This is a genomic window from Enterobacter sp. Y17, from assembly GCF_019730495.1.
In the GTDB taxonomy this organism is placed as follows: Bacteria; Pseudomonadota; Gammaproteobacteria; order Enterobacterales; family Enterobacteriaceae; genus Enterobacter; species Enterobacter asburiae_B.
The window spans coordinates 2,595,023-2,652,693 of the sequence record NZ_JAASKP010000001.1 but is presented as its reverse complement, the minus strand read 5'-3'; the positions used below and the strand labels follow the sequence as shown (position 1 = coordinate 2,652,693).

The 57,671-nt window shown below is 55.4% G+C and carries 50 protein-coding genes and 1 other annotated feature (2 of these 51 running past the window's edge); of the genes, 34 read left to right on the top strand and 16 right to left on the bottom strand.

What is annotated here, in order from left to right; translation table 11 throughout:
* The 5 genes from mrcB to fhuB form a co-directional block, all read left to right on the top strand.
* Positions 1-1,911: the 3' portion of a bifunctional glycosyl transferase/transpeptidase gene (gene mrcB / locus HCH49_RS12510; RefSeq protein WP_033144661.1), read on the top strand. 615 nt of this gene lie to the left of the window's left edge; the window shows 1,911 of its 2,526 coding nt (coding positions 616-2,526); the start codon falls outside the window, past its left edge; it ends in the stop codon at positions 1,909-1,911.
* 235 nt (positions 1,912-2,146) lie between these two features.
* Positions 2,147-4,396 carry a ferrichrome porin FhuA gene (gene fhuA / locus HCH49_RS12505; RefSeq protein ID WP_033144662.1) on the top strand — a complete coding sequence of 750 codons (2,250 nt, stop codon included), beginning with the start codon at positions 2,147-2,149 and terminating at the stop codon, positions 4,394-4,396.
* A gap of 50 nt (positions 4,397-4,446) precedes the next feature.
* A complete protein-coding gene (gene fhuC / locus HCH49_RS12500; RefSeq protein ID WP_033144663.1) occupies positions 4,447-5,244 on the top strand; it encodes a Fe3+-hydroxamate ABC transporter ATP-binding protein FhuC in 798 nt (265 codons plus the stop codon).
* Complete coding sequence (fhuD, locus tag HCH49_RS12495) at positions 5,244-6,134, top strand: Fe(3+)-hydroxamate ABC transporter substrate-binding protein FhuD (RefSeq protein ID WP_033144664.1); 891 nt, start codon at positions 5,244-5,246, stop codon at positions 6,132-6,134. Before fhuC ends, fhuD begins: the two co-directional genes overlap by 1 nt.
* On the top strand, positions 6,131-8,113 hold the full coding sequence (fhuB, locus tag HCH49_RS12490) for a Fe(3+)-hydroxamate ABC transporter permease FhuB (RefSeq protein ID WP_167819002.1): 1,983 nt from the start codon (positions 6,131-6,133) through the stop codon (positions 8,111-8,113). The genes fhuD and fhuB overlap by 4 nt, the downstream gene beginning before the upstream one ends.
* A gap of 96 nt (positions 8,114-8,209) precedes the next feature.
* On the opposite strand, the gene hemL is transcribed toward fhuB, so the two are convergent.
* Entirely contained in the window at positions 8,210-9,490 is a 1,281-nt protein-coding gene (hemL, locus tag HCH49_RS12485; protein ID WP_221702754.1) for a glutamate-1-semialdehyde 2,1-aminomutase, read from the bottom strand.
* Between the two features lie 177 nt (positions 9,491-9,667).
* Between hemL and clcA the strand changes: the two genes are divergently transcribed.
* Complete coding sequence (gene clcA / locus HCH49_RS12480) at positions 9,668-11,068, top strand: H(+)/Cl(-) exchange transporter ClcA (RefSeq protein WP_033144667.1); 1,401 nt, start codon at positions 9,668-9,670, stop codon at positions 11,066-11,068.
* A 79-nt stretch (positions 11,069-11,147) separates the two neighbouring features.
* Positions 11,148-11,495 (top strand): iron-sulfur cluster insertion protein ErpA, encoded by a 348-nt coding sequence (erpA, locus tag HCH49_RS12475; protein WP_023310446.1) that lies wholly within the window; start codon positions 11,148-11,150, stop codon positions 11,493-11,495.
* A 93-nt stretch (positions 11,496-11,588) separates the two neighbouring features.
* On the opposite strand, the gene HCH49_RS12470 is transcribed toward erpA, so the two are convergent.
* Genes HCH49_RS12470 through mtnN form a run of 3 tightly spaced genes read right to left on the bottom strand, consistent with a single transcriptional unit; the run spans position 11,589 to position 13,731 of the window.
* Entirely contained in the window at positions 11,589-12,212 is a 624-nt protein-coding gene (locus HCH49_RS12470; protein WP_023310447.1) for a TRIC cation channel family protein, read from the bottom strand.
* 27 nt (positions 12,213-12,239) lie between these two features.
* Entirely contained in the window at positions 12,240-13,040 is an 801-nt protein-coding gene (btuF, locus tag HCH49_RS12465) for a vitamin B12 ABC transporter substrate-binding protein BtuF (protein ID WP_182383057.1), read from the bottom strand.
* Positions 13,033-13,731, bottom strand: a complete 699-nt coding sequence (gene mtnN, locus HCH49_RS12460; protein ID WP_014882620.1) for a 5'-methylthioadenosine/S-adenosylhomocysteine nucleosidase — start codon at positions 13,729-13,731, stop codon at positions 13,033-13,035. The genes btuF and mtnN overlap by 8 nt, the downstream gene beginning before the upstream one ends.
* 82 nt (positions 13,732-13,813) lie before the next feature.
* On the opposite strand from mtnN, the gene dgt reads away from it, so the two are divergent.
* The 3 genes from dgt (at position 13,814) to cdaR (ending at position 18,200) form a co-directional block, all read left to right on the top strand.
* Positions 13,814-15,328, top strand: coding sequence for a dGTPase (gene dgt, locus HCH49_RS12455; protein ID WP_033144669.1), 1,515 nt, complete (start codon positions 13,814-13,816; stop codon positions 15,326-15,328).
* A gap of 131 nt (positions 15,329-15,459) precedes the next feature.
* Positions 15,460-16,896 (top strand): serine endoprotease DegP, encoded by a 1,437-nt coding sequence (gene degP / locus HCH49_RS12450; RefSeq protein ID WP_024907518.1) that lies wholly within the window; start codon positions 15,460-15,462, stop codon positions 16,894-16,896.
* 146 nt (positions 16,897-17,042) lie between these two features.
* A complete protein-coding gene (cdaR, locus tag HCH49_RS12445; protein WP_023310452.1) occupies positions 17,043-18,200 on the top strand; it encodes a DNA-binding transcriptional regulator CdaR in 1,158 nt (385 codons plus the stop codon).
* Between the two features lie 94 nt (positions 18,201-18,294).
* On the opposite strand, the gene HCH49_RS12440 is transcribed toward cdaR, so the two are convergent.
* The 4 genes from HCH49_RS12440 to map form a co-directional block, all read right to left on the bottom strand.
* Complete coding sequence (locus HCH49_RS12440) at positions 18,295-18,681, bottom strand: DUF3461 family protein (RefSeq protein WP_014168696.1); 387 nt, start codon at positions 18,679-18,681, stop codon at positions 18,295-18,297.
* A gap of 111 nt (positions 18,682-18,792) precedes the next feature.
* Positions 18,793-19,617: a 2,3,4,5-tetrahydropyridine-2,6-dicarboxylate N-succinyltransferase gene (gene dapD / locus HCH49_RS12435; RefSeq protein ID WP_008501915.1), complete on the bottom strand. Its 825-nt coding sequence runs from the start codon at positions 19,615-19,617 to the stop codon at positions 18,793-18,795.
* Between the two features lie 32 nt (positions 19,618-19,649).
* On the bottom strand, positions 19,650-22,325 hold the full coding sequence (gene glnD, locus HCH49_RS12430) for a bifunctional uridylyltransferase/uridylyl-removing protein GlnD (protein WP_039260604.1): 2,676 nt from the start codon (positions 22,323-22,325) through the stop codon (positions 19,650-19,652).
* A gap of 63 nt (positions 22,326-22,388) precedes the next feature.
* On the bottom strand, positions 22,389-23,183 hold the full coding sequence (gene map / locus HCH49_RS12425; protein WP_033144670.1) for a type I methionyl aminopeptidase: 795 nt from the start codon (positions 23,181-23,183) through the stop codon (positions 22,389-22,391).
* 321 nt (positions 23,184-23,504) lie between these two features.
* Here map and rpsB point away from each other — a divergent pair, with 321 nt between their 5' ends.
* The 20 genes from rpsB to tilS all read left to right on the top strand — a co-directional run bounded on the left by rpsB (position 23,505) and on the right by tilS (position 46,988).
* Positions 23,505-24,230 carry a 30S ribosomal protein S2 gene (gene rpsB, locus HCH49_RS12420; protein ID WP_003856207.1) on the top strand — a complete coding sequence of 242 codons (726 nt, stop codon included), beginning with the start codon at positions 23,505-23,507 and terminating at the stop codon, positions 24,228-24,230.
* Positions 24,231-24,347: 117 nt separating this feature from the next.
* Positions 24,348-25,199 (top strand): translation elongation factor Ts, encoded by an 852-nt coding sequence (gene tsf / locus HCH49_RS12415; protein WP_014882627.1) that lies wholly within the window; start codon positions 24,348-24,350, stop codon positions 25,197-25,199.
* Positions 25,200-25,349: 150 nt separating this feature from the next.
* Entirely contained in the window at positions 25,350-26,075 is a 726-nt protein-coding gene (gene pyrH, locus HCH49_RS12410) for a UMP kinase (protein ID WP_008501910.1), read from the top strand.
* Positions 26,076-26,243: 168 nt separating this feature from the next.
* Positions 26,244-26,801, top strand: coding sequence for a ribosome recycling factor (gene frr, locus HCH49_RS12405; RefSeq protein WP_003856180.1), 558 nt, complete (start codon positions 26,244-26,246; stop codon positions 26,799-26,801).
* A 95-nt stretch (positions 26,802-26,896) separates the two neighbouring features.
* Positions 26,897-28,096, top strand: a complete 1,200-nt coding sequence (gene ispC / locus HCH49_RS12400) for a 1-deoxy-D-xylulose-5-phosphate reductoisomerase (RefSeq protein ID WP_221702753.1) — start codon at positions 26,897-26,899, stop codon at positions 28,094-28,096.
* A 186-nt stretch (positions 28,097-28,282) separates the two neighbouring features.
* The gene (gene ispU, locus HCH49_RS12395) at positions 28,283-29,041 is read left to right on the top strand and encodes a (2E,6E)-farnesyl-diphosphate-specific ditrans,polycis-undecaprenyl-diphosphate synthase (RefSeq protein WP_024907522.1); all 759 of its coding nucleotides are present in this window, start codon (positions 28,283-28,285) and stop codon (positions 29,039-29,041) included.
* Between the two features lie 12 nt (positions 29,042-29,053).
* Complete coding sequence (gene cdsA, locus HCH49_RS12390) at positions 29,054-29,911, top strand: phosphatidate cytidylyltransferase (protein ID WP_023310457.1); 858 nt, start codon at positions 29,054-29,056, stop codon at positions 29,909-29,911.
* An 11-nt stretch (positions 29,912-29,922) separates the two neighbouring features.
* The gene (gene rseP, locus HCH49_RS12385; protein ID WP_023310458.1) at positions 29,923-31,275 is read left to right on the top strand and encodes a sigma E protease regulator RseP; all 1,353 of its coding nucleotides are present in this window, start codon (positions 29,923-29,925) and stop codon (positions 31,273-31,275) included.
* Positions 31,276-31,304: 29 nt separating this feature from the next.
* Positions 31,305-33,722 carry an outer membrane protein assembly factor BamA gene (gene bamA, locus HCH49_RS12380; RefSeq protein WP_033144673.1) on the top strand — a complete coding sequence of 806 codons (2,418 nt, stop codon included), beginning with the start codon at positions 31,305-31,307 and terminating at the stop codon, positions 33,720-33,722.
* A gap of 122 nt (positions 33,723-33,844) precedes the next feature.
* A complete protein-coding gene (skp, locus tag HCH49_RS12375) occupies positions 33,845-34,339 on the top strand; it encodes a molecular chaperone Skp (protein WP_032644135.1) in 495 nt (164 codons plus the stop codon).
* Between the two features lie 3 nt (positions 34,340-34,342).
* Positions 34,343-35,368, top strand: a complete 1,026-nt coding sequence (gene lpxD, locus HCH49_RS12370; RefSeq protein ID WP_032644136.1) for a UDP-3-O-(3-hydroxymyristoyl)glucosamine N-acyltransferase — start codon at positions 34,343-34,345, stop codon at positions 35,366-35,368.
* Between the two features lie 102 nt (positions 35,369-35,470).
* Positions 35,471-35,926: a 3-hydroxyacyl-ACP dehydratase FabZ gene (fabZ, locus tag HCH49_RS12365; RefSeq protein WP_010426706.1), complete on the top strand. Its 456-nt coding sequence runs from the start codon at positions 35,471-35,473 to the stop codon at positions 35,924-35,926.
* 3 nt (positions 35,927-35,929) lie between these two features.
* Complete coding sequence (gene lpxA, locus HCH49_RS12360) at positions 35,930-36,718, top strand: acyl-ACP--UDP-N-acetylglucosamine O-acyltransferase (RefSeq protein WP_023310462.1); 789 nt, start codon at positions 35,930-35,932, stop codon at positions 36,716-36,718.
* On the top strand, positions 36,718-37,866 hold the full coding sequence (lpxB, locus tag HCH49_RS12355; protein WP_023334578.1) for a lipid-A-disaccharide synthase: 1,149 nt from the start codon (positions 36,718-36,720) through the stop codon (positions 37,864-37,866). Before lpxA ends, lpxB begins: the two co-directional genes overlap by 1 nt.
* Positions 37,863-38,459, top strand: coding sequence for a ribonuclease HII (rnhB, locus tag HCH49_RS12350; protein ID WP_024907528.1), 597 nt, complete (start codon positions 37,863-37,865; stop codon positions 38,457-38,459). The genes lpxB and rnhB overlap by 4 nt, the downstream gene beginning before the upstream one ends.
* Before the next feature lie 38 nt (positions 38,460-38,497).
* Complete coding sequence (gene dnaE / locus HCH49_RS12345) at positions 38,498-41,980, top strand: DNA polymerase III subunit alpha (RefSeq protein ID WP_033144674.1); 3,483 nt, start codon at positions 38,498-38,500, stop codon at positions 41,978-41,980.
* A 12-nt stretch (positions 41,981-41,992) separates the two neighbouring features.
* The gene (gene accA, locus HCH49_RS12340; RefSeq protein ID WP_023310466.1) at positions 41,993-42,952 is read left to right on the top strand and encodes an acetyl-CoA carboxylase carboxyl transferase subunit alpha; all 960 of its coding nucleotides are present in this window, start codon (positions 41,993-41,995) and stop codon (positions 42,950-42,952) included.
* A gap of 100 nt (positions 42,953-43,052) precedes the next feature.
* Entirely contained in the window at positions 43,053-45,185 is a 2,133-nt protein-coding gene (locus tag HCH49_RS12335) for a lysine decarboxylase LdcC (RefSeq protein ID WP_221702752.1), read from the top strand.
* A 65-nt stretch (positions 45,186-45,250) separates the two neighbouring features.
* A complete protein-coding gene (locus tag HCH49_RS12330; protein WP_023334583.1) occupies positions 45,251-45,640 on the top strand; it encodes a VOC family protein in 390 nt (129 codons plus the stop codon).
* Between the two features lie 58 nt (positions 45,641-45,698).
* A complete protein-coding gene (gene tilS / locus HCH49_RS12325) occupies positions 45,699-46,988 on the top strand; it encodes a tRNA lysidine(34) synthetase TilS (protein WP_221702751.1) in 1,290 nt (429 codons plus the stop codon).
* Between the two features lie 28 nt (positions 46,989-47,016).
* Here the strand turns inward: tilS and rof are convergent, their stop codons facing one another.
* Entirely contained in the window at positions 47,017-47,277 is a 261-nt protein-coding gene (rof, locus tag HCH49_RS12320) for a Rho-binding antiterminator (protein WP_008501890.1), read from the bottom strand.
* A complete protein-coding gene (locus tag HCH49_RS12315; RefSeq protein WP_006173580.1) occupies positions 47,264-47,464 on the bottom strand; it encodes a YaeP family protein in 201 nt (66 codons plus the stop codon). Before HCH49_RS12315 ends, rof begins: the two co-directional genes overlap by 14 nt.
* Before the next feature lie 196 nt (positions 47,465-47,660).
* Between HCH49_RS12315 and HCH49_RS12310 the strand changes: the two genes are divergently transcribed.
* Genes HCH49_RS12310 through nlpE form a run of 3 tightly spaced genes read left to right on the top strand, consistent with a single transcriptional unit; the run spans position 47,661 to position 49,358 of the window.
* Positions 47,661-48,206, top strand: coding sequence for a YaeQ family protein (locus HCH49_RS12310; RefSeq protein WP_033144678.1), 546 nt, complete (start codon positions 47,661-47,663; stop codon positions 48,204-48,206).
* Positions 48,203-48,625: an alternative ribosome rescue aminoacyl-tRNA hydrolase ArfB gene (arfB, locus tag HCH49_RS12305; RefSeq protein ID WP_221702901.1), complete on the top strand. Its 423-nt coding sequence runs from the start codon at positions 48,203-48,205 to the stop codon at positions 48,623-48,625. The genes HCH49_RS12310 and arfB overlap by 4 nt, the downstream gene beginning before the upstream one ends.
* Positions 48,626-48,659: 34 nt before the next feature.
* Entirely contained in the window at positions 48,660-49,358 is a 699-nt protein-coding gene (gene nlpE, locus HCH49_RS12300) for an envelope stress response activation lipoprotein NlpE (protein WP_221702750.1), read from the top strand.
* Positions 49,359-49,405: 47 nt separating this feature from the next.
* On the opposite strand, the gene proS is transcribed toward nlpE, so the two are convergent.
* The 6 genes from proS to metN form a co-directional block, all read right to left on the bottom strand.
* Positions 49,406-51,124, bottom strand: a complete 1,719-nt coding sequence (proS, locus tag HCH49_RS12295) for a proline--tRNA ligase (protein WP_033144681.1) — start codon at positions 51,122-51,124, stop codon at positions 49,406-49,408.
* A 111-nt stretch (positions 51,125-51,235) separates the two neighbouring features.
* Complete coding sequence (gene tsaA, locus HCH49_RS12290) at positions 51,236-51,943, bottom strand: tRNA (N6-threonylcarbamoyladenosine(37)-N6)-methyltransferase TrmO (protein ID WP_143347504.1); 708 nt, start codon at positions 51,941-51,943, stop codon at positions 51,236-51,238.
* Positions 51,940-52,344 carry an Rcs stress response system protein RcsF gene (gene rcsF, locus HCH49_RS12285; RefSeq protein WP_221702749.1) on the bottom strand — a complete coding sequence of 135 codons (405 nt, stop codon included), beginning with the start codon at positions 52,342-52,344 and terminating at the stop codon, positions 51,940-51,942. The genes tsaA and rcsF overlap by 4 nt, the downstream gene beginning before the upstream one ends.
* Positions 52,345-52,450: 106 nt before the next feature.
* Positions 52,451-53,266 (bottom strand): methionine ABC transporter substrate-binding lipoprotein MetQ, encoded by an 816-nt coding sequence (gene metQ, locus HCH49_RS12280; protein WP_014168729.1) that lies wholly within the window; start codon positions 53,264-53,266, stop codon positions 52,451-52,453.
* A gap of 40 nt (positions 53,267-53,306) precedes the next feature.
* Positions 53,307-53,960 carry a methionine ABC transporter permease MetI gene (locus tag HCH49_RS12275; protein ID WP_014168730.1) on the bottom strand — a complete coding sequence of 218 codons (654 nt, stop codon included), beginning with the start codon at positions 53,958-53,960 and terminating at the stop codon, positions 53,307-53,309.
* On the bottom strand, positions 53,953-54,984 hold the full coding sequence (gene metN, locus HCH49_RS12270) for a methionine ABC transporter ATP-binding protein MetN (RefSeq protein ID WP_023310475.1): 1,032 nt from the start codon (positions 54,982-54,984) through the stop codon (positions 53,953-53,955). The genes HCH49_RS12275 and metN overlap by 8 nt, the downstream gene beginning before the upstream one ends.
* A 188-nt stretch (positions 54,985-55,172) precedes the next feature.
* Here metN and gmhB point away from each other — a divergent pair, with 188 nt between their 5' ends.
* Entirely contained in the window at positions 55,173-55,739 is a 567-nt protein-coding gene (gene gmhB / locus HCH49_RS12265; RefSeq protein ID WP_029741186.1) for a D-glycero-beta-D-manno-heptose 1,7-bisphosphate 7-phosphatase, read from the top strand.
* A gap of 368 nt (positions 55,740-56,107) precedes the next feature.
* Positions 56,108-57,671 (top strand) — a sequence feature (most likely nonfunctional fraction of RNA operon) (it continues 2,827 nt past the right edge of the window).

Sequence of the window (57,671 nt, the reverse complement as noted above, 5' to 3'; positions counted from 1 at the left end):
TCAGCAAACGGCGAGCAGCGCCTGTTCGTGGCGCGTAACGGCTTCCCGGATCTGCTGGTAGATACCCTGCTGGCAACCGAAGATCGTCACTTCTACGAGCACGATGGCATCAGCCTCTACTCGATTGGCCGTGCGGTACTGGCTAACCTGACTGCCGGTCGCACCGTGCAGGGAGCGAGTACGCTGACCCAGCAGCTGGTGAAAAACCTGTTCCTCTCCAGCGAACGCTCTTACTGGCGTAAAGCGAACGAAGCCTACATGGCCGTGCTGATGGATGCGCGCTACAGCAAGGATCGTATCCTTGAGCTGTACATGAACGAGGTGTACCTCGGTCAGAGCGGCGATAACGAAATCCGCGGCTTCCCGCTGGCGAGTCTGTACTACTTTGGCCGCCCGGTGGAAGAGCTGAGCCTGGACCAGCAGGCGCTGCTGGTGGGCATGGTGAAAGGGGCGTCCATTTATAACCCGTGGCGTAACCCGAAACTGGCGCTGGAGCGTCGTAACCTCGTTCTGCGTCTGCTGCAACAGCAGCAGGTGATTGACCAGGAGCTGTACGACATGCTGAGCGCGCGTCCGCTCGGCGTTCAGCCGCGCGGCGGCGTGATTTCGCCTCAGCCTGCGTTTATGCAGCTGGTGCGTCAGGAGCTGCAAAGCAAGCTCGGTGATAAGGTCAAAGATCTCTCCGGCGTGAAGATCTTCACTACCTTTGACTCCGTGGCGCAGGATGCGGCCGAAAAAGCGGCTGTGGAAGGCATTCCGGCACTGAAGAAACAGCGTAAGCTCTCCGATCTGGAAACCGCGATGGTGGTGGTTGACCGTAACACTGGCGAAGTGCGCGCGATGGTGGGCGGTGCCGAGCCGCAGTTTGCGGGCTACAACCGCGCCATGCAGGCGCGTCGCTCAATCGGCTCTCTGGCAAAACCGGCAACCTACCTCACAGCCCTGAGCCAGCCAAATCAGTATCGCCTGAATACCTGGATTGCGGATGCGCCGATCTCCCTGCGCCAGCCTAACGGCCAGGTCTGGTCACCGCAGAACGATGATAAACAGTTCAGCGGCCAGGTCATGCTGGTGGATGCGTTGACCCGTTCCATGAACGTGCCAACGGTGAACCTGGGCATGTCGCTGGGACTGCCGGCGATTGTCGATACCTGGCAAAAACTGGGCGTGGCGAAAGATCAGCTGCATCCGGTGCCGGCGATGATCCTCGGTGCGCTTAACCTGACGCCGATCGAAGTGGCGCAGGCGTTCCAGACCATTGCCAGCGGGGGCAACCGCGCGCCGCTGTCTGCCCTGCGCTCAGTGATTGCCGAAGATGGTTCCGTGCTTTATCAGAGCTTCCCGCAGGCGGAGCGTGCCGTTCCTGCTCAGGCCGCCTATATGACGCTGTGGACGATGCAGCAGGTCGTGCAGCGCGGTACCGGCCGTCAGCTGGGCGCGAAGTATCCGGGTCTGCATCTGGCGGGTAAAACCGGGACCACCAACAACAACGTCGATACCTGGTTCGCCGGTATTGATGGCCGTGAAGTGGTGATCACCTGGGTAGGCCGCGACAACAACCAGCCGACCAAGCTGTACGGCGCGAGCGGGGCGATGTCGATTTACCAGCGCTATCTGGCGAATCAGTCTCCTGTGCCGCTGAATCTGGTTGCGCCGGAAGATATCGTCGATATGGGCGTTGACAGCTCCGGTAACTTCGTCTGCGGCGGCGGGATGCGTACGCTGCCTGTCTGGACCGCAAACCCGGACTCGCTGTGCCAGCAAAGCCAGCCAGAACAGCCAACGGGTAACCCGTTCGACCAGTCTTCTCAGCCACAGCAGCCGCAGCAGCAACAGCCGCAGCAGCAGAATGAGAAGAAAGACAGCGACGGTGTCGCGGGCTGGATTAAAGACATGTTCGGCGGTAACTAAGCTTTTAAAGCCCTCTTCCCTGGAAGGGGGCTTTTTTTACCCGTAAACCTCATTTCGTTAACCCTCGCTTTAACTCTGATTAACCCTTCGTTTTCTCTTGATGATTTCTTAAACCCTTAATTCTCATAGGGCCGCTTACTGCTTGCTATGCAACCAGCGTTTCGCATATTATTCTGGCGCTCATAATAATAATTCTCGTTTACGTTATCATTCACTTTCACATCAGAGATTCAACATGGCGCTTTCCAATACTGCTCAGCCAATGAACACGTCGCTGCGTAAGCTCGCGGTCGTCGTCGCCACAGCGGTTGCCGGCATGTCTGCTTATGCTCACGCGGCCGAAACCCCGAAAAAAGAAGAAACCATTACGGTTACCGCAGCACCTGCGGCACAGGAAAGTGCCTGGGGGCCTGCTGCGACCATCGCCGCACGGCAATCCGCGACCGGAACCAAAACGGATACCCCTATTCAAAAGGTTCCACAGTCTATTTCTGTGGTCACGGCCGAAGAGATGGCGCTGCATCAGCCGCGCTCGGTGAAAGAAGCCCTGAGCTACACGCCGGGCGTTGCGGTAGGCACGCGCGGCGCGTCTAACACCTATGACTATTTGATCATCCGCGGCTTCGCGGCCGATGGCCAGACGCAGAATAACTACCTCGACGGCATGAAAATGCAGGGGAACTTCTATAACGACGCGGTAATTGATCCTTACATGCTGGAGCGCGCCGAAATCATGCGCGGTCCGGTTTCCGTTCTGTACGGCAAAAGCAGCCCGGGCGGTTTGCTGAACATGGTCAGTAAGCGCCCAACAACCGAGCCGCTGAAAGAGATCCAGTTCAAAGTCGGCACGGATAGCCTGTTCCAGACCGGGTTCGACTTTAGCGATGCGATCGACGACGACGGCGTTTACTCTTATCGCTTAACGGGCGTTGCGCGTTCTAATAACGCTCAGCAGGAGCGTGCGGAAGAGCAGCGTTACGCCATCGCGCCATCGTTCTCCTGGCGTCCGGATGATAAAACCACCTTCACGTTCCTCTCCTACTTCCAGAACGAGCCTGAAACGGGCTACTACGGCTGGTTGCCAAAAGAGGGAACGGTTGAGCCGCTGCCGAACGGCGATCGTCTGCCGACGAACTTCAACGAAGGCGCGAAGAACAATACCTATTCCCGTAACCAGAAAATGGTGGGATACAGCTTCGACCACGAGTTCAACGATACCTTTACCGTGCGTCAGAACCTGCGCTTTGCCGAGAACAAAACCTCGCAAAACAGCGTATATGGTTATGGCGTCTGTACCGATCCGGCAAACAGCGGCAACAAACAGTGTGCCGCGTTAGCGCCATCGGACAAAGGCCATTATCTGGCGCGTAAATACGTTGTCGATAACGAAAAGCTGCAGAACTTTACCGTTGATACCCAGCTGCAGAGCAAATTCTCAACCGGCGAGGTGGACCACGTCCTGCTGACCGGCGTTGACTTTATGCGCATGCGGAATGACATCAACTCCTGGTTCGGTTACGACGACTCTGTTCCGCTGCTGGATCTCTACAACCCGGTGAACAGCGATTTTGATTTCGGCTCAAAAGATCCCGCGACCTCCGGCCCATATCAGATCCTCAACCGTCAGAAACAGACGGGGCTGTACGTTCAGGATCAGGCGCAGTGGGATAAAGTGCTGGTAACCCTGGGCGGCCGTTATGACTGGGCCGATCAGGAATCCTACAACCGCGTGACGAACACCACCTCCAAACGTGATGATACCCAGTTCACCTGGCGCGGTGGCGTTAACTATCTGTTTGATAACGGCGTAACTCCGTACTTTAGCTACAGCGAATCGTTTGAACCGGCTTCGCAGACCGATGCCCAGGGCAAGCTGTTCTCGCCGTCTAAAGGCAAACAGTACGAAGCGGGCGTGAAATACGTGCCGAACGATCGTCCGATCGTCGTCACCGGTGCGTTGTACCAGCTGACCAAAACCAACAACCTGATGGCGGACCCGGCGGGCTCCTTCTTCTCGGTTCAGGGCGGTGAAATCCGCGCGCGTGGCGTAGAACTGGAAGCGAAAGCGGCCCTGTCTGCAAGCGTCAACCTGGTGGGTTCTTATACCTATACCGATGCGGAATACACCACGGACACCACCTACAAAGGCAACACGCCTGCTCAGGTGCCAAAACACATGGCATCGTTGTGGGGCGATTACACCCTGTTTGACGGTGCGCTGTCTGGTCTGACGCTGGGTACCGGCGTGCGTTACACGGGCTCAAGCTATGGCGATCCGGCGAACTCCTTCAAGGTGGGCAGCTATACCGTTGTCGATGCGCTGGTCAGATACGATCTGGCACGCGTTGGCATGGCGGGCTCAAACGTGGCGCTGCACGTGAACAACCTGTTCGATCGTGAGTACGTTGCCAGCTGCTTCAATACCTACGGCTGCTTCTGGGGTGCTGAACGTCAGGTTGTTGCCACCGCGACCTTCCGCTTCTAATCTCTCTTCGGGCACGGTTCGCCGTGCCCTTTTTATTTAAGTTGGCTGATATGCAGGATATTCAAACGCAACCCGACACCACCTTTACGCTCAATCATCTCTCCTTTCGCGTACCCGGGCGCACGCTGCTGCATCCGCTCTCTCTGACGTTCCCTGCCGGTAAAGTGACGGGCCTGATTGGTCACAACGGTTCCGGTAAATCCACGCTGCTCAAAATGCTGGGGCGCCATCAGCCGCCTTCAGAAGGCGATATTCTGCTGGATGACCAACCGCTGGAGAGCTGGAGCAGTAAAGCCTTTGCCCGCAAAGTGGCCTATCTGCCGCAGCAGCTGCCGCAGGCGGAAGGGATGACGGTGCGCGAGCTGGTGGCGATTGGGCGTTATCCGTGGCACGGTGCGCTTGGGCGCTTCGGCGTCGCCGACAGAGAGAAGGTGGAAGAGGCGATTGCGCTGGTCGGGCTAAAACCGCTGGCGCACCGTCTGGTGGATAGCCTGTCCGGCGGCGAACGTCAGCGCGCGTGGATCGCGATGCTGGTGGCGCAGGACAGCCGCTGTCTGCTGCTGGATGAACCGACCTCTGCGCTGGATATCGCCCATCAGGTCGACGTCCTGGCGCTGGTGCATCGCCTGAGCCAGCAGCGTGGCCTGACGGTCATCGCGGTTCTGCACGATATCAACATGGCCGCGCGCTATTGTGACTACCTCGTCGCGCTGCGCGGGGGCGAGATGATTGCCCAGGGGACACCGGCAGAGCTGATGCGCAGCGAAACGCTGGAACATATTTACGGTATTCCGATGGGTATTCTGCCTCACCCGGCCGGGGCTGCACCGGTGAGCTTTGTCTACTGATGCTGAATAACACACGCATTAGCCGCCGTCGCCTGCTGACGGCGATGGCGCTCTCGCCGCTGCTGTTAAAAATGAATACGGCGCGTGCCGCCGCCGTCGATCCGCACCGTATTGTGGCTCTGGAGTGGCTGCCGGTCGAACTGATGATGGCGCTCGGCGTCACGCCCTATGGCGTGGCGGACATTCCTAACTATAACCTCTGGGTGAACGAGCCAAAGCTGCCGGACTCGGTGATCGACGTCGGCCTGCGTACGGAGCCAAACCTCGAGCTGCTCACCCAGATGAAACCCTCGTTCCTGTTCTGGTCCGCGGGCTACGGCCCGTCAGAGGAGACCATGGCGCGCATTGCGCCGGGACGTGGATTTGCTTTCAGCGACGGTAAAAAACCGCTGGCCGTGGCGAAAAACTCGATTAACGAGATGGCGCATTTCCTCAACCGCGAAGCGGAGGCCAAAAAGCATCTCGACGAATTTGATGCCCTGATAGACTCCCTGAAGCCGCGCTTTGCTCACCGGGGCGATCGTCCGCTGCTCATGGTGACGCTGCTGGATGCCCGCCATATGCTGGTCTTCGGTAAAAACTGTCTGTTCCAGGAGGTGCTGGACAGCTTCGGCATTCGCAACGCCTGGGAAGGGGAGATGACCTTCTGGGGCAGTACCGCCGTGGGTATCGACCGCCTGGCGGCGTTTCGCGATGTGGACGTGCTCTGTTTCGACCACGGTAATGAACGCGACATGCAAACCCTGATGGCGACCCCGCTCTGGCAGGCGATGCCGTTTGTACGCGAGAAGCGCTTCCAGCGCGCCCCGGCAGTCTGGTTCTACGGCGCGACGCTGTCGGCCATGCATTTTGCCCGCGTGCTGGATAACGCCCTGGGAGGTAAAGCATGAGTACGCGTATCGCCCGCTTCCCGGCGCTGCTGTTATCCCTGCTTTTTCTGGTTGCGCTGGTATTAACCGGCTTCAATCTCTCCGCGGCCTTACCGCGCGCGCAGTGGGGGGCCGCTCTGGCCTCGCCGGGTATCGACAATATTCAGCAGATGCTGTTCCACTACAGCCTGCTGCCGCGTCTGGCGATCTCCCTTTTGGTCGGGGCCGGCTTAGGGCTGGTGGGCGTGCTGTTCCAGCAGGTTTTACGTAACCCGCTGGCAGAGCCAACCACGCTCGGCGTCGCGACCGGCGCGCAGCTTGGGATCACCATCACCACGCTGTGGGCGCTGCCGGGAGCGTTAACCTCGCAGTTTGCGGCACTCGCGGGGGCGTGCGTGGTGGGCGCGCTGGTCTTTGGCGTGGCCTGGGGCAAGCGCCTTTCTCCTGTGACGCTTATTCTGGCCGGGCTGGTGGTGAGCCTGTACTGCGGGGCGATTAACCAGCTGCTGGTGCTGTTCCATCACGATCGGCTGCAAAGCATGTTCCTGTGGAGTACCGGCACGCTCACCCAGACCGACTGGAGCGTTGTAGAGCACCTCTGGCCGCAGCTGGCTGGCGGCGTCGTGCTGACGCTGCTGCTCCTGCGCCCTCTGACGCTCATGGGGCTGGATGATGGCGTGGCGCGTAACCTGGGGCTGGCGCTGTCGCTGGCTCGTCTGGCGGCGCTGACGCTGGCGATTGTATTGAGTGCCCTGCTGGTCAACGCGGTCGGCATCATCGGATTTATCGGCCTGTTTGCGCCGCTGCTGGCGAAAATGCTCGGGGCGCGTCGCCTGCTGGCGCGTCTGATGCTGGCGCCGCTGATTGGGGCGCTGATCCTCTGGCTTTCCGATCAGCTTATTCTCTGGCTGGCGCAGGTCTGGAGGGAAGTGTCCACCGGCTCTGTGACCGCGCTTATCGGGGCGCCGCTGCTGCTGTGGCTGCTGCCGCGCCTGCGCAGCATGAGCGCACCGGCGATGGACGCGGGCGATAAAGTCTACGCTGAACGTCAGTCGGTGCTGTGGTTTAGCCTTGCCGGTCTGGCGGTGCTGATTATCGCCTCGTTCGCGGCGCTCTCATTCGGACGCGATGCCATGGGCTGGCACTGGGCAACGGGTGATTTACTCAATGAACTGGTGCAGTGGCGCTGGCCGCGTATCTTCTCCGCGCTGATCGCAGGGGTGATGCTGGCGGTGGCGGGGTGCATTATTCAGCGTCTGACCGGCAACCCGATGGCAAGCCCTGAAGTGCTCGGGATCAGCTCTGGCGCCGCCTTTGGCGTGGTGTTGATGCTGTTCTTTGTGCCGGGGAATGCGTTTGGCTGGCTGATGCCTGCCGGCAGTATCGGCGCGGCAATCACGCTGATGATTATCCTGATAGCCGCCGGCCGCGGCGGGTTTTCACCGCACCGCATGCTGCTGGCCGGGATGGCGCTCAGCACCGCATTTACCATGCTGCTGATGATGCTGCAGGCCAGCGGCGATCCGCGTATGGCGAAGATCCTGACCTGGATTTCCGGCTCGACGTACAACGCCACCGGCAGCCAGGTGGTCTGGTCCGGGATCGTGATGCTCGTGCTGCTGGCGATGGTGCCGCTGTGCCGCCGCTGGATGACCATTCTGCCGCTCGGCGGCGAAACCGCGCGCGCGGTGGGAATGGCGCTGACGCCAGCGCGCGTGGCCCTGCTGCTGCTGGCGGCGTGCCTGACGGCTGTGGCAACCCTGACGATTGGACCGCTGAGTTTTGTCGGATTAATGGCGCCGCACATTGCCAGAATGATGGGATTCCGCCGGACGATGCCGCATATCGTCATGTCGGCCCTGACGGGCGGGGTGATGCTGGTGTTTGCGGACTGGTGCGGAAGAATGGTGCTGTTCCCGTATCAGATCCCGGCGGGTCTGCTGTCGACCTTTATCGGTGCGCCGTACTTTATTTATCTGTTGAGAAAGCAGAGTCGGTAGTCAGGTGCGGCCTGTTGCCCTCACCCCGACCCTCTCCCACGGGGAGAGGGAGAACATCGTAGGCCGGGTAAGCTTTAGCGCCACCCGGCAATGCCCTTAGAGCTTCGCAAACACCTTGCGCGCCGCGTCGATGGTGTTGTTGATATCATCTTCGCTGTGCGCCACGGACATAAAGCCCGCTTCGAACGCGGACGGCGCCAGGTACACGCCTTCTTCCAGCATCAGGTGGAAGAAGCGCTTGAAGCGTTCAACGTCGCACTTCACCACGTCCTGATAGCAGGTCACGGTTTTCGCATCGGTGAAGAAAATCCCGAACATGCCGCCCACGTGGTTTACCACCAGCGGAATACCCGCTTCTTCTGCCGCTTCCAGCAGACCGTTTGCCAGCTGCGAGGTCAGGTCGGTCAGGGTTTCGTGAATACCCGGCTGAGCCACTTCGGTCAGGCAGGCAAAGCCCGCCGCCATGGCGATAGGGTTACCGGAAAGCGTGCCCGCCTGGTAAACCGGGCCGGTTGGCGCCAGGGCTTCCATCACGTCTTTGCGTCCACCGAATGCGCCGACCGGCATGCCGCCGCCGATGATTTTGCCGAGGCAGGTCAGGTCCGGCACGACGTCGTAGTAAGACTGGGCACCCGCCAGCGCCACGCGGAAGCCGGTCATGACTTCATCGATGATCAGCAGCGCGCCGAACTCGTCGCACAGGGTGCGCAGGCCCGGCAGGAAGTCAGGCTGCGGTGGGATACAGTTCATATTGCCGGCAACCGGCTCAACGATGATGCAGGCGATCTCCTGCGGATACTGCTCGAACGCCGCGCGAACGGTAGCAAGATCGTTGTAGGTGCAGGTCAGGGTGTGCTTCGCGAAATCTGCCGGTACGCCAGGCGAATTCGGCTGGCCGAGCGTCAGCGCGCCGGAACCGGCTTTCACCAGCAGGCAGTCCGCATGACCGTGGTAGCAGCCTTCGAACTTGATGATTTTATCGCGACCGGTAAAACCGCGCGCCAGGCGGATGGCGCTCATGGTCGCTTCGGTACCGGAGTTCACCATACGCACCATGTCCATGGTCGGCACCAGCTCGGTCACCAGTTCCGCCATTTTCACTTCCATTTCGGTTGGCGCACCGAAGCTCAGGCCGCGCTGGGCGGCTTCAATTACCGCGTTACGAATGGCCGGGTGGTTGTGCCCCAGCACCATCGGCCCCCAGGAACCCACATAATCGATATAGGCTTTGCCATCGACATCATACAGATACGCGCCGTCAGCACGTTCGATAAACAGCGGCGTACCGCCCACGCCGGTGAAGGCGCGCACAGGTGAGTTCACGCCACCCGGAATAAGCTCGCGGGCTGCACTGTAGAGGTTTTCAGACTTGCTCATGGCGTCGTTCCTGGTTCGAATAAAATGGTTAAGCCCACTATTCTATGTGATTCGGGGAAGGTTATGAAATTTTTAGCCGGGCAATGCTTTAAGATTTGTTAAGTAATTTTCAGGAGACGGTGGGGCCGTCTCTGGTAAAATCCTCGCGGCTTTTTGTGTGACAAATAAGAACAGGACATGAAATCAGATTCTCCGTCTTTTGAAGAACAACAGTTTACGCGCGTCCAGCACCGAATCAGCATTCGGCGGCTGCTCAATCGCGATAAAACGCCGCTGGCGATCCTGCTGGCCGCTGCCGTGGTGGGTACTCTCGCGGGCCTGGTTGGCGTGGCGTTTGAAAAAGCGGTTAATGCCGTACTCAACTGGCGAGTGGGCACCGTGGCCGGTTTCGCCGACAGCGAATGGCTGGTCTGGGTGTGGGCATTCGGGCTGTCCGCGCTGTTTGCCATGGTGGGGTATTTTCTGGTGCGAAAATTCGCGCCGGAAGCGGGGGGATCGGGCATCCCGGAAATTGAAGGAGCGCTGGAGGAGCTGCGTCCGGTGCGCTGGTGGCGGGTGATTCCGGTTAAGTTTATCGGCGGCATGGGGACTCTGGGCGCGGGAATGGTGCTTGGACGGGAAGGACCCACGGTACAGCTGGGGGGGAACGTGGGCCGCATGGTGGGCGATCTGTTTCGGATGCGAAGCGCCGAGGCGCGCCATACGCTGCTGGCAACCGGCGCGGCGGCGGGACTTTCCGCCGCGTTTAACGCGCCGCTGGCGGGCATTTTGTTCATTATTGAAGAGATGCGCGCGCAGTTCCGCTACAACCTGATCTCAATTAAAGCGGTATTCACCGGCGTCATTATGTCGAGCATCGTGTTTCGCATCTTTAATGGCGAGGGCGCGGTCATTGAGGTGGGTAAACTGACCAACGCGCCGGTCAATACCCTGTGGCTTTACCTGATCCTCGGCATGATTTTTGGCGTGGTGGGGCCGCTGTTTAACACCTTTATCCTGCGCGCTCAGGATATGTTCCAGCGCATTCACGGCGGGAACACCACGAAATGGGTGCTGATGGGCGGTTTGCTGGGCGGAATGTGTGGCGTACTCGGGTTTATCGAGCCGAATGCCGCAGGCGGCGGGTTCGGGCTGATTCCCATTGCGGCGGCGGGGAATTTCAGCGTGGGTCTGCTGCTGTTTATGTTTATCTCACGGGTTATCACGACGGTACTGTGCTTCTCTTCCGGCGCGCCCGGGGGGATTTTTGCCCCGATGCTGGCGCTGGGTACGCTGCTCGGGACCGCGTTTGGTATGGCGGCTGAAGTGGGCTTTCCCGCCTATCACCTTGAAGCCGGGACCTTTGCGGTGGCCGGAATGGGGGCGCTGCTGGCCGCGTCCCTGCGTGCGCCCTTGACCGGGATCGTGCTGGTGCTGGAAATGACGGACAATTACCAGCTCATTTTGCCAATGATCATCACCTGTCTCGGCGCGACACTATTAGCCCAGTTCCTGGGTGGAAAACCGCTATACTCCACCATCCTCGCGCGTACCCTGGCGAAACAAGAGGCTGAGCGGGCCGCCACGCAGAATACTTGAATGAATTACCAGGGTATTAGATAATGAGACAAAGAATTGGGTGAATTTTACCCAATAGCAGTATTCATGGGAGCATAAGATGAGTGATGACGTAGTAGCTGTACCGCTCGAATTTACCGAAGCAGCAGCCAACAAAGTGAAAGTCCTGATTGCCGACGAAGACAATCCGGATCTGAAACTGCGCGTTTATATTACCGGTGGCGGCTGCAGCGGCTTCCAGTATGGTTTTACCTTTGACGATCAGGTTAACGATGGCGATATGACGATCGAGAAACAGGGCGTCGCGCTGGTGGTTGACCCGATGAGCCTGCAATATCTGGTGGGTGGTTCGGTGGATTACACCGAGGGTCTGGAAGGTTCGCGCTTTGTGGTCACGAACCCGAATGCGACAAGCACCTGCGGATGTGGATCTTCGTTCAGCATCTAAGAGAGTGCGGGCTGATGCCGTTACTCCGTCCCTCTCTCACAGGGAGAGGGAGAAAAGACTAAAAACGGTAACCTTGCGGTTACCGTTTTGCTTTTACCTGCCATTATCATCCAGCGCAAACGTCGGCAGCTTCAGGTGCCAGCGTATCGCCGCTAAGCGTATCACCAGCGTCACGACCATCCCCAGCATCGCGGCATTTTCCAGCGGGAGGGCGAAGGTATAGTACGCGGTAGCGTGAACAATCCCGCCCACAATGCAGGCCGTTGCGTAAATTTCAGTACGCAGGATCATCGGCACTTCACGCGCCAGAATGTCGCGTATGATCCCACCGCCCACGCCGGTTAATACGCCCATGCAGATTGCCACCATCGGACCGGTACCGGCATTAAACGCCTTGTTGACGCCAATACCGACAAACACGGCCAGACCCACGGCATCCAGTACCGGCAATATCCACTTGGGTAAGCGGCGGGGCTGGCGAACCAGCACAATGGTTAACAGGCAGGTGACCATCGCGACCACCAGATCGGTAGGATCTTTCACCCAAAACACCGGGCCATTTGCCAGCGCCATATCGCGGATAGTCCCGCCGCCGACGGCGGTCACGACGCCCAGCACCAGCACGCCAAACGGATCCATGCGTAGTTTTCCGGCGAGCAGAACGCCGGAGATAGCAAAAACGGCTGTGCCAAGAATATCCAGCCAATAAACGAGCATCGTTAAATCCTCGAAAAGGGTCTTATGTTAGTGACTCTCTGCCAGCGCGGCACAGAGCTGTTTTGCGGCGAGGATAATACGCGGGCTGGCGCGTTCAAACCAGTCGCTGTTGAGCGGGATCACCGGAATTTTTAGCTGCTTTTGCCAGAATTGTTCAATTTTAGGAATCTCGCTCGCATTTCCGACCACGACGATGGCCTGCGGCTGGCGCGCCAGCACCTGTTCGCGGCTCACCTGAGGCCACGGTACCCGGCTGGCAGCAAAGATGTTTTCACCGCCGCAGACTTCCAGCACCTGGTTCTGAATCGACCCTTTTCCGGTGGTGAACAGCGGCTGGCTGCCAAACTGCAGGAAGATGCGCTTTTTAACAGGGGTATCGTATTGGGATTTCAGCGCGGCATAGTCGCTCAGCATCTGTTTCGCCGCAGCCTCGGCTTTTTTGGGCGTAGGGCTGTAGGGTGCCAGGGCGCGTAGCGCCTGAGCGACCTGCTCAATGCTGACGGCATCAATCCACATGACCTTTATGCCAAGCGAGGTGAGCTGGTTGACCTGCCGCTCGGCGTTGCCGCCGCGCCAGGCCAGCACGAGATCCGGTTTAAGCGCCACGATGCGCTCAAGGTTCATCCCCTGCCAGGTTGCCACCTGTTCAATACCCGCGGCTTGCGGTGGGTAATCCGAAAAGCTACTCACGCCAACGGGCGTGATCCCGGCGGCAAACGCCAGTTCCGTATTTGCGGGAGAGAGAGTAATCACGCGCGGTAACGCATAGAGCCACAGCGGTGCGAGAAGAAGCAGGGCGGCCAGCGCCCTGACGGTATGTTTAGCCACGTGCCAGATTCTGCACCAGGCGCTCCACCATCACGGTGGACTGTTTTGCCGCAACGGTCAGGAACTCGTCGAAGCTGATGTGGGACTGCTGGTCTGCCACGTCAGAGATGGCGCGAACCACCACGAACGGTACGCTGAAGTTATGGCAAACGTGAGCGATCGCGGTCGCTTCCATCTCAACGGCAACCGCCTGAGGGAAGTTATGACGGATTTTCGCCAGCCCAACGGAGCCGTTGATGAAGGCATCACCGCTGACAATCAGACCGCGTACCGCGTTGAGGTTGAGTTCTGCGATGCAGGTCTCTGCCGCAGCAATCAGTTTGTCGTCAGCTTTAAAACCAGCAGGGCAGCCCGGGAGTTGGCCGTACTCGTAACCGAACGCGGTGACGTCGGCATCGTGGTAACGCGCTTCGTCGGAAACAACGATATCGCCCACTTTCAGCGTTGGCGCCAGGCCACCCGCAGAGCCGGTATTCACGATCACGTCCGGCTTGCAGCGCTCAAGCAGCAGGGTTGCACCCAGCGCAGCAGCCACTTTACCGATGCCTGATTTCAGCAGAGCCACGTCAACACCGTTCAGCTGGCCGGTATAGATCTCACAACCTCCCAGAGAGAGGGTCTGACGGTTCTCAATTTTGTCACGCAGCAGCGTAACTTCTTCTTCCATTGCACCAATAATGCCGATTTTCATAGATTTACTCGCGATGTGCCTTGTTAAGATGCATAGTCTATCATGCGGTTAAGGGGAAACGCATTCTCACGCGGGGGAGCACATGTCACCAATCGATTTTCGCACCAAAATAAACTGGCACCGACGTTTCCGTTCGCCGCAGGGCGACAAGAGCGAACATGAGATCCTGCGTATATTCGAGAGCGATCGCGGGCGGATCGTTAACTCGCCTGCCATCCGCCGTCTGCAGCAAAAAACTCAGGTGTTCCCGCTGGAGCGTAACGCCGCGGTGCGCACGCGCTTAACCCACTCGATGGAAGTGCAGCAGGTCGGGCGCTACATTGCCAAAGAGATTTTGAGCCGTCTCAAAGAGCAGCGTTTACTGGAAACCTATGGTCTGGACGAGCTGACGGGGCCCTTCGAGAGCATCGTTGAGATGGCCTGCCTGATGCATGACATCGGCAACCCGCCTTTCGGCCACTTTGGTGAGGCGGCTATCAATGACTGGTTTAAGCAGCGGCTTTATCCTTCGGATGCGGTAAGCCAGCCCCTCAGCGATGACCGCTGCATCGTACGCGATTTACGCCTGCGTGAAGGTGAAGAGGGGCTGAACGATCTGCGCCGCAAAGTGCGCCAGGATTTGTGTCACTTCGAGGGCAACGCGCAGGGGATCCGGCTGGTTCATTCCCTGATGCGCATGAACCTGACCTGGGCACAGGTCGGCTGCATTCTGAAATATACGCGTCCCGCGTGGTGGATGGGGGATACGCCCGCGTCCCACAGCTATTTAATGAAAAAACCGGGCTATTACCTTTCCGAAGAGGCCTATATTGAACGGTTACGTAAAGAACTTTCATTGACGCCAAACGGCCGCTTTCCATTGACGTGGATTATGGAAGCCGCCGATGATATTTCCTATTGCGTGGCCGATCTGGAAGATGCCGTGGAGAAAAGAATCTTCAGCGTCGAGGAGCTTTATCAACATCTTTATGCGTCCTGGGGTACCCATGAAAAAGGTTCGCTGTTTGCGCAGGTGGTCGAAAATGCCTGGGAAAAATCGCGCTCAAATACATTAAGCCGCAGTACGGAAGACCAGTTCTTTATGTATTTGCGGGTCAATACATTAAATAAGCTGGTGCCGTATGCGGCGTCGCGTTTTATTGATAATTTGCCGCTCATTTTCAGCGGGGAATTCAACCACGCGCTGCTGGAAGATGACAGTAGTTTCAGTCAACTCCTTGAGCTTTATAAACATGTGGCGATGCGGCATGTATTCAGCCATCCGGATGTCGAGCAGCTAGAGCTGCAGGGCTATCGGGTAATCAGTGGGTTACTGGAAATTTATTCCCCGTTGCTTCAGCTGTCGGTCGATGAATTCAGCGAACTGGTGGAACACGAGCGCGTGCGCAGAATACCCATCGAATCGCGGCTTTATCAGAAACTTTCTACCCGGCATCGTCTGGCGTATGTCGAAGCGATTGGTAAGCTGGAACGCAACTCTCCCCAATGGCCGGTGATGGAATATTATTATCGCTGCCGTCTTATCCAGGACTATATCAGCGGCATGACGGATTTGTATGCCTGGGATGAATACCGCAAGCTCATGGCGGTGGAATAATTCCGGAGTTTTGTAAAGACGGCCAATAAATTTTTACCTTTTCCATAAACTTATCGCCGGAACTAAGCGGTATAAAATGAATCTGAGTTACACAGCAATTTTGCGTTACCTGTAAATCGAGATTGAGAAACATGAAAAAAACCACATTAGCAATGAGTGCACTGGCTCTGAGTTTAGGTTTAGCGCTGTCTCCTCTGACTGCTACTGCAGCCGAGACCGCGTCGTCGGCAGCAACCGCGCAGCAGATGCCAAGCCTGGCACCGATGCTCGAAAAAGTGATGCCATCGGTGGTGAGTATTAACGTTGAGGGCAGCACGACCGTCAATACGCCGCGTATGCCGCGTAACTTCCAGCAGTTCTTCGGCGACAACTCACCGTTCTGCCAGGACGGTTCGCCATTCCAGAGCTCTCCGTTCTGTCAGGGCGGCGGTGCCGGGGATGACAGCCAGGGCGGCGGCCAGCAGCAGAAATTCATGGCGCTTGGCTCGGGGGTAATTATTGATGCGGCGAAAGGCTACGTCGTCACTAACAACCACGTTGTCGATAACGCGAACAGCATTAAGGTTCAGCTGAGCGATGGCCGCAAGTTCGATGCCAAAGTGGTGGGTAAAGACCCGCGTTCCGACATCGCGCTGATCCAGATTCAGGATCCGAAAAACCTGACGGCGATTAAAATTGCCGACTCCGATGCGCTGCGCGTGGGCGACTATACCGTGGCGATCGGTAACCCGTTCGGTCTGGGTGAAACCGTGACCTCGGGTATCGTTTCTGCGCTGGGCCGTAGCGGTCTGAACGCGGAAAACTACGAAAACTTCATCCAGACGGATGCGGCGATCAACCGCGGTAACTCCGGCGGTGCGCTGGTGAACCTGAACGGTGAGCTGATCGGTATCAACACCGCTATCCTGGCACCGGACGGCGGCAACATCGGCATCGGTTTTGCTATCCCGAGTAACATGGTGAAAAACCTGACCGCGCAGATGGTGCAGTATGGCCAGGTGAAACGCGGCGAGCTGGGTATCCTCGGTACGGAGCTGAACTCCGAACTGGCTAAGGCGATGAAAGTTGACGCTCAGCGCGGGGCATTCGTCAGCCAGGTGATGCCAAATTCCTCTGCGGCGAAAGCGGGCATTAAAGCGGGGGATGTGATCACCTCCCTGAACGGTAAACCGATCAGCAGCTTTGCCGCCCTGCGTGCCGAAGTGGGCTCGATGCCGATTGGCAGTAAAGTGACCCTCGGCCTGCTGCGCGACGGTAAGCCGGTTAACGTGAGTCTGGAGCTGCAGCAGAGCAGCCAGAATCAGGTGGATTCCAGCACCATCTTCAGCGGTATTGAAGGTGCCGAGATGAGCAATAAAGGCGCAGACAAAGGCGTGGTGGTGAACAACGTGAAAGCGAATTCACCGGCAGCCCGTATCGGCCTGAAAAAAGGCGATGTGATCATGGGTGCTAACCAGCAGCCTGTGAAAAACATCGCTGAACTGCGCAAAATTCTCGACAGCAAGCCTTCCGTGCTGGCGCTGAATATCCAGCGTGGTGATACCTCTCTTTATCTGCTGATGCAGTAATCCTCTGAAGCCCCTGTTCGCAGGGGCTTTCTCGTTTTTGTGATTCTTGCCACAACTCCATACTTCTCCCTCTCTCTTTGTGCATTCGCACAATGCAGCCGTCGCTGAACTTCCCTATGCTTGAGCTCTGCTCACGGGAGGGTTACATGGCTGGCTGGCATCTTGATACCAAAATGGCGCAGGATATCGTGGCGCGCACCATGCGCATTATTGATACCAATATCAACGTAATGGATGCCCGCGGGCGCATTATTGGCAGCGGCGATCGCGAGCGTATTGGGGAATTGCACGAAGGTGCGCTGCTGGTGCTTTCTCAGGGGCGGGTCGTGGATATCGACGATGCGGTAGCGAAACACCTGCACGGCGTACGTCAGGGCATCAATTTACCGCTGCGTCTTGAAGGCGAAATTGTGGGGGTAATCGGCCTCACCGGCGAGCCCGAGTCACTGCGAAAATACGGTGAGCTGGTCTGTATGACGGCAGAGATGATGCTGGAGCAGTCGCGCCTGATGCACCTGCTCGCTCAGGACAGCCGCCTGCGTGAAGAGCTGGTAATGAACCTTATTCAGGCGGAAGAGCATACGCCTGCGCTCAGCGAATGGGCGCAGCGTCTGGGGATCGATTTAAACCAGCCGCGCGTGGTGGCGGTCATTGAGGTCGATAGCGGCCAGCTTGGCGTGGACAGCGCGATGGCCGAGCTGCAGCAGCTGCAAAATGCGCTGGCGACGCCGGAGCGCGATAACCTGGTGGCGATCGTTTCTCTGACGGAAATGGTGGTCCTCAAACCGGCGCTCAATGCGTTCGGCCGCTGGGATGCCGACGATCATCGTCGTCGCGTGGAGCAGCTGATCTCCCGGATGGAGGAGAACGGCCAGCTGCGTTTTCGCGTTGCGCTGGGCAACTACTTTACCGGGCCGGGCAGTATCGCCCGCTCCTGGCGTACCGCGCGCACCACCATGATGGTGGGCAAGCAGCGGATGCCGGAGAGCCGCAGCTATTTCTATCAGGATCTAATGCTGCCGGTGCTGCTCGACAGCCTGCGTGGGGGCTGGCAGGCCAATGAGCTGGCGCGGCCATTAGCGCGTCTGAAAGCCATGGACAACAACGGCCTGCTGCGCCGGACGCTGCAGGCGTGGTTCCGCCATAACGTCCAGCCGCTGGCGACCTCAAAGGCGCTGTTTATTCACCGCAATACGCTTGAGTATCGGTTAAACCGGATTTCAGAGCTGACGGGGCTGGATCTGGGAAACTTTGACGACAGGCTGCTGCTGTATGTGGCGCTGCAGCTGGACGAACAGAGATGATGCTGTATGCGGTCTGGTACCCTCACCCCATCCCTCTCCCACGGGGAGAGGGCGCAAACACTAAAAACGGCAATCAAGGATTGCCGTTTTGCTTTTATTTCCGCGTTAATTTCTCAAGATCCGCTTCAATCTCGCTGATCTTATTCGTCACAACGCTTTCAAGGTGACGCAGATCGTCAAGGATCTTACGCTTGAGATCGACTTCGGTGCGGTCGCGCTGGCAGATCTGATCGAGTTCATCAATCACATAGCGCAGGTTAGGGCTGATTTCCTGTACTTCTTTGTAGCCCTGTCCTACACCGTCAGCCACAACGGTCTTACGCTGGCGTGGATATTTAAACTTCACGCTTTTGGCGAAAAACTCTCCTTTGTCCTTGTGAAAATAGATTTTCAGAATATCGTTATTGGCTTCCTGACGGAGACTGTAACGATCAATTTCATCAGGATTGGTAATGCCCAGACTTTTCAGATTATCGTACATAGCGGTACCCTTGATCTCAACATAACCTTTGAATAATTAACGAAAAAATCTATTTTCGCCACCCTCAGATATAAAAAAAGCGGGGTTGCCCCCGCTTTTTGTTATACCCGATTAATCGATGGTGCGCAGCAATTCGTTGATGCCCACTTTACCGCGCGTTTTCGCATCCACTTTCTTCACGATAACCGCACAGTACAGGCTATATTTGCCATCTTTTGACGGCAGGTTGCCGGAAACCACCACGGAGCCCGCCGGAACGCGACCGTAGTGAACTTCACCGGTTTCACGGTCGTAAATACGGGTGCTCTGACCGATGTAAACGCCCATCGAGATCACGGAGCCTTCTTCAACGATCACGCCTTCAACCACTTCAGAGCGCGCGCCGATGAAGCAGTTGTCTTCGATGATGGTCGGGTTAGCCTGCAGTGGCTCCAGAACACCACCGATGCCCACGCCGCCGGACAGGTGAACGTTTTTACCGATCTGCGCGCAGGAACCGACGGTCGCCCATGTGTCAACCATGGTGCCTTCGTCAACGTAGGCACCGATGTTCACGTAGGATGGCATCAGCACGGTGTTGCGTGCGATGAATGCGCCCTGACGCACTGCCGCAGGCGGTACCACACGGAAGCCTTCCTTCTGGAAACGCGCTTCGTCGTAGTCAGCGAATTTCATTGGCACTTTATCGAAGTAGCGGCTTTCTGCTCCGTCGATAACCTGGTTATCGTTGATACGGAAAGAGAGCAGCACGGCTTTCTTCAGCCATTGATGAGTGACCCACTGACCGTCGATTTTTTCTGCCACGCGCAGCGCGCCGGAATCCAGAAGGGAAATCACCTGGTTTACCGCTTCACGGGTCACGGTATCCACATTTGCCGGGGTAATCTCGGCGCGACGCTCAAAAGCGGACTCAATAACGTTCTGTAACTGCTGCATTGTTTACTCTTTCCATTTCACTAAAAAACATATCACCCTTTATCGTTTGGATTGAGGGCTGCTGTCAACCGTTGTTGCACTTCAAGCTGCAGGTCATTATTAAGGGCACGCCGGTCCGCTGTCGCGATTATAAATAAATCTTCTACTCGCTCGCCAATCGTTGTAATTCGGGCCCCATGGAGCGAAATTCCCAGATCGGCAAAAACCTGGCCGACGCGGGCAAGCAGCCCTGGCTGGTCGAGCGCGATCAGCTCCAGGAACGATTTACGGTCGGTGTGGGTCGGCAGGAAATTGACCTCGGTATCGACGGTAAAGTGGCGCAATTTCGCCGGCTGGCGACGCGGCTGCGGGGGCTGCCAGCTGCGCTGGGTAATCGCCTGTTCCAGACCAAAACGTATCCCTTCATGCCTGTCCGACGAGAGCGGGCTGCCGTCCGGCTCAAGCACGATAAAGGTGTCCATCGCCATGCCGTCGCGGGTGGTGAAAATCTGCGCGTCGTGAACGCTCAGGTTACGCCTGTCCAGTTCGGCGCAGACCGCAGCAAACAGATAAGGTCGGTCCGGGCTCCAGATGAAAATCTCCGTCCCGCCGCGGGTAGCCTGCGGGCTCAGCAGGATCATCGGCTGGGACAGATCGTGCTTCAGCAGATGCCGCGCGTGCCACGCAAGCTGGTTTGGGCTATGGCGGACAAAATAGTTGGCACGGCAGCGGGCCCAAATCTGATGCAGTGCCTCTTCATCAATGTTATCCATCCGCAGCAGCGCGAGCGCCTGCAGCTGGTGATGGCGCACGCGCTCGCGCATGTCCGGGGTGTTTTGCATCCCGCGACGCAGCTGTTTTTCGGTGGCGAAGTACAGCTCGCGCAGCAGGCTCTGCTTCCAGCTGTTCCACAGGGTCTCGTTGGTGGCGCAGATATCGGCCACCGTCAGGCAGACCAGATAGCGCAGACGATTTTCCGTCTGAACCTCTTCCGCGAACTGCTTGATCACTTCCGGATCCTGAATGTCACGACGCTGCGCGGTGACCGACATCAGCAGGTGATGGCGCACCAGCCAGGCCACCAGCTGCGTTTCACGCGAGTTCAGGCCGTGCAGTTCGGCAAATTTCAGCACGTCCTGCGCGCCCAGCACCGAATGGTCACCGCCGCGACCTTTGGCGATATCGTGGAACAGGGCGGCAATCAGGATCAGTTCCGGATGGGTCAGGCGCGGCCACAGTTCGACGCAGAGCGGGTGGCGGGAGCGCGTCTCTTCTCTCGCAAAGCTTTCCAGCTTGAGCATCACGCGGATCGTGTGTTCATCCACCGTGTAGGCGTGGAACAGATCGAACTGCATTTGCCCGACAATGTGCGACCACTGCGGCATATAGGCCCACAGCACGCTGTGGCGGTGCATCGGCAGCAGGCCGCGGCTGACGGCGCCCGGGTGGCGGAGCATGCTCAGGAACAGCGAACGCGCTTCCGGGATATAGCACAGCGGCTGCGTCAGATGACGGCGCGCATGGCGCAGATGGCGCAGAGTGGTGGAGTAGATCCCGGTGATGGTGCTGTTGCGCACCATGGTATAGAACATCCGCAGAATCGCTTCCGGCTCGCGGATGAAGAGCGTTTCGTCGCGCAGATCGATAAGCGTGCCGCGCAGCTGGAATTCGTCATCAATCGGGCGCGGTTTTTCGTCCGCCGTCAGAGCCAGAATGGCCTCGTCGAACAGCTGCAACAGCATCTGGTTCAGCTCGGTCACCCGGCGGGTGACGCGGAAGAAATCCTTCATCATGTGCTCAACCGGCTCGTTGCCTTCGCCCTGATAATTCAGGCGCTGAGCCACGCTGAGCTGACGGTCAAACAGCAGGCGGTTATCGTAGCGGGTGACTTCCAGATGCAGGGCAAAACGGATGCGCCACAGCAGGTGCAGGCACTCGTTCAGCTCGTTACGCTCGGCCTCGGTTAAAAAGCCGAAGCCGACCATCTCGTCCATCGAGGTGGCACCAAAATGGCGGCGGGCGACCCACTGCAGGGTGTGGATGTCGCGCAGGCCGCCGGGGCTGCTTTTAATATCGGGTTCAAGATTATAGCTGGTGCCGTGGTAGCGCTGGTGGCGCTGGTTTTGCTCCTCGACCTTCGCGGCGAAGAACTTTTCTGACGGCCAGAAGCCGTCGCTGAAGATGTGTTTTTGCAGCTCCAGGAACAGGGCGACGTCACCAATCAGCAGGCGGGTTTCAATCAGGTTGGTGGCGACGGTCAGGTCCGATAACCCTTCCAGCAGACACTCTTCCAGGGTACGCACGCTGTGGCCGACTTCCAGCTTTACGTCCCAGAGCAGCGTCAGCAGTTCGCCAATTTTTTGCGCCTGTTCGTCCGGCAGCTTTTTGCGGCTTAAGATCAGCAGATCGATATCGGAAAGCGGATGCAGCTCACCGCGGCCATAGCCCCCGACGGCAACCAGCGCAACATCACTGATTTGCCCAAACCCGTAATCGATCCACAGGCGCTGCAGCAGCTGGTCGATAAATTCGGTGCGCGCTTCAATGAGCTGCTCGGCCGACACGCCTGCGTCAAACGCGCTGCCCAGCCAGCGATGGAAAACATCCATATGGGCTTTAATATGCGCGCAGGTCAGCTCGTGCGACGGCCAGACGCCCGGGTTATCGGGCTGGTCGGGGAGGGTGGGAAGTGCTGTGTTAGCATACTGTTCGGGTAAAAGATTACTCATCGTGCGCCACCCATAAGAAAAAGCTATAGCCATTAAAAAAGCCGGCATTTGCCGGCTTTTTTATCATTCATCGTGCGTCAGTATCGCCGGGATGGTGTCATCCTTGCGCAACGTCATAATTTCGCAGCCGTTGTCTGTTACCACAATAGTATGCTCGTACTGCGCAGACAAGCTTCTGTCTTTGGTTTTCACCGTCCAGCCGTCTTTCATGGTGCGGATGCGGTAATCACCCGCGTTGACCATCGGCTCAATGGTAAAGGTCATGCCTTTTTGCAGCACCACGCCGCCGTCATCTGCATCATAGTGCAGGACCTGCGGTTCTTCATGGAAGACGCGACCAATGCCGTGTCCGCAGTACTCGCGCACCACGGAGAAACCTTCCGCTTCCACAAACTTCTGGATTGCCGCACCGAGGGTACGCAGGCGAATACCCGGTTTAACCATTTTCAGCGCCAGGTAGAGGCTCTCTTGCGTCACTTTGCACAGACGCTCGCCGAGAATCGTCGGCTTGCCAACGATGAACATTTTTGAGGTGTCACCGTGGTACTCGTCTTTAATGACGGTTACGTCGATGTTGACGATGTCGCCATCTTTCAGCAGTTTTTCATCGTCCGGGATGCCGTGACACACCACTTCATTAATGGAGATGCAGACGGATTTCGGGAAACCGTGGTAGCCGAGGCAGGCGGAAACCGCGTGCTGCTCGTTCACGATATAGTCGTTACAGATACGGTCCAGTTCACCGGTGCTGACGCCCGGCTTCACGAACGGCTCGATCATTTCCAGCACTTCCGCGGCCAGACGACCGGCGATGCGCATCTTTTCAATTTCTTCAGGTGTCTTAATAGAGATAGCCATGTAATCTGTCCATCGGTGTCGATTTTTTCGACAATACTAGTCTAAGTGTCGTCAATGGTATCAGTCAGGCACGCTCCGTGCCAAATTGAGAATCATTAACAGCACACTCCGCCAACAACTGTTGGTTTCTGGTCGTGTTTTGTGGTATAAAGCGCGCCGGACTTCCGATCCATCTCAGATACACAGGCTGGACGGAAGCGACAAATCTCACTTTGTGTAACAACACACACGTATCGGCACATATTCCGGGGTGCCCTTCGGGGTCGGTAATATGGGATACGTGGAGGCATAACCCCAACTTTCAATATAGAGGTTTTAAACATGGCAACTGTTTCCATGCGCGACATGCTCAAGGCTGGTGTTCACTTTGGTCACCAGACCCGTTACTGGAACCCGAAAATGAAGCCTTTCATCTTCGGCGCGCGTAACAAAGTTCACATCATCAACCTTGAGAAAACTGTACCAATGTTCAACGAAGCCCTGGCTGAGCTGAACAAGATCTCTTCCCGTAAAGGTAAGATTCTGTTCGTTGGTACTAAGCGCGCTGCAAGCGAAGCTGTGAAAGATGCTGCTAACAGCTGCGACCAGTTCTTCGTGAACCATCGCTGGTTGGGCGGCATGCTGACCAACTGGAAAACTGTTCGTCAGTCCATCAAACGCCTGAAAGATCTGGAAACCCAGTCTCAGGACGGTACTTTCGACAAGCTGACTAAGAAAGAAGCGCTGATGCGCACTCGTGAACTGGACAAGCTGGAAAACAGCCTGGGCGGTATCAAAGATATGGGCGGCCTGCCAGACGCGCTGTTCGTAATCGATGCAGACCACGAGCACATCGCAATCAAAGAAGCTAACAACCTGGGTATCCCGGTATTCGCTATCGTTGATACCAACTCCGATCCGGACGGTGTTGACTTCGTTATCCCGGGTAACGACGACGCAATCCGTGCTGTTAGCCTGTACCTGAGCGCTGTAGCTGCTACCGTTCGTGAAGGCCGTTCCCAGGATCTGGCTTCTCAGGCGGAAGAAAGCTTCGTAGAAGCTGAATAATAAGGTTTTACCCCTTATTAGTACCGTGTATGAATAGGGGCCCATTACCGGCCCCTTTTTTCAATTTACACTGTTTGGCCCCCGGCCGGGCAGTTCACATCTCCCGAGGATTTAAGAATGGCTGAAATTACCGCATCCCTGGTAAAAGAGCTGCGCGAGCGTACTGGCGCAGGCATGATGGATTGCAAAAAAGCGCTGACTGAAGCGAACGGCGACATCGAGCTGGCAATCGAAAACATGCGTAAATCCGGTGCGATCAAAGCAGCTAAAAAAGCAGGCAACGTTGCTGCTGACGGCGTGATCATCACTAAGATCGACGGCAACTACGGCATCATTCTGGAAGTTAACTGCCAGACTGACTTCGTTGCTAAAGATGGCGGTTTCCAGGCATTTGCTAACAAAGTTCTGGACGCAGCTGTTGCGGGTAAAATCACTGACGTTGAAGTTCTGAAAGCACAGTTCGAAGAAGAACGTGTTGCGCTGGTTGCTAAAATCGGTGAGAACATCAACATCCGTCGCGTATCTTCTCTGGAAGGCGACGTTCTGGGCTCTTATCAGCACGGTGCACGTATCGGTGTTCTGGTTGCGGCTAAAGGCGCTGACGAAGAGCTGGTTAAACAGCTGGCAATGCACATCGCTGCAAGCAAACCAGAATTCGTTAAGCCAGAAGACGTGTCTGCTGAAGTGGTAGAGAAAGAGTACCAGGTTCAGCTGGACATCGCGATGCAGTCTGGTAAGCCAAAAGAAATCGCAGAGAAAATGGTTGAAGGCCGCATGAAGAAATTCACCGGCGAAGTTTCTCTGACTGGCCAGCCATTCGTAATGGACCCAAGCAAGTCTGTTGCGCAGCTGCTGAAAGAGCACAACGCTGACGTAACTGGCTTCATCCGCTTCGAAGTGGGCGAAGGCATCGAGAAAGTTGAGACTGACTTCGCAGCAGAAGTTGCTGCAATGTCCAAGCAGTCTTAATGATTGAAAAGGAGCCGCCTGAGGGCGGCTTCTTTTTGTCACCCGTCACAGGAAATCAGACAGGCTCCAGTATCGCTGTGCTGATTTGCGGCATATCATGTCGCCAGAATTAACCCCCATCTTAATCGTTGACAGTCTCAGGAAAGAAACATGGCTACCAATGCAAAACCCGTGTACAAACGCATTCTGCTTAAGCTGAGTGGCGAAGCGCTGCAGGGATCGGAAGGCTTCGGTATTGACGCAAGCATCCTTGATCGCATGGCACAGGAAATCAAAGAACTGGTCGAACTGGGTATCCAGGTTGGCGTGGTCATTGGCGGTGGCAACCTTTTCCGTGGTGCTGGTCTGGCGAAAGCGGGGATGAACCGCGTTGTGGGCGACCACATGGGTATGCTGGCAACCGTCATGAATGGCCTGGCAATGCGTGATGCACTGCATCGCGCCTATGTGAATGCCCGCCTGATGTCCGCGATTCCCCTGAATGGCGTTTGCGATAATTACAGCTGGGCAGAAGCCATCAGCCTGCTGCGCAATAACCGCGTGGTGATCCTCTCCGCCGGTACGGGTAACCCGTTCTTTACGACCGATTCCGCTGCCTGCCTGCGCGGTATCGAGATCGAAGCCGATGTGGTACTGAAAGCGACCAAAGTAGACGGCGTGTTTACTGCCGACCCGGCAAAAGATCCTTCTGCCACCATGTACGATCAGCTGAGCTACAGTGAAGTGCTGGATAAAGAGCTGAAAGTGATGGATCTTGCCGCCTTCACGCTGGCTCGCGACCACAAACTGCCGATCCGTGTCTTCAACATGAACAAGCCTGGCGCACTGCGTCGCGTGGTCATGGGCGAAAAAGAAGGCACTTTGATCACGGAATAATTTCCGTTGACGATAAATACAGGTAAGATTCCGCTTTATTTTGTAGTGGTATCTTTACCCGGGCGCGCCTTTGGCGTTGTCATGAATTAAACGCGACTATACTTAGCACACCTGTAGCGCTGTGCTGGCGGATAGTCTGCCTGAGACAAGTTTTCAAGGATTCGTAACGTGATTAACGACATCAGAAAAGATGCTGAAGTACGCATGGACAAATGCGTAGAAGCGTTCAAAAACCAAATCAGCAAAATCCGTACTGGCCGTGCTTCCCCAAGCCTGCTGGATGGCATCATCGTAGAATATTACGGTACGCCAACCCCTCTGCGCCAGCTGGCGAGCGTGACGGTTGAAGATACCCGTACGCTGAAAATCAACGTCTTCGACCGCTCTATGAGCCCGGCCGTTGAGAAAGCGATTATGGCCTCTGACCTCGGACTGAACCCAAGCTCCGCGGGCGCAGACATCCGTGTTCCACTGCCTCCGCTGACGGAAGAGCGTCGTAAAGATCTTATCAAAGTGGTTCGTGGCGAAGCTGAGCAGGGTCGTGTATCCGTGCGTAACGTCCGTCGTGACGCGAACGATAAAGTGAAAGCACTGCTGAAAGAAAAAGAGATCAGCGAAGATGACGATCGTCGTTCTCAGGACGACATTCAGAAAATGACCGACGCGGCCATCAAGAAAATTGATGCGGCGCTGGCAGAAAAAGAAGCGGAACTGATGCAGTTCTGATTTCTGTCGTACACTGATAAACGCCGTTCAGAAGGACTTCGGGTCTTGCTGGCGGCGTTTTGCTTTTATCTGGTCTAACTTTTTTCGGGCATCTCATGAAGCATTTAACACTCCTCGGCTCAACCGGCTCTATCGGTTGCAGCACTCTCGACGTCGTTCGCCATAATCCTGAACTTTACACCGTGACAGCGCTGGTGGCCGGTAAGAATGTGCAGCGAATGGTCGAACAGTGCCTGGAGTTTGCGCCCCGCTATGCGGTGATGGATGACGAAGAGAGCGCGCGTCTGCTGAAAGCACAGCTGCGTGAAAAGGGCAGTCGAACCGAGGTGCTGAGCGGCCAGCAGGCGGCCTGCGAGATGGCGGCGCTGGATGAGGTAGATCAGGTCATGGCGGCCATTGTCGGCGCGGCAGGGCTGCTGCCCACGCTTGCTGCGATTGATGCCGGTAAGGATGTTTTGCTGGCCAATAAAGAGTCGCTGGTCACCTGTGGACGCCTGTTTATGGATGCGGTGAAACAGCACGGCGCACGTCTTCTGCCGGTCGACAGCGAGCACAACGCGATTTTTCAGAGTTTACCGCAACCTTTTCAACAGAACCTGGGGTACGCTGACCTGAAGCAGAATGGCGTAGTGTCTATTCTGCTTACCGGGTCTGGTGGCCCGTTCCGTGAAACGCCACTGTCTGAACTGCGTGCGATGACACCGGATCAGGCGTGCCGTCATCCGAACTGGTCGATGGGGCGTAAAATCTCCGTTGATTCTGCCACCATGATGAACAAAGGTCTGGAATACATTGAAGCGCGCTGGCTGTTTAATGCGTCAGCGAAACAGATGGAAGTACTGATTCACCCGCAATCGGTGATTCACTCGATGGTGCGTTATCAGGATGGCAGCGTGCTGGCACAGCTGGGCGAGCCGGACATGCGTACGCCGATTGCCCATTCAATGGCGTGGCCAAATCGAGTGAAATCCGGCGTGAAGCCGCTTGATTTCTGCAAGCTAAGTTCCCTGACGTTCAGTGAACCAGACTACGACCGCTATCCTTGTCTGAAGCTTGCGATGAATGCCTTTGATCAGGGGCAGGCGGCGACGACGGCACTTAATGCAGCTAATGAAATTACCGTTGAGGCATTTCTGAATCAGCAAATTCGTTTCACCGATATCGCGTCGCTTAATTTATCGGTACTTGAGATGATGGATTTGCGCGAACCACAAAGCGTGGAAGAGGTGCTGGCGGTGGATGCAGCTGCGCGTAATATTGCGCGCCAACAGGTGACACGTCTCGCAAGCTGGTGATAAAGCAAGCACTAGTCGTCGTGCTATTTGTTAGCGTTGGGCTTCAGTGATATAGTCTGCGCCACCTGATCGCAGGTATTTGACTTAATGTGGTCAGGTGAGCCGTGGTTTGACACGGCTTTTTTATGTATAGGCTTCAGTATTCCTGAGTACCGTTAAATCCTTTTCAGGGACAAAAAACGCGTTATGTTGTCTGCGAATCAACCAATAAGCGAAAATTTGCCAGCTCATGGCTGCCGTCATGTAGCAATCATTATGGATGGCAATGGCCGCTGGGCGAAAAGACAAGGGAAGATACGAGCCTTTGGGCATAAAGCGGGGGCGAAATCCGTTCGTCGCGCCGTTTCTTTTGCCGCCAACAACGGCATTGATGCGTTAACGCTCTATGCTTTTAGCAGTGAAAACTGGAATCGACCTCTGCAGGAAGTGACTGCGTTGATGGAATTGTTTGTGTGGGCGCTAGACAGCGAAGTAAAAAGCCTGCACCGCCACAACGTCCGCCTGCGTATCATTGGCGATACCAGTCGTTTTAACTCACGTTTGCAGGAACGGATTCGCAAAGCTGAAGCGCTGACGGAAAATAATACCGGTTTGACGCTGAATATTGCGGCGAATTACGGCGGACGCTGGGATATTATCCAGGGCGTTCGGCATCTGGCCGAACAGGTTCAGGAAGGGCTGTTGAGACCCGACCAAATTGATGAAGAGGCGCTGAGCAAGCAAATCTGCATGAATGAACAGGCACCTGTGGATTTGGTAATTAGGACAGGGGGGGAACATCGCATAAGTAACTTTTTGATATGGCAAATTGCCTATGCCGAACTTTACTTTACGGATGTTCTTTGGCCCGATTTTGATGAACAAGACTTTGAAGGTGCGCTGCATGCCTTTGCCAATCGAGAGCGTCGTTTCGGCGGCACCGAGCCTGGTGGCGACAAAGCCTGATGGGGGTAGCTTTTGCTGAAGTATCGCCTGATTTCCGCTTTTGTATTAATACCCATTGTCATTGCGGCGCTGTTTTTACTGCCCCCGGTGGGATTCGCTATTGTCACGCTGGTGGTGTGCATGCTCGCCGCGTGGGAATGGGGACAGTTTAGCGGCTTTACCTCGCGCACTCAGCGAGTATGGCTTGCGGTACTTTGTGGCTTTATCCTGGCCATAATGCTGTTTACGTTGCCTGAATATCACCATGATATTCATCAGCCCCTGGTTGCCGGTTCTTTATGGATATCGCTGGCCTGGTGGGTTGCCGCGCTGTTGCTGGTTCTTTTTTATCCGGGTTCCGCGGCATTGTGGCGTAATTCAAAAGTGCTGCGACTGATTTTTGGCTTGCTCACAATTATTCCTTTTTTCTGGGGTATGGTTGCGCTGCGAGCCTGGCACTACGACGAAAACCACTACAGCGGTGCGATCTGGCTGCTTTATGTGATGATTCTGGTCTGGGGGGCTGACTCCGGGGCCTATATGTTTGGTAAACTGTTTGGCAAACATAAGCTGGCACCGAAGGTTTCTCCGGGCAAAACCTGGCAAGGATTCATCGGCGGCCTGTTTACGGCAGCGATCATCTCCTGGGGCTACGGCGTCTGGGCGAATCTTGAAGTGGCACCGTCAATACTGCTGGTGTGCTCGATTTTTGCTGCGCTTGCCTCCGTGCTCGGTGATTTAACCGAAAGTATGTTTAAGCGTGAAGCAGGGATTAAGGACAGCGGACACCTGATTCCAGGGCATGGCGGTATACTGGATCGCATTGATAGCCTGACAGCGGCTGTTCCAGTGTTTGCGTGTTTGCTTTTACTGGTATTCGGGACGATTTAACGGAAGGTTTTATGCTGAGCATTCTCTGGAATCTGGCGGCGTTCATTGTTGCACTGGGTGTACTGATTACCGTGCATGAATTTGGCCATTTCTGGGTTGCTCGCCGCTGTGGCGTGCGCGTAGAGCGATTTTCCATCGGTTTTGGTAAATCACTCTGGACGCGCACCGACCGCCACGGCACGGAATTTGTCATCGCCCTTATCCCGCTGGGCGGCTACGTCAAAATGCTCGACGAACGCGTCGAGCCTGTCGCTCCTGAGCTGCGACACAGCGCATTCAACAATAAAACCGTTGGACAACGCGCCGCCATCATTGCTGCCGGACCGGTAGCCAACTTCATCTTTGCGATTTTCGCTTACTGGCTGGTGTTTATCATCGGCGTCCCTGGCGTACGTCCGGTGGTGGGTGAAATTGCCCCCAATTCCATCGCGGCGAGTGCGCAAATTACATCCGGGATGGAACTTAAAGCGATTGATGGCATCGAAACCCCTGATTGGGATGCCGTGCGACTGCAGCTGGTAGCCAAAATTGGCGATCCGCAGACCACCATCAGCGTATCGCCGTTTGGTTCAGATACGCGTCAGGACAAAGTACTCGATTTACGTCACTGGCGTTTCGAGCCAGACAAAGAGGATCCCGTCGCTGCGCTGGGCATTCGTCCACGCGGCGCGCAGATCGAGCCGGTATTAGCCGAAGTACAGGCAAATTCGGCGGCGAGCAAAGCGGGTTTGCAAGCGGGCGACAGGATCGTTAAAGTCGATGGTCAACCATTAACAGAGTGGATGACCTTTGTTACTCTGGTGCGCGATAATCCGGGAACGTCTCTCGCGCTGGAAGTTGAAAGGCAGGGCAGTCCGCTTTCGCTGACGCTGATCCCGGATACGAAGTCGGTCGGCAAAAAGGCAGAAGGGTTTGCAGGCGTTGTGCCAAAAGTGATCCCGCTGCCAGATGAGTACAAGACAATACGCCAGTATGGGCCGTTCAGCGCCATCCTTGAAGCCACGGATAAAACATGGCAACTGATGAAGCTGACGGTCAACATGTTGGGGAAATTGATAACCGGTGATGTGAAACTGAACAACCTCAGTGGGCCAATTTCGATTGCTCAGGGGGCTGGGATGTCAGCGGAATTCGGGGTGATTTACTATCTCATGTTCCTCGCGCTCATTAGCGTGAACCTTGGGATAATCAACCTGTTCCCGCTTCCCGTTTTAGACGGGGGTCATCTGCTGTTTTTGGCGATTGAAAAGCTAAAAGGCGGACCGGTATCCGAGCGAGTTCAAGACTTTAGTTATCGCATTGGCTCGATTTTGCTGGTGCTGTTAATGGGGCTTGCACTTTTCAATGATTTCTCTCGGTTGTAAGAGAGTGTTAGGAAGAACGCATAATAACGATGGCGATGAAAAAGTTGCTCATAGCGTCGCTGCTGTTTAGCAGCGCCACCGTATACGGTGCTGACGGGTTCGTAGTGAAAGACATTCATTTCGAAGGCCTCCAGCGTGTCGCCGTTGGTGCGGCCCTCCTCAGTATGCCTGTACGCCCCGGCGATACGGTTAATGATGATGATATCAGTAACACCATCCGTGCTCTGTTTGCCACCGGCAACTTTGAGGACGTCCGCGTCCTGCGCGATGGTGATACGCTGCTGGTACAGGTAAAAGAACGTCCGACGATCGCCAGTATCACTTTCTCCGGTAACAAGTCGGTGAAAGATGACATGCTCAAGCAGAACCTTGAAGCATCTGGTGTTCGTGTGGGTGAGTCCCTGGACCGCACAACCCTTTCAGACATTGAAAAAGGTCTGGAAGACTTCTACTACAGCGTCGGTAAATACAGCGCCAGCGTGAAAGCGGTTGTCACTCCGCTGCCGCGTAACCGTGTTGACCTGAAGCTGGTCTTCCAGGAAGGTGTTTCTGCGAAGATCCAGCAGATCAACATTGTCGGCAACCACGCGTTCAGCACCGACGAACTGATCTCCACCTTCCAGCTGCGCGATGAAGTGCCATGGTGGAACGTGGTGGGCGATCGCAAATACCAGAAACAGAAACTGGCGGGCGACCTCGAAACCCTGCGCAGCTACTATCTCGATCGTGGCTATGCGCGTTTCAACATCGACTCGACTCAGGTCAGTCTGACTCCGGACAAGAAAGGTATCTACATTACGGTTAACATCACTGAAGGCGAGCAGTACAAGCTTTCTGGTGTTGAAGTGAGTGGTAACCTGGCGGGGCATTCTGCTGAAATCGAATCGCTGACCAAAATTCAGCCGGGCGATCTGTATAGCGGTTCCAAGGTAACCAAAATGGAAGACAGCATTAAGAAGCTGCTCGGCCGCTACGGTTATGCCTATCCGCGCGTACAGACTCAGCCGGAAATCAATGACGCGGATAAAACCGTTAAGCTGCACGTGAATGTTGATGCGGGCAACCGTTTCTACGTGCGTAAGATCCGCTTCGTCGGTAACGACACCTCCAAAGATTCCGTTCTGCGTCGCGAAATGCGTCAGATGGAAGGCGCATGGTTGGGAAGCGACCTCGTTGATCAGGGTAAAGAGCGTCTTAACCGTCTGGGCTATTTTGAAACGGTGGATACCGATACCCAGCGCGTACCGGGCAGCCCGGATCAGGTTGATGTCGTTTATAAAGTGAAAGAGCGCAACACCGGTAGCTTCAACTTCGGTGTGGGTTACGGTACTGAAAGCGGCGTCAGCTTCCAGGTCGGCGTACAGCAGGATAACTGGCTGGGTACGGGTTACTCTGTCGGTATTAACGGCACCAAAAACGACTACCAGACCTACTCTGAGTTCTCTGTGACTAACCCATACTTCACCGTAGACGGTGTGAGCCTGGGCGGTCGTATCTTCTATAACGACTTTAAAGCAGATGACGCGGACCTGTCTTCATACACCAACAAGAGTTACGGTGTAGACGGTACGCTTGGCTTCCCGGTTAACGAATACAACACCCTGCGTGCAGGCTTGGGTTACGTGCATAACGACCTGTCCAACATGCAACCGCAGGTGGCGATGTGGCGTTATCTGGACTCTATCGGCCAGTCAACCAGTAAAAATGGTAATGACAATGGCTTCGCGGCGGATGACTTCACCTTTAACTACGGCTGGACCTATAACCGTCTCGACCGTGGTTACTTCCCAACGGAAGGTTCTCGCGTCAACCTGAACGGTAAAGTTACCGTGCCGGGTTCCGATAACGAGTTCTATAAGGTCACGCTGGATACCGCGTCCTACTTCCCGATCGATGACGATCATAAGTGGGTGGTTCTGGGTCGTACCCGTTGGGGCTATGGCGATGGTCTGGGTAGCAAAGAACTGCCGTTCTATGAAAACTTCTATGCGGGTGGCTCCAGCACCGTTCGTGGTTTCCAGTCCAACAACATTGGTCCGAAAGCGGTTTACTACGGCGGAAACGACAAAGATAACTGTGATAAGTCTTCCTCGTCAGAAGTCTGTAGCTCCAATGACGCGGTGGGCGGTAACGCCATGGCCGTTGCCAGCCTGGAGTTCATCACGCCAACGCCGTTTATCAGTGATAAATATGCGAACTCGGTCCGTACGTCCTTCTTCTGGGATGCCGGTACCGTGTGGGATACCAACTGGCAGAATACTGCCCAGATGCGCGCAGAAGGCATTCCTGACTACAGCGATCCGAGCAATATTCGCATGTCTGCCGGTATCGCATTACAATGGATGTCACCGCTGGGGCCGTTGGTCTTCTCCTACGCCCAGCCGTTTAAGAAATATGATGGAGACAAAGCGGAGCAATTCCAGTTTAACATTGGTAAAACCTGGTAATAATCCGCTGCAAAGGAATGCGTTGGCAGTGTAGCGCTGACAACTGGCGATCGGTTACACGGTCGCCTTGCCACGCAAAGAACGGTACCTTCTGGTGCCAATGGGATGGTAAGGAGTTAATTGTGAAAAAGTGGTTATTAGCTGCAGGTCTCGGTTTAGCGATGGCAACTTCTGCTCAGGCAGCAGACAAAATTGCAATCGTCAACATGGGTAATTTGTTCCAGCAGGTTGCACAGAAAACGGGTGTTTCTGCGACTCTGGAAAACGAATTCAAAGGCCGTGCAAGCGAACTGCAGGGTATGGAAAACGATCTTCAGTCCAAAATGCAGCGTCTGCAGCGTGATGGTTCTACCATGAAAGCAAGCGACCGTAGCAAGCTGGAAAAAGACGTAATGGCTCAGCGCCAGACGTTCTCCCAGAAAGCGCAGGCTTTCGAGCAGGATCGTCAGCGTCGTTCTAACGAAGAACGCGGCAAGCTGGTAACTCGCATTCAGACTGCTGTTAAAGCAGTGGCTGCCGATCAGAGTATCGATCTGGTTGTAGATGCGAACGCCGTTGCTTATAACAGCAAAGATGTTAAAGACATCACTGCTGATGTTCTGAAACAGGTTAAATAAGTAATGCCTTCAATTCGACTGGCTGATTTAGCTCAGCAGTTGGATGCAGAATTACACGGTGATGGCGATATCGTCATCACCGCTGTTGCGTCCATGCAATCTGCTAAAGCTGGCACGATTACCTTCATGGTAAGCCCTAAGTACCGTGAGCAACTGGCTCAATGCCAGGCGTCAGCTGTTGTACTGACGCAGGACGATCTTCCATTTGCCACTGTAAGCGCGCTGGTAGTGAAAAACCCCTACCTGACGTATGCACGCATGGCTCAAATTCTTGATACCACGCCGCAGCCGGCCCAGAACATTGCGGCCAGTGCAGCGATTGATGCGACGGCCAGGCTTGGTAACAACGTCGCCGTTGGCGCGAATGCAGTTATCGAATCCGGCGTTGTGCTGGGCGATAACGTCGTCATTGGCCCGGGCTGCTTCGTTGGGAAAAATACGAAAATCGGCGCCGGAACCCGTTTATGGGCCAATGTGTCCGTTTATCATGATGTTGAAATTGGCGAAAATTGCCTCGTCCAGTCCAGCACCGTTATTGGTTCTGATGGCTTTGGTTACGCTAACGATCGTGGTAACTGGGTTAAGATCCCGCAGCTTGGTCGCGTTATTATTGGCGATCGCGTAGAGATCGGCGCCTGTACCACCATTGACCGTGGCGCGCTTGACGACACGATCATTGGCAATGGTGTTATCATCGATAACCAGTGCCAGATTGCGCATAACGTTGTGATTGGCGACAATACCGCGGTTGCGGGTGGCGTCATCATGGCAGGCAGCCTGAAAATTGGCCGTTATTGCATGATTGGCGGCGCGAGCGTGATTAATGGCCATATGGAAATATGCGACAAGGTGACTGTGACGGGAATGGGCATGGTAATGCGTCCTATCACTGAACCTGGCGTCTATTCCTCAGGTATTCCGCTACAACCCAACAAGGTATGGCGTAAAACAGCAGCTCTGGTGATGAACATTGATGATATGAGCAAGCGCCTCAAGTCTCTTGAGCGTAAGATCGATCAACAAGATTAAGCGTCATCCGTTGAACGCTATTTTTCCCGGCCTGTCGGCTTTCTAATAAACCGGCAGGCCGTGTTATTATTGTTATCAGTACATTTTGACAGGAAGAGTATTTTGACTACTGACACTCATACTCTGCATATTGAAGAGATTTTAGAACTTCTGCCGCACCGCTACCCGTTTCTGCTGGTAGACCGTGTGCTGGATTTTGAAGAAGGTCGTTTTCTGCGCGCAGTGAAAAATGTTTCCGTGAACGAGCCGTTTTTCCAGGGACACTTCCCTGGTAAGCCTATCTTCCCGGGTGTGTTGATTCTGGAAGCGATGGCTCAGGCTACCGGTATTCTGGCGTTTAAAAGCGTTGGCAAACTGGAGCCAGGTGAGCTGTATTACTTCGCGGGTATTGATGAAGCGCGCTTTAAGCGCCCTGTCGTGCCTGGTGATCAGATGATCATGGAAGTCACTTTTGAAAAAACGCGTCGTGGCCTGACTCGCTTCAAAGGCGTAGCGCTGGTTGACGGCAAAGTTGTTTGCGAAGCGACGATGATGTGTGCTCGTAGCCGGGAGTCCTGATACGTGATTGATAAATCCGCCTTTATTCATCCTACCGCTATTGTGGAAACCGGTGCCATCATTGGCGCTAACGTCCACATTGGCCCGTTTTGTATTGTTGGACCCCATGTCGAAATTGGTGAGGGTACAGTACTGAAATCTCACGTTGTCGTGAATGGTCACACGACCATTGGCTGCAATAACGAGATCTATCAGTTCGCTTCCATCGGCGAAGTTAACCAGGATCTGAAATATGCTGGTGAGTCGACCCGTCTGGAAATTGGCGATCGTAACCGTATTCGCGAAAGCGTCACTATTCATCGTGGAACAGTACAGGGTGGTGGGTTGACGAAGGTGGGCAGCGATAACCTGTTTATGGTTAATGCGCACATCGCGCACGACTGTACCGTGGGTGATCGCTGTATTCTTGCCAACAACGCAACGCTGGCAGGACACGTATCGGTTGATGACTTCGCAATTATTGGCGGCATGACCGCAGTCCATCAGTTCTGCATCATTGGTGCGCACGTGATGGTTGGCGGATGCTCCGGTGTGGCGCAGGACGTCCCACCGTATGTGATTGCGCAGGGCAACCATGCCACGCCGTTTGGCGTGAACATCGAAGGCCTCAAGCGTCGTGGTTTTAGCCGCGAAGCGATTACTGCTATCCGCAACGCTTACAAACTGCTGTACCGTAGCGGTAAAACGCTGGAAGAGGCGAAGCCGGAAATTGCCGAGCTGGCGAATAAGCACCCGGAAGTGAACGCGTTCATGGAATTCTTTGACCGTTCAACAAGGGGTCTGATTCGTTAATGGTCGACAGTCGTCCGCTTACGATAGCCCTGGTCGCCGGAGAAACCTCCGGCGATATTCTTGGTGCCGGTCTCATCCGCGCGCTTAAGGCGCGTGTACCCAATGCTCGCTTTGTCGGCGTTGCTGGCCCGCTGATGCAGGCCGAAGGCTGTGAAGCCTGGTATGAAATGGAAGAGCTCGCCGTGATGGGCATCGTTGAGGTGCTGGGACGGCTACGCCGTTTGCTGCACATCCGCGCCGATCTCACCCGCCGTTTTACCGAACTCAAACCCGATGTGTTTGTCGGTATCGATGCGCCTGATTTCAACATTACCCTCGAAGGGAATCTGAAAAAGCAGGGTATCAAAACGATTCACTACGTCAGTCCGTCCGTCTGGGCGTGGCGACAGAAACGCGTTTTCAAAATCGGACGGTCCACCAACCTGGTGCTGGCTTTCCTGCCTTTCGAAAAAGCGTTTTACGACAGATTTAATGTTCCGTGCCGTTTTATCGGTCATACCATGGCGGATGCGATGCCATTGGATCCGGATAAAAACGCGGCGCGCGACGCGCTGGGCATCCCGCACGATGTGCACTGTCTGGCACTGCTGCCAGGCAGCCGTGGTGCAGAAGTTGAGATGCTGAGCGCCGATTTCCTCAAAACAGCGCAAATTCTTCGCCAGACCTATCCGGATCTTGAAGTGGTTGTTCCGCTGGTAAATGCCAAACGCCGCGAGCAGTTTGAGCGCATCAAAGCGGAAGTCGCCCCGGATCTTCACGTCCGTCTTCTGGACGGGAAAGGGCGGGAAGCGATGTATGCGAGCGATGCCGCGCTGCTGGCCTCCGGCACGGCGGCTCTGGAATGCATGCTGGCGAAATGCCCGATGGTGGTCGGTTATCGCATGAAGCCGTTCACTTTCTGGCTGGCAAAACGTCTGGTTAAAACGGATTATGTCTCCCTGCCAAACCTGCTTGCCGGGCGCGAGCTGGTGAAAGAGCTGCTTCAGGATGAGTGCCAGCCGCAGGCGCTTGCCGATGCACTACTGCCGCTGCTCGCCAACGGCAAGACCAGCCACCAGATGCACGATACCTTCCGCGAACTGCATCAACTGATCCGCTGTAATGCTGATGAGCAAGCGGCTGATGCGGTGCTGGAGTTAGCAAAATGATGGAATTTGTTTATCCTCACACTCGCCTTGTGGCGGGCGTGGACGAAGTGGGTCGTGGCCCGTTGGTCGGGGCTGTGGTGACTGCCGCGGTGATCCTCGATCCGGCTCGCCCGATTATCGGGCTGAACGACTCAAAAAAATTGTCTGAAAAACGCCGTCTGGCGCTGTTCAGTGAGATTCAGGAGAAGGCGCTGGCCTGGAGCCTGGGGCGCGCTGAACCGCATGAAATAGACGAGCTGAATATTTTGCATGCCACGATGCTGGCGATGCAGCGTGCGGTAGCAGGTCTGAAAATTTCCCCGGAATATGTCCTGATTGACGGCAACCGCTGTCCGGCATTGCCCATGCCTTCAATGGCGGTCGTCAAAGGCGATAGTCGGGTCGCAGAAATTAGCGCAGCTTCTATCATTGCCAAAGTGACGCGCGACGCCGAAATGGCCGCGCTGGACCTCACTTATCCTCAGTATGGTTTCGCCCAGCATAAGGGTTATCCCACACCTTTCCATCTGGAAAGGCTGGCTGAACATGGCGCAACCGAACATCACCGGCGCAGTTTTGGCCCGGTGAAACGCGCGCTGGGACGGGTGTCCTGAATCAATACGCAAGCAATTAAGTAACGCGGAATCTGAAGATGGCTGAACCACGTTTCGTACACCTGCGGGTGCATAGCGACTACTCCATGATCGATGGGCTGGCGAAGACCGGGCCGCTGGTAAAAAAGGCGGCCTCCCTTGGCATGCCCGCGCTGGCGATCACCGATTTTACCAACCTGTGTGGCCTGGTGAAGTTCTACGGAACGGCGCACGGTGCGGGAATGAAGCCTATCGTCGGCGCAGATTTTCATGTCCAGAGCGATCTCGTCGGCGATGAAATGACGCAAATCTCCGTGCTGGCGATGAACAACACGGGCTATCAAAACCTCACTCTGCTTATCTCAAAAGCTTATCAGCGCGGATATGGTGCGCTGGGCCCGTGGATCGACAGGGACTGGCTGGCTGAGCTGAACGAAGGGCTGCTGCTGATCTCTGGCGGCCGTATGGGCGATGTCGGTAAATGTCTGCTGCGCGGCAATAGCGCGCTGGTGGATCAGTGCGTCTCGTTCTATGAGGAGTATTTCCCGGATCGTTATTATCTGGAGTTGATCCGCACCGGTCGCCAGGACGAAGAGAGCTATCTCCATGCGGCGGTCGCACTTGCGGAAGAACGCGGGCTGCCCGTCGTCGCGACAAACGATGTACGCTTCCTCGAGCCGGGAGATTTTGACGCTCACGAAATTCGCGTGGCGATCCACGATGGCTTCACGCTCGACGATCCGAAACGGCCGCGTAATTACTCCGCTCAACAGTACATGCGCAGCGAGGAGGAGATGTGTGAACTCTTCTCCGATATCCCCGAAGCGCTGGAAAACAGCGTAGAGATCGCCAGGCGCTGTAACGTTACCGTCCGCCTCGGTGAATACTTCCTGCCGCAGTTCCCGACGGGTGACATGACCACGGAAGATTTCCTGGTCGTGAAATCAAAGGAAGGTCTGGAAGAGCGTCTGGAATTCCTGTTCCCGGATGAGGCCGTTCGCAAAGAGAAGCGGCCGCCGTACGATGAGCGCCTGGATATTGAACTCCAGGTAATCAACCAGATGGGCTTCCCGGGCTACTTCCTGATCGTAATGGAGTTTATCCAGTGGTCAAAGGATAACGGCGTACCGGTTGGACCGGGACGTGGCTCCGGTGCGGGATCGCTTGTGGCCTATGCGCTTAAAATTACCGACCTCGATCCGCTGGAATTCGACCTGCTGTTCGAACGTTTCCTTAACCCGGAACGTGTTTCCATGCCCGACTTTGACGTCGACTTCTGCATGGAGAAACGCGACCAGGTGATCGAGCACGTTGCCGATATGTACGGCCGTGATGCGGTATCGCAGATTATTACGTTCGGTACGATGGCGGCGAAGGCGGTTATTCGTGACGTCGGCCGCGTGCTGGGCCACCCGTACGGGTTTGTCGATCGTATTTCGAAGCTGGTGCCGCCCGATCCGGGCATGACGCTGGCAAAAGCGTTTGAAGCCGAACCTCAGCTGCCGGAAATCTACGAAGCTGACGAAGAAGTGAAAGCGCTGATCGACATGGCGCGTAAGCTGGAAGGCGTCACGCGTAACGCCGGCAAGCATGCGGGGGGCGTGGTTATCGCCCCGACCAAAATTACCGACTTCGCGCCGCTCTACTGCGATGAAGCGGGTGAGCACCCGGTTACTCAGTTTGATAAGAACGACGTAGAATACGCCGGGCTGGTGAAGTTTGACTTCCTCGGCCTGCGTACGCTGACGATCATCGACTGGGCGCTGAAGATGATCAACCCGCGCCGGGAAAAGCAGGGCCTTGAGCCGATAGACATTGCCGCCATTCCGCTGGATGACAAGAAAAGTTTCGACATGCTGCAGCGCTCGGAGACGACGGCCGTCTTCCAGCTTGAATCCCGCGGCATGAAAGATCTGATTAAACGCCTGCAGCCCGACTGCTTCGAAGATATGATCGCACTGGTCGCCCTGTTCCGTCCGGGCCCACTGCAGTCAGGGATGGTAGATAACTTTATCGACCGTAAGCACGGTCGCGAAGAGATTTCTTACCCGGACGTTCAGTGGCAGCATGAAAGCCTGAAGCCGGTGCTGGAGCCAACCTACGGCATTATCCTGTATCAGGAACAGGTCATGCAGATTGCTCAGGTGCTTTCCGGCTATACGCTCGGCGGCGCGGACATGCTGCGTCGTGCGATGGGTAAGAAAAAGCCGGAAGAGATGGCCAAGCAGCGCTCCATCTTTGAAGACGGGGCGAAGAAAAACGGCGTTGACGGCGAGCTGGCGATGAAAATCTTCGACCTGGTGGAGAAATTCGCCGGGTACGGATTTAACAAATCTCACTCCGCCGCCTATGCTTTGGTGTCGTATCAAACGCTGTGGCTGAAAGCGCACTATCCTGCTGAATTTATGGCGGCGGTAATGACGGCCGATATGGACAACACCGAGAAGGTGGTTGGCCTGGTGGATGAGTGCTGGCGCATGGGGCTTAAGATCCTGCCGCCGGATATTAACTCAGGGCTCTACCACTTCCACGTTAACGACGACGGAGAGATCGTTTACGGGATCGGCGCGATCAAAGGCGTGGGCGAAGGTCCGATCGAGGCGATCATCGAAGCGCGTAACAACGGCGGGTATTTCCGCGAGCTGTTCGATCTTTGCGCCCGTACCGATACTAAAAAACTGAACCGTCGCGTGCTGGAAAAACTGATCATGTCCGGCGCGTTTGACAGGCTGGGGCCGCACCGCGCCGCGCTGATGAATTCCCTCGGCGACGCCCTGAAAGCGGCGGATCAGCACGCAAAAGCGGAAGCCATTGGTCAGGCGGATATGTTCGGCGTGCTGGCGGAAGAGCCAGAGCAGATCGAGCAATCTTATTCCAACTGCCAGCCGTGGCCAGAACAGGTGGTACTGGATGGGGAGCGTGAGACGTTAGGCTTGTACCTGACGGGGCACCCGATCAACCAGTACATCAAAGAAATTGAGCGCTATGTCGGCGGCCACAGGCTTAAAGACATGCATCCGACAGAACGTGGTAAAATCACCACGGCTGCGGGGCTCGTGATTGCCGCAAGGGTTATGGTCACCAAGCGCGGTAATCGTATCGGCATCTGTACGTTGGATGACCGTTCCGGGCGTCTGGAGGTGATGTTGTTCACCGACGCGCTGGATAAATACCAGCAATTGCTGGAAAAAGACCGCATACTTATCGTCAGCGGACAGGTCAGCTTTGATGACTTCAGTGGGGGGCTTAAAATGACCGCCCGCGAAGTGATGGACATTGACGAAGCCCGGGAAAAATATGCTCGCGGGCTTGCTATCTCGCTGACGGACAGGCAAATTGATGACCAGCTTTTAAACCGACTCCGTCAGTCTCTGGAACCCCACCGCTCGGGGACAATTCCAGTACATCTCTACTATCAGAGGGCGGATGCACGTGCGCGGTTGCGCTTTGGTGCAACGTGGCGTGTCTCTCCGAGCGATCGTTTACTGAACGATCTCCGTGGCCTCATTGGTTCGGAGCAGGTGGAACTGGAGTTTGACTAATACAGGAATACTATGAGTCTGAATTTCCTTGATTTCGAACAGCCGATTGCTGAGCTGGAAGCGAAAATCGATTCTCTGACAGCGGTAAGCCGTCAGGATGAAAAACTGGATATTAACATCGACGAAGAAGTGCATCGTCTGCGCGAGAAAAGCGTAGAGCTGACGCGCAAAATCTTTGCCGATCTCGGCGCATGGCAGGTGGCCCAGCTGGCTCGCCATCCACAGCGTCCGTACACCCTGGATTATGTCCGCCTGGCGTTTGACGAATTTGACGAACTGGCAGGCGATCGCGCATACGCTGACGATAAAGCTATCGTTGGCGGTATCGCGCGTCTGGACGGACGCCCGGTGATGATCATTGGTCATCAGAAAGGTCGTGAAACCAAAGAGAAAATCCGTCGTAACTTCGGTATGCCAGCACCAGAAGGCTACCGTAAAGCCCTGCGTCTGATGGAGATGGCTGAGCGTTTCAACATGCCAATCATCACCTTCATCGACACCCCAGGTGCATACCCTGGCGTGGGCGCGGAAGAGCGCGGTCAGTCTGAAGCTATCGCGCGCAACCTGCGCGAGATGTCTCGTCTGAAGGTGCCGGTCATCTGTACCGTTATCGGTGAGGGTGGTTCCGGCGGTGCGCTGGCGATTGGCGTGGGCGATAAAGTGAATATGCTGCAGTACAGCACCTATTCCGTTATCTCCCCGGAAGGCTGTGCGTCCATTCTGTGGAAAAGCGCCGACAAAGCGCCGCTGGCTGCAGAAGCAATGGGCATCATTGCGCCACGCCTGAAAGAGCTGAAGCTGATCGACTCCATCATCCCGGAACCGCTGGGTGGTGCGCATCGTAAGCCGGAAGTAATGGCGGCTTCTCTGAAAGCGCAGCTGCTGGCTGACCTGGCAGATCTGGACGTGCTGAGCAAAGACGATCTGCTCAACCGCCGCTACCAGCGTCTGATGACCTACGGTTACGCGTAAGCTTCACAATTATCTGAAAAGCCGCACAATGTTGCGGCTTTTTTTATACCTGCGGTTTAGCCGGACTATGCTTAGCTAATGTTTTTTAAGGAGGAAGCCCATGAATATCATTGCCATTATGGGGCCACACGGCGTCTTCTATAAAGACGAGCCCATCAAGGAGCTTGAGCAAGCCCTGCAGTCGCGCGGGTATCAGCTAATCTGGCCGCACAACAGCGCCGATCTGCTGAAGTTCATCGAGCATAACCCGCGTATCTGCGGCGTGATCTTCGACTGGGACGAATACGATCTCGAACTGTGCAGCGATATCAACAAGCTGAACGAATACCTCCCGCTGTACGCGTTTATTAATACTCACTCAACCATGGACGTCAGCGCCAATGATATGCGTATGGCGCTGTGGTTCTTTGAATATTCGCTCGGTGTGGCGGAAGATATTGCGACCCGCATTCAGCAATACACGAATGAATATCTCGATAACATCACACCCCCCTTTACCCGCGCGCTCTTCACCTACGTGAAGGAGGGCAAATATACCTTCTGTACGCCTGGTCATATGGCGGGAACGGCCTATCAAAAAAGCCCGGTGGGCTGCCTGTTCTATGATTTCTTCGGTGGCAACACGCTAAAAGCGGACGTGTCGATTTCAGTCACCGAACTAGGCTCCCTGCTGGATCACACCGGCCCGCATCTTGAAGCCGAAGAGTATATCGCCCGCACCTTTGGCGCCGAGCAGAGCTATATGGTGACCAACGGCACGTCGACCTCGAACAAAATTGTCGGGATGTACGCTGCGCCTGCTGGCAGCACCTTGCTGATTGACCGTAACTGCCATAAATCGCTGGCACACCTGCTGATGATGAGCGACGTCGTACCGCTCTGGCTGTCGCCCACGCGTAACGCGCTCGGTATTCTTGGCGGCATTCCGCGCCGTGAGTTCACCCATGACGCCATTGAAAGTAAGGTCGCGGCAATTCCTGGCGCAAGCTGGCCTGTCCATGCGGTGATTACCAACTCCACCTACGACGGTTTGCTGTACAACACCAACTGGATCAAACAGACGCTGGACGTGCCGTCGATCCACTTCGATTCCGCATGGGTGCCTTACACTAATTTCCATCCGATTTACGCAGGCAAAAGCGGCATGAGCGGTGAACGGGTGCCGGGGAAAGTGTTCTTCGAAACGCAGTCGACGCATAAAATGCTGGCGGCGTTTTCCCAGGCTTCGCTTATTCACATCAAAGGCGAGTACGACGAAGACACGTTCAACGAAGCCTTTATGATGCACACCACCACCTCACCGAGCTATCCGCTAGTGGCCTCTATTGAAACGGCCGCGGCGATGCTGCGCGGCAATCCCGGTAAGCGTCTCATCAATCGTTCGGTGGAACGCGCGTTGCATTTCCGCAAAGAGGTTCAGCGGCTGAAAGATGAAGCCGACGGCTGGTTCTTTGATATCTGGCAGCCGGAAGAGATTGATGAAGCAGAATGCTGGCCCGTCTCGCCCGGCGAAGGCTGGCATGGCTTCCGGGATGCCGATAGCGACCATATGTTCCTCGACCCGGTAAAAGTGACGATCCTGACGCCGGGCATGGATGAGCAGGGCAAGATGAGCGATGAAGGTATTCCGGCCGCGCTGGTCGCGAAATTCCTTGATGAACGTGGCGTGGTGGTAGAGAAAACCGGCCCCTATAACCTGCTGTTCCTGTTCAGCATCGGGATCGACAAAACCCGCGCGATGGGGTTGTTGCGCGGCCTGATGGAGTTTAAGCGCGCCTACGATCTTAACCTGCGGGTGAAGAACATGCTGCCGGATCTCTACGCGGAGGATCCTGACTTCTATCGAAATATGCGCATTCAGGATCTGGCCCAGGGGATCCACAGGCTGATCCGTCAGCACGATCTGCCGCGTCTGATGCTTCAGGCGTTCGATGTCTTACCGGAGATGAAGTTTACCCCGCACAAGGCATGGCAGCGCCAGGTGAAAGGGGAGGTCGAAACCGTCGAGCTGGAAAACCTGGTCGGGCGCGTATCGGCTAACATGATCCTGCCTTACCCGCCGGGCGTTCCGCTCCTGATGCCGGGAGAGATGATTACCGAAGAGAGTCGGGCCGTGCTCGATTTCCTGCTAATGCTCTGCTCTGTCGGGCGCCACTATCCCGGTTTTGAGACGGATATCCACGGTGCGAAGCGCGACGAGAGCGGCGTTTACTGGGTGCGAGTCCTAAAATAAGGGTGACCGCTTGCCAGGCGCGGGTTTTCGGTTGTAACGTTCAGGCATCATAAAAAGGAGAAGCTATGCTGGGTTTAAAAGCTGTTCATCATATTGCGATCATTGCGACCGATTACGCGAAAAGTAAGGCCTTCTACTGCGACATCCTGGGCTTTACGCTCATGAGCGAGGCCTACCGCGAGGAGCGCGACTCCTGGAAGGGCGACCTGGCGTTAAACGGGCAATATGTGATTGAGCTCTTCTCTTTTCCTTTTCCGCCTGCACGTCCGTCCCGCCCGGAAGCCTGCGGCCTGCGTCATCTTGCCTTCAGCGTCGATGACCTGGATAGCGCAGTTAAGCATCTGGAAGCGCACGGCGTGACGTGCGAAGCGATACGCGTCGATCCGTTCACCGACAAGCGCTTTACTTTTTTCAACGATCCGGACGGCCTGCCGCTGGAGCTTTATCAGCAGTAATGGTTGTCCTGTGTGATAATGCCCGCTCAGTTCGGGCATTTTTTATGTGTAATCTCCTATGACCTTACCCGCTATCGCACAAGCCGTTTCACCGTACCGCCAGCTGCTGGTGGGGTTTAGCGGTGGCCTGGATTCTACCGTGTTGCTGCATCGCCTTAAGCTTTGGCGCGATCGGGAACCTGACGTCCAGCTTCGGGCGATGCATATTCACCACGGGTTAAGCCCTCATGCAGAGGCGTGGGTGGCGCACTGCGAAGCCTTGTGTGCGGCCTGGGCGATCCCGCTCATCGTTGAGCGAGTGACGCTTGCGAAGGAAGGGCTGGGCATCGAGGCGCAGGCGCGGAAAGCCCGCTATGCCGCGTTTGCCGGGGCATTACGTACTGGAGAAGCGCTGGTCACGGCCCAGCATCTTGATGACCAGTGTGAAACCTTTCTGCTGGCGCTTAAGCGGGGCAGCGGGCCGGCGGGGCTTTCTGCCATGCCGGCGCGTTCTGAATTTGCCGGCACAACGCTACTGCGTCCGCTGCTTGGCGAGACGCGTGCCTCGCTGGAAGCCTGGGCGCGAGAACATCAGCTGAACTGGATCGAAGATGAGAGTAACCAGGATGACGGCTATGACCGTAACTTCCTGCGTCTGCGCGTCCTCCCGCTTTTAGGCGAGCGCTGGCCGCATTTCGCCGACGCGACGGCAAGAAGCGCCATGCTGTGCGCCGAACAGGAGTCGTTGCTGGATGAGCTGTTGAGAGACGAGCTGGCTGGGCTGATTTCTGCCGACGGGGCGCTGGCGATCGCACCGATGAAAGCGATGAGCCAGGTACGTCGCGCCGCGCTGCTACGGCGCTGGCTGGCCTTTCATCGCGCTGCGATGCCGTCGCGGATAATGCTGAGCCGTATCTGGGACGAAGTCGCACTGGCGCGGGATGATGCTTCTCCGTGCGTCCACCTGAACGGTTTTGAGGTGAGACGTTATAAAGGGGAGCTCTGGTGGATAAAATCCATGCCCTCGCTGACCGATGTGGTGCTCGACTGGCTTTCTCCTGACGCGCCCCTGATATTGCCCTGTGAGGCAGGACGCGTTTCTCTTCTGTCGTCTGGTCATGTGCGGCTGCCTAAGCCCGATGAACCTGTCACCGTGCGCTTTAAGGCTGGCGGCCTGCTGCATATCGTCGGGCGCAACGGGGGACGGAAGCTGAAGAAAATATGGCAGGAGTGTAACGTGCCGCCGTGGCTGCGCGACACCACGCCGCTACTGTTCTACGGTGAAACGCTTATCGCTGCGGCAGGGGTGTTCATCACGGAAGAGGGGTGGTCAGAAGAGGGCGTTCGTTTTGAGTGGCAGAAAGCGTAACGGGCAGCCAGGCTGCCCGTTAGTGTCATCAGGATTCGCTCACCACGACGGTGCCGATTTGCGGGTGGCTGAAGCTGGCTATTTTGTCCAGACGCAGCTCACGCGTCGCCCCGGCGTCTTCCACTATCAGGTATTCCACATTCTTTCGTGAAACCAGATCGCTGGCTTTCGCCTTCAACACTTCGCCATCTTTTAGCTCCAGCGTCAGTAATAAATGATGCTGGCAGGCGAGTTCGAGGTTGTCATAGTCATCACAATTGATGGGTTGATAAGTATCATTCATCGACATAATCGCTCACCAGTAAATTCGCCGCAGCATACGCTGCTTTTTCCCTGACCGACTCTGAAAGGCTCTCATCAGAGGCCACTTCATTAAGCACCTTCAATACACAGCCCAACGCGTCCGGGATATACCCCAGATCTCCGCTGGCGATTTCCGCATACCGTTTGCGAATTAACTCACAATAATTATTCACATCCCCTCCCGCCAGCGCACTGACTTACTGTGAGATATCATTAAGCCTACGAAGATAAACTCGGTTTAGCAAGGTGACTATACCATACTCATTTAAGCAATATCAGAGCCTTGATAGCGGTGTATTTAACACCCTGTAACAGCCTTTTGCCGCGGTTTTCGCTACAATGTGCGCCTGATTCGAATGGAGTTCTCTCATGGCGCTGAAAGCGACAATTTATAAAGCTGTGGTCAATGTGGCCGATCTGGATCGCAACCAGTTCCTCGATGCGTCGCTTACGCTGGCACGCCACCCCTCCGAAACCCAGGAGCGCATGATGCTGCGCCTGCTGGCGTGGATTAAGTATGCCGACGAGCGTCTGCAGTTTTCCCGTGGGTTAAGCGCAGAAGACGAGCCTGAAGCCTGGCTGCGCAACGATCATCTGGGTATCGATTTGTGGATCGAACTCGGCCTGCCTGACGAGCGCAGAATTAAGAAGGCCTGCACCCAGTCCGCTGAAGTGGCCTTATTCGCGTATAATCAGCGTGCGGCGGAGATCTGGTGGCAGCAAAACAAGAGCAAGTGCGGACAGTTTAAAAATCTCACGGTCTGGTATCTGGACGATGAGCAGCTGGCGCAGTTGAGCGAGTTCGCCAGCCGGACCATGGTTTTGCAGGCGACGATTCAGGATGGCGCCATCTGGCTCTCTGATTCTCAGAATAATCTGGAAATTCATTTAACGGCGTGGCAACCCGCGTCATGATCGTCTTGTCCCGAAACGTCAGCATCCCTGACAGCGAGCTGGAGATCACCGCCATTCGTGCGCAGGGGGCTGGCGGGCAGCACGTCAACAAGGCGTCGACGGCTATCCATTTGCGTTTTGACATTCGGTTCTCAAGCCTGCCAGAGTATTATAAAGAAAGCCTGCTTGCCGCCAGCCATCACCTGATCACCAGCGATGGCGTGATTGTGATCAAAGCCCAGGAGTACCGCAGCCAGGAGCTCAACCGGGAAGCGGCGATAGCCAGGCTGGTGGCGGTCATCAAAGAGCTAACGGCAGTACAAAAAAGCCGCCGGGCAACGCGGCCGACCCGCGCATCGAAAGAGCGTCGGTTGTCCTCGAAGGCCCAAAAATCCACAGTGAAAGCACTACGCGGTAAAGTTCGTCGCCCGACAGAGTGACGAAAGGGAACACACTTTTCATAAGGAATTCATTGTGAAAAAAGCATTATGGTCAGCGCTGGCAGTGAGTACGCTGTTTGCGCTTTTTGGGTGTAACAACCGCTCCGAAACGCAGGTTTTACGACCCACGCAAACGGAAGAATTAAAACCAATGCAGCAAAGCTGGCGCGGCGTATTGCCTTGCGCGGACTGCGAAGGCATTGAAACGTCTCTGTTCCTGCAAAAAGATGGCACCTGGGTGATGAATCAGCGCTATCAGGGCGCTAAAGAGCCTTCTTCTTTTGCCACTTATGGAACATGGGCGCGTACGGCAGAGAAGCTGGTCCTGACGGATACCTCCGGTGAGAAAACCTTTTTCCGCGCCAAAGGCGAGGGGATGGAGATGCTCGACCGCGAAGGCAACCCGATTGAATCCCAGCTCAACTACACGCTGGCGCCGGTAAAAGCGGCTCTGCCTGCCACGCCGATGGCAATGCGGGGGATGTACTTCTATATGGCGGATGCGGCGATCTTTACCGACTGCGCAACCGGCAGGAAGGTCAGCGTGGCAAACAATGCGCAGCTTGAACGTGATTACGCTGTGGCACGCGGCAATGACAGCAAGCCGGTACTGCTGACGGTTGACGGTCACTTTACGCTGGATCCAAACCCGGATAGCGGAGAGATGGTGAAAACGCTGGTGGCAGATAAAGACGCGAAGTTTGTTGCGGGTAAAGACTGTAACAGTAAATAAGCTGATGTTGAGCCATTAAAAAACCCCGCCTGAGCGGGGTTTTTTGTTTAGCCTTTGATGGCTTTCACCAGGTAATCAAGAATGTCGCCGGTCTTGATCATCTGTTTCTCGCCGCTGCGACGGTATTTGTATTCAATCTCATCGCTGTCGAGGTTACGGTCGCCGATGACGACGGTGTGCGGGATACCGATCAGTTCCATATCGGCGAACATTACGCCTGGACGCTCTTTACGGTCATCCATCAGCACTTCGATACCCTGAGCGCGCAGCTCGGCATACAGCTTCTCGGCCAGCTCCTGCACGCGGTAAGACTTGTGCATGTTCATTGGCAGAATGGCCACCTGGAACGGCGCAATATTGTCCGGCCAGACGATGCCGCGTTCGTCGTAGTTCTGCTCAATCGCCGCAGCCACCACGCGCGTCACCCCGATACCGTAGCAACCCATGGTCAGGATCTGGTTACGGCCATCTTCACCCTGAACGGCCGCGTTCAGCGCGCGAGAGTATTTATCACCCAGCTGGAAGATATGACCCACTTCGATGCCGCGCTTAATCATCAGGGTACCCTGGCCGTCCGGGCTTGGATCGCCTGCAACCACGTTACGGATGTCAGCCACTTCCGGCGTCGCCACGTCGCGATCCCAGTTGATGCCGAAGTAATGTTTACCGTCGATGTTCGCACCTGCGGAGAAGTCGCTCATTGCCGCAACCGTGCGGTCAATGACAACAGGCACCGGTAGATTGACTGGACCCAGTGAACCTGGACCCGCATTCACCACGGCGCGGATTTCCGCTTCCGTTGCGAAGGTCAGCGGGCTGGCTACCTGCGGCAGCTTCTCGGCTTTCACTTCGTTCAGCTCATGATCGCCACGCACCAGCAGGGCAACCAGCGGATAAGCGCTACCTTCGGTAGATTTCACCAGCAGGGTTTTCACGGTTTTTTCGACTGGCAGATTGAACTGCTCAACCAGCTCGGCGATGGTTTTCGCGTTTGGCGTATCAACCAGCGTCATCTCTTGCGTTGCCGCGCCGCGTGGCTCTTTTGGCGCCAGCGCTTCTGCAAATTCGATGTTCGCCGCGTAGTCTGAAGAGTCAGAGAAGATCACATCGTCTTCACCGCTCTGCGCCAGTACCTGGAACTCATGGGATGCGCTACCGCCGATGGAGCCGGTATCTGCCTGCACAGCGCGGAAATCCAGACCCATGCGGGAGAAGATCTTGCTGTACGCCGCGTACATTGCGTCGTAAGTCTCTTGCAGTGATTCCTGAGAGGTATGGAAAGAGTAAGCATCTTTCATCAGGAATTCGCGAGAGCGCATGACGCCGAAACGTGGGCGAACTTCGTCACGGAACTTGGTCTGGATCTGGAAGAAGTTCAGCGGCAGCTGTTTGTAAGAGCTCAGCTCGTTACGAATCAGGTCGGTAATGACTTCTTCATGCGTTGGGCCGAGAACGAAAGGACGCTCGCCGCGATCGACAAAGCGCAGCAGTTCAGGACCATATTGCTCCCAACGGCCGCTCTCCTGCCACAGGTCAGCGGGCTGAACCACAGGCATGGACACCTCGATAGCACCGGCGTTGTTCATCTCTTCACGCACGATGTTTTCGACTTTTTTCAGGACGCGCACGCCGGTCGGCAGCCAGGTGTATAACCCGGAGGCCAGCTTGCGGATCATCCCGGCGCGCAGCATCAGCTGATGGCTGATCACTTCGGCGTCGGCAGGCGTCTCCTTCAGAGTGGAGAGCAGATATTGGCTAGTACGCATGTTGTTACGGTTCCATTTCGACGATTGGAACAGGCTGAAACACCAGCCTGACACAAAAAAGTGGTTTAGTTTACCAGTGTGGCAAAGATGCCAAAAGAGAGGAGAACAAAATTACCTGGGTTCAAGGGCAAACACTTCAAAACCTGCCCCGGTGACGCGCCAGCGAACGTTGAAATCAAGCAGCCAGACGGCGTACGTTTTTCCTTCTTCCTCATCTTTACGGTAGGCCGGACGAGGGTCCTGTGCCAGAACTTCAGTGATGAAATCCCGTAAGCGAGGATAGCGTTTCTCCAGCTGACCGATCTGCGCGGTTATCTCTGGCGTAAAATAAACAGGCATGTCCGCCTGCGGTGCGTCCTGAGCATAACTTGCACGCGCGTCCGGGAGCGCTTCGGCGAAGGGCAAATAGGGTTTGATGTCGATTACCGGCGTGCCGTCTACCAGGTCCAGACTACCTAACTCCAGTATCACCCGATCTTTCTGGCAGCGTATGCCTTTCAGTTCAACCAGCGACATGCCAACCGGGTTTGGGCGGAAGGTCGAGCGAGTCGCAAACACGCCCATTCTCGCATTTCCGCCAAGACGAGGAGGGCGCACGGTAGGACGCCAGCCGCCTTCCATCGTCTGGTGAAACACGAACACCACCCATAAATGGCTGAAAGCCTCGAGCCCGCGTACAGCATCGGCCTGATTGTAAGGCGCAATCAGGTGAAGCTCACCGCTTCCGCTGGTGACCAGACCGGGCTGGCGGGGGACGGCGAACTTCTCTTTATAAGGAGAATGGATAACGCCTATCTGCTCGAACTGAAATGCACTCATTTCGCCGTGATGTTCAGCGCAGAACCGATGCAAACCGCCTGACGATAGCAGCCCGGCGTGCCGCTGTTGACTTCGCAGCTGTGCAGCAGAACCGCGTTGGCTTTCATTTTTGCGGCATTAATCTGCATACGTTTACGCGCTGTCGGAATATTCGGTGGTGAGTCCTGATTGGTTGCCTGACAGGATTCGCCGCTCACTTCGCCCAGTTCACGGAACGGTTTACCGACGAGTTCGTCTGCTTTCGTGATAATGCGAACCGGTGCAGGGCGAACCACTTTCGGTTTCGCAGGCTCGGTTTTTGGCGGGGTTGCCGTGCTTTGAACAGGTTCAACGGGAGATCTGCTTAGCATAGAACAGCCGCTCAGCATGAGTGCTAAAAGACAGATCGGTAAAGCACGCATAATAGTTCCTCAATGGATAATCAAAACGTCAGATATTGAATCAGTTGACTGCACAAATGACAAGACGGGCATAAGCCCGTCCTGATGATATTACACTGAGGTGAGATTACCAGCCTTTAACAGCGCCGCCGTTAAACACTTTGTTGGCTTCCTGGTAAACTTCATCAGACTGATAAGCCTGAACGAATTTCTTCACGTTTTCCGCGTCCTTGTTGTCTTCGCGAGTCACGATCAGGTTAACGTACGGGGAGTCTTTATCTTCTACGAAGATACCGTCTTTGGCTGGCGTCAGGCCAATCTGGCTGGCGTAAGTGGTGTTGATAACGGCCAGGGCAATCTGCGCATCGTCCAGAGAACGAGGCAGCTGCGGTGCTTCCAGTTCAACAATTTTCAGATTTTTCGGGTTCTCGGTGACATCCAGAACGGTTGGCAGCAGGCCAACACCGTCTTTCAGTTTTATCAGGCCCACTTTCTGCAGCAGCAGCAGGGAACGGCCAAGGTTGGTTGGGTCGTTAGGCACGGCAACCTGAGAGCCCGGCTGCAGCTCGTCCAGCGATTTAATTTTCTTAGAGTAACCGGCAATTGGATAAACGAAGGTGTTACCAACACCCACCAGTTTATAGCCACGATCTTTGATCTGCTGATCCAGGTATGGCTTATGCTGGAAGGCGTTAGCGTCGATATCGCCTTTGCTCAGCGCTTCGTTCGGCAGAACGTAATCGTTGAAGGTCACCAGCTCAACGTCCAGGCCATACTTCTCTTTCGCCACTTTCTGAGCAACTTCAGCAACCTGTTGTTCTGCACCCACGATAACGCCCACTTTAATGTGGTTTGGATCTTTTTCGTCCTGACCGCAACCCACCAGTGCCAGAGAGCCGATCAGCGCGCCTACTGCTGCAAAGGTCTTTAATTTAAACGCCATGTTTTATCCTTAACTCGTAGAGTTTGTGTTGTGTGTAACGTTATTTGTGAGTAACGGTCCGGACGATGCGATCGCCAGAGAACTGGATTAAATAAACCAGAACAACCAGCAATACCAGAACGGTATTCATCACGGTAGCGTTATATCCAATATAGCCGTACTGGTAACCAATCTGACCTAAACCGCCAGCGCCAACTGCGCCACCCATTGCGGAATAACCGACCAGCGTGATGAGCGTGATGGTTGCCGCGTTCACCAGGCCTGGCAGTGCTTCCGGGAGCAGGACTTTGCGGACGATCTGCATCGGCGTTGCGCCCATCGCGCGTGAGGCTTCGATCAAACCGGTTGGGATCTCCAGCAGGGCGTTTTCCACCATACGGGCGATAAACGGCGCAGCCCCCACGGTTAGCGGAACAATGGCCGCCTGCAGACCGATAGACGTTCCGACGATCACGCGGGTAAACGGAATCATCCACACCAGCAGAATAATGAAGGGAATAGAACGGAAGATGTTCACCAGCGCAGAGAGCGTACGGTACAGTTTCGCGTTCTCAATGATTTGACCCGGACGCGTCACATACAGCAGTACGCCGACCGGCAGGCCAATCACAAAACCAAAGAAGCCAGAGACAAAGGTCATTGCCAGCGTTTCCCAAACGCCGCGAACCAGCAGCCACATCATCGGCTCAGACATAACCCAGTACCTCTACTTTTACGTGGTGTTCTTGCAGCCAGGCAATCGCGGCCTGGGTTTCTTCTTGTGTGCCGTGCATTTCTGTCAGCATGATGCCGAACTTCACGCCACCGGCGTAATCCATCTGCGCGCTGATGATGTTGTTGTTTACGTTAAAGCGACGCGCGGTTTCGGAAAGCAGGGGAGCGTCAACGGACTGACCGGTGAACTCCATGCGCAGCATCGGGACGCTGTCTGCTGCGGGTTCGGTTTTCAAACGCTCCAGATAATCTTCCGGAATATCCAGATGCAGCGTGGACTGGATGAACTGCTGTGCCAGCGGCGTCTTCGGATGCGAGAAGACTTCACTTACCGTGTCCTGCTCGATCAGTTCACCGTTGCTGATGACCGCCACGCAGTCGCAGATGCGTTTCACCACATCCATCTCATGTGTAATAAGGAGGATCGTCAGGCCCAGGCGACGGTTAATGTCTTTCAGCAGTTCCAGAATCGAACGCGTAGTTGCCGGATCCAGTGCGCTGGTGGCTTCATCACACAGCAGAACCTTAGGATTGCTTGCCAGCGCGCGGGCAATGGCCACACGCTGCTTTTGCCCACCGGACAGATTTGCCGGGTAGCTATCATGCTTGTCGCCCAGACCTACGAGGTCGAGCAGTTCGGTGACGCGACGCTTCACTTCTTCTTTTGGCGTGTTATCAAGCTCAAGCGGCAGGGCAACGTTGCCGAACACGGTGCGGGAAGCCAGCAGGTTAAAGTGCTGGAAGATCATGCCAATCTGACGACGCGCTTTGGTGAGTTCTTTCTCTGAGAGGGCGGTAAGTTCCTGGCCGCCAACTTCTACGCTGCCCTGGGTTGGGCGCTCAAGCAGGTTAACACAACGAATCAGCGTGCTTTTACCTGCACCCGATGCGCCAATGACGCCATAAATTTGACCAGCAGGAACATGCAGGCTGACGTTGTTCAGCGCCTGAATGGTTCGGTTCCCCTGCTGGAACACTTTGGTGATATTGGAAAGTTTAATCATTAGATTATTTTTATCGTATGTAAGTTAGCCGTGGCATTTTCTTCTGCCAGATACGGGTGATGACCGTAAACAAAACGGATGTTAAGGCATCCAGACGTCTAAATCAATCCAACTCTGTACGATGAGCACTTTATTGCGCTGCGATTCATGAGATACTAGTCGAACATGCCTTTTTCAGGAGCAAACCGGTGGCAAAATCAGTACCCGCAATTTTTCTCGATCGTGACGGCACTATTAATGTGGATCACGGTTATGTTCATGAGATTGATGAGTTCGAGTTTATCGAGGGCGTAATAGATGCCATGCGCCAGCTGAAAGAGATGGGTTATGCGCTGGTGGTTGTGACGAACCAGTCCGGTATTGCACGCGGTAAATTCACCGAGGCGCAGTTCGAGACGCTGACGGAATGGATGGACTGGTCGCTAGCCGACCGCGGTGTGGATCTCGACGGCATCTACTATTGTCCGCACCACCCGCAGGGAACCGTTGAAGCGTATCGTCAGACCTGTGACTGCCGTAAGCCGCATCCCGGGATGTTCATCTCTGCACAGGAGTTCCTGCACATTGATATGTCTGCTTCTTATATGGTGGGCGATAAACTGGAAGATATGCAGGCAGCCGCCGCAGCGGGTGTAGGAACCAAAATATTAGTTCGCACCGGTAAGCCAGTGACGCCAGAAGCAGAAAATGCAGCGGATTGGGTGATTAATAGTCTGGCCGATCTGCCAAAAGAGATTAAAAAGCACCAAAAATAGCCTTTTTGGTGAAAAGATGAGCGGTTGAAATAAAAATGCATTTTTCCGCTTGTCATTCCTCGGCGGCCCCCTATAATGCGCCTCCATCGACACGGCGGATGTGAATCACTTCACACAACAAGCGGTTCGGTTGAAGAGAAAAATTCTGAAATAACGGGTTGACTCTGAAAGAGGAAAGCGTAATATACGCCACCTCGCAACGGTGAGCGAAAGCCGCGTTGCACTGCTCTTTAACAATTTATCAGACAATCTGTGTGGGCACTCAAAGTGACATGGATTCTTAATGTCTTCGGACAATAAATGAATACCAAGTCTCTGAGTGAACATACGTAATTCATTACGAAGTTTAATTCACGAGCATCAAACTTAAATTGAAGAGTTTGATCATGGCTCAGATTGAACGCTGGCGGCAGGCCTAACACATGCAAGTCGAGCGGTAGCACAGAGAGCTTGCTCTCGGGTGACGAGCGGCGGACGGGTGAGTAATGTCTGGGAAACTGCCTGATGGAGGGGGATAACTACTGGAAACGGTAGCTAATACCGCATAACGTCGCAAGACCAAAGAGGGGGACCTTCGGGCCTCTTGCCATCAGATGTGCCCAGATGGGATTAGCTAGTAGGTGGGGTAACGGCTCACCTAGGCGACGATCCCTAGCTGGTCTGAGAGGATGACCAGCCACACTGGAACTGAGACACGGTCCAGACTCCTACGGGAGGCAGCAGTGGGGAATATTGCACAATGGGCGCAAGCCTGATGCAGCCATGCCGCGTGTATGAAGAAGGCCTTCGGGTTGTAAAGTACTTTCAGCGGGGAGGAAGGCGATAAGGTTAATAACCTTGTCGATTGACGTTACCCGCAGAAGAAGCACCGGCTAACTCCGTGCCAGCAGCCGCGGTAATACGGAGGGTGCAAGCGTTAATCGGAATTACTGGGCGTAAAGCGCACGCAGGCGGTCTGTCAAGTCGGATGTGAAATCCCCGGGCTCAACCTGGGAACTGCATTCGAAACTGGCAGGCTAGAGTCTTGTAGAGGGGGGTAGAATTCCAGGTGTAGCGGTGAAATGCGTAGAGATCTGGAGGAATACCGGTGGCGAAGGCGGCCCCCTGGACAAAGACTGACGCTCAGGTGCGAAAGCGTGGGGAGCAAACAGGATTAGATACCCTGGTAGTCCACGCCGTAAACGATGTCGACTTGGAGGTTGTGCCCTTGAGGCGTGGCTTCCGGAGCTAACGCGTTAAGTCGACCGCCTGGGGAGTACGGCCGCAAGGTTAAAACTCAAATGAATTGACGGGGGCCCGCACAAGCGGTGGAGCATGTGGTTTAATTCGATGCAACGCGAAGAACCTTACCTACTCTTGACATCCAGAGAACTTTCCAGAGATGGATTGGTGCCTTCGGGAACTCTGAGACAGGTGCTGCATGGCTGTCGTCAGCTCGTGTTGTGAAATGTTGGGTTAAGTCCCGCAACGAGCGCAACCCTTATCCTTTGTTGCCAGCGGTTCGGCCGGGAACTCAAAGGAGACTGCCAGTGATAAACTGGAGGAAGGTGGGGATGACGTCAAGTCATCATGGCCCTTACGAGTAGGGCTACACACGTGCTACAATGGCGCATACAAAGAGAAGCGACCTCGCGAGAGCAAGCGGACCTCATAAAGTGCGTCGTAGTCCGGATTGGAGTCTGCAACTCGACTCCATGAAGTCGGAATCGCTAGTAATCGTAGATCAGAATGCTACGGTGAATACGTTCCCGGGCCTTGTACACACCGCCCGTCACACCATGGGAGTGGGTTGCAAAAGAAGTAGGTAGCTTAACCTTCGGGAGGGCGCTTACCACTTTGTGATTCATGACTGGGGTGAAGTCGTAACAAGGTAACCGTAGGGGAACCTGCGGTTGGATCACCTCCTTACCTTAAAGAACCTGCCTTTGTAGT

Coding starts and splice junctions, on each gene's coding strand:
- fhuA (WP_033144662.1), top strand. CDS start 2,147: ATGGCGCTTTCCAATACTGCTCAGCCAATGAACACGTCGCTGCGTAAG.
- fhuC (WP_033144663.1), top strand. CDS start 4,447: ATGCAGGATATTCAAACGCAACCCGACACCACCTTTACGCTCAATCAT.
- fhuD (WP_033144664.1), top strand. CDS start 5,244: ATGCTGAATAACACACGCATTAGCCGCCGTCGCCTGCTGACGGCGATG.
- fhuB (WP_167819002.1), top strand. CDS start 6,131: ATGAGTACGCGTATCGCCCGCTTCCCGGCGCTGCTGTTATCCCTGCTT.
- hemL (WP_221702754.1), bottom strand. CDS start 9,490: ATGAGCAAGTCTGAAAACCTCTACAGTGCAGCCCGCGAGCTTATTCCG.
- clcA (WP_033144667.1), top strand. CDS start 9,668: ATGAAATCAGATTCTCCGTCTTTTGAAGAACAACAGTTTACGCGCGTC.
- erpA (WP_023310446.1), top strand. CDS start 11,148: ATGAGTGATGACGTAGTAGCTGTACCGCTCGAATTTACCGAAGCAGCA.
- HCH49_RS12470 (WP_023310447.1), bottom strand. CDS start 12,212: ATGCTCGTTTATTGGCTGGATATTCTTGGCACAGCCGTTTTTGCTATC.
- mtnN (WP_014882620.1), bottom strand. CDS start 13,731: ATGAAAATCGGCATTATTGGTGCAATGGAAGAAGAAGTTACGCTGCTG.
- dgt (WP_033144669.1), top strand. CDS start 13,814: ATGTCACCAATCGATTTTCGCACCAAAATAAACTGGCACCGACGTTTC.
- degP (WP_024907518.1), top strand. CDS start 15,460: ATGAAAAAAACCACATTAGCAATGAGTGCACTGGCTCTGAGTTTAGGT.
- cdaR (WP_023310452.1), top strand. CDS start 17,043: ATGGCTGGCTGGCATCTTGATACCAAAATGGCGCAGGATATCGTGGCG.
- HCH49_RS12440 (WP_014168696.1), bottom strand. CDS start 18,681: ATGTACGATAATCTGAAAAGTCTGGGCATTACCAATCCTGATGAAATT.
- dapD (WP_008501915.1), bottom strand. CDS start 19,617: ATGCAGCAGTTACAGAACGTTATTGAGTCCGCTTTTGAGCGTCGCGCC.
- glnD (WP_039260604.1), bottom strand. CDS start 22,325: ATGAGTAATCTTTTACCCGAACAGTATGCTAACACAGCACTTCCCACC.
- map (WP_033144670.1), bottom strand. CDS start 23,183: ATGGCTATCTCTATTAAGACACCTGAAGAAATTGAAAAGATGCGCATC.
- rpsB (WP_003856207.1), top strand. CDS start 23,505: ATGGCAACTGTTTCCATGCGCGACATGCTCAAGGCTGGTGTTCACTTT.
- tsf (WP_014882627.1), top strand. CDS start 24,348: ATGGCTGAAATTACCGCATCCCTGGTAAAAGAGCTGCGCGAGCGTACT.
- pyrH (WP_008501910.1), top strand. CDS start 25,350: ATGGCTACCAATGCAAAACCCGTGTACAAACGCATTCTGCTTAAGCTG.
- ispC (WP_221702753.1), top strand. CDS start 26,897: ATGAAGCATTTAACACTCCTCGGCTCAACCGGCTCTATCGGTTGCAGC.
- ispU (WP_024907522.1), top strand. CDS start 28,283: ATGTTGTCTGCGAATCAACCAATAAGCGAAAATTTGCCAGCTCATGGC.
- rseP (WP_023310458.1), top strand. CDS start 29,923: ATGCTGAGCATTCTCTGGAATCTGGCGGCGTTCATTGTTGCACTGGGT.
- bamA (WP_033144673.1), top strand. CDS start 31,305: ATGGCGATGAAAAAGTTGCTCATAGCGTCGCTGCTGTTTAGCAGCGCC.
- lpxD (WP_032644136.1), top strand. CDS start 34,343: ATGCCTTCAATTCGACTGGCTGATTTAGCTCAGCAGTTGGATGCAGAA.
- lpxB (WP_023334578.1), top strand. CDS start 36,718: ATGGTCGACAGTCGTCCGCTTACGATAGCCCTGGTCGCCGGAGAAACC.
- rnhB (WP_024907528.1), top strand. CDS start 37,863: ATGATGGAATTTGTTTATCCTCACACTCGCCTTGTGGCGGGCGTGGAC.
- dnaE (WP_033144674.1), top strand. CDS start 38,498: ATGGCTGAACCACGTTTCGTACACCTGCGGGTGCATAGCGACTACTCC.
- accA (WP_023310466.1), top strand. CDS start 41,993: ATGAGTCTGAATTTCCTTGATTTCGAACAGCCGATTGCTGAGCTGGAA.
- HCH49_RS12335 (WP_221702752.1), top strand. CDS start 43,053: ATGAATATCATTGCCATTATGGGGCCACACGGCGTCTTCTATAAAGAC.
- HCH49_RS12330 (WP_023334583.1), top strand. CDS start 45,251: ATGCTGGGTTTAAAAGCTGTTCATCATATTGCGATCATTGCGACCGAT.
- tilS (WP_221702751.1), top strand. CDS start 45,699: ATGACCTTACCCGCTATCGCACAAGCCGTTTCACCGTACCGCCAGCTG.
- rof (WP_008501890.1), bottom strand. CDS start 47,277: ATGTCGATGAATGATACTTATCAACCCATCAATTGTGATGACTATGAC.
- HCH49_RS12310 (WP_033144678.1), top strand. CDS start 47,661: ATGGCGCTGAAAGCGACAATTTATAAAGCTGTGGTCAATGTGGCCGAT.
- arfB (WP_221702901.1), top strand. CDS start 48,203: ATGATCGTCTTGTCCCGAAACGTCAGCATCCCTGACAGCGAGCTGGAG.
- proS (WP_033144681.1), bottom strand. CDS start 51,124: ATGCGTACTAGCCAATATCTGCTCTCCACTCTGAAGGAGACGCCTGCC.
- tsaA (WP_143347504.1), bottom strand. CDS start 51,943: ATGAGTGCATTTCAGTTCGAGCAGATAGGCGTTATCCATTCTCCTTAT.
- rcsF (WP_221702749.1), bottom strand. CDS start 52,344: ATGCGTGCTTTACCGATCTGTCTTTTAGCACTCATGCTGAGCGGCTGT.
- metQ (WP_014168729.1), bottom strand. CDS start 53,266: ATGGCGTTTAAATTAAAGACCTTTGCAGCAGTAGGCGCGCTGATCGGC.
- HCH49_RS12275 (WP_014168730.1), bottom strand. CDS start 53,960: ATGTCTGAGCCGATGATGTGGCTGCTGGTTCGCGGCGTTTGGGAAACG.
- metN (WP_023310475.1), bottom strand. CDS start 54,984: ATGATTAAACTTTCCAATATCACCAAAGTGTTCCAGCAGGGGAACCGA.